The organism is Rahnella sp. CG8 (assembly GCF_023701875.1).
In the GTDB taxonomy this organism is placed as follows: Bacteria; Pseudomonadota; Gammaproteobacteria; order Enterobacterales; family Enterobacteriaceae; genus Rahnella; species Rahnella aceris.
On sequence record NZ_JABAED010000038.1, the window covers coordinates 1 to 42,393 of the forward strand.

37 protein-coding genes, 3 tRNA genes and 1 rRNA gene are annotated in these 42,393 nt (G+C 52.2%); 19 read left to right on the plus strand and 22 right to left on the minus strand.

The genetic code is table 11. The features are described 5' to 3' along the window. Positions 1-120 precede the first annotated feature (120 nt). Positions 121-196: transfer RNA gene (locus tag HGO41_RS23180), tRNA-Thr, on the plus strand. A 36-nt stretch (positions 197-232) separates the two neighbouring features. Then, positions 233-348 (plus strand): 5S ribosomal RNA (rrf, locus tag HGO41_RS23185). 135 nt (positions 349-483) lie between these two features. Here rrf and actP read toward each other — a convergent pair. From actP to acs, 3 genes are read right to left on the minus strand one after another with little or no spacing between them, the layout of a single operon-like run. Next, the gene (actP, locus tag HGO41_RS23190; protein ID WP_370447459.1) at positions 484-2,118 is read right to left on the minus strand and encodes a cation/acetate symporter ActP; all 1,635 of its coding nucleotides are present in this window, start codon (positions 2,116-2,118) and stop codon (positions 484-486) included. A 29-nt stretch (positions 2,119-2,147) separates the two neighbouring features. Then, complete coding sequence (locus tag HGO41_RS23195; RefSeq protein ID WP_013573722.1) at positions 2,148-2,459, minus strand: DUF485 domain-containing protein; 312 nt, start codon at positions 2,457-2,459, stop codon at positions 2,148-2,150. A 55-nt stretch (positions 2,460-2,514) separates the two neighbouring features. Then, on the minus strand, positions 2,515-4,476 hold the full coding sequence (acs, locus tag HGO41_RS23200; RefSeq protein ID WP_013573723.1) for an acetate--CoA ligase: 1,962 nt from the start codon (positions 4,474-4,476) through the stop codon (positions 2,515-2,517). Positions 4,477-4,991: 515 nt separating this feature from the next. Between acs and HGO41_RS23205 the strand changes: the two genes are divergently transcribed. The 5 genes from HGO41_RS23205 (at position 4,992) to HGO41_RS23225 (ending at position 10,238) form a co-directional block, all read left to right on the plus strand. After that, positions 4,992-5,570: a fimbrial protein gene (locus HGO41_RS23205; RefSeq protein ID WP_013573724.1), complete on the plus strand. Its 579-nt coding sequence runs from the start codon at positions 4,992-4,994 to the stop codon at positions 5,568-5,570. A 101-nt stretch (positions 5,571-5,671) separates the two neighbouring features. Continuing rightward, on the plus strand, positions 5,672-8,173 hold the full coding sequence (locus tag HGO41_RS23210) for a fimbria/pilus outer membrane usher protein (RefSeq protein ID WP_013573725.1): 2,502 nt from the start codon (positions 5,672-5,674) through the stop codon (positions 8,171-8,173). A 46-nt stretch (positions 8,174-8,219) separates the two neighbouring features. After that, positions 8,220-8,957 (plus strand): fimbrial biogenesis chaperone, encoded by a 738-nt coding sequence (locus tag HGO41_RS23215; RefSeq protein WP_250981502.1) that lies wholly within the window; start codon positions 8,220-8,222, stop codon positions 8,955-8,957. Positions 8,958-8,966: 9 nt separating this feature from the next. Continuing rightward, complete coding sequence (locus tag HGO41_RS23220) at positions 8,967-9,938, plus strand: fimbrial protein (protein ID WP_013573727.1); 972 nt, start codon at positions 8,967-8,969, stop codon at positions 9,936-9,938. A gap of 27 nt (positions 9,939-9,965) precedes the next feature. Beyond that, on the plus strand, positions 9,966-10,238 hold the full coding sequence (locus HGO41_RS23225) for a helix-turn-helix domain-containing protein (protein WP_013573728.1): 273 nt from the start codon (positions 9,966-9,968) through the stop codon (positions 10,236-10,238). A 24-nt stretch (positions 10,239-10,262) separates the two neighbouring features. On the opposite strand, the gene HGO41_RS23230 is transcribed toward HGO41_RS23225, so the two are convergent. From HGO41_RS23230 to aspA, 10 genes are all read right to left on the minus strand, one after another. Further along, a complete protein-coding gene (locus HGO41_RS23230; protein WP_013573729.1) occupies positions 10,263-10,820 on the minus strand; it encodes a FidL-like protein in 558 nt (185 codons plus the stop codon). Then, the gene (locus HGO41_RS23235; RefSeq protein WP_225444976.1) at positions 10,810-11,685 is read right to left on the minus strand and encodes a winged helix-turn-helix domain-containing protein; all 876 of its coding nucleotides are present in this window, start codon (positions 11,683-11,685) and stop codon (positions 10,810-10,812) included. Before HGO41_RS23235 ends, HGO41_RS23230 begins: the two co-directional genes overlap by 11 nt. A 254-nt stretch (positions 11,686-11,939) precedes the next feature. Next, complete coding sequence (locus HGO41_RS23240) at positions 11,940-12,968, minus strand: S66 family peptidase (protein WP_013573731.1); 1,029 nt, start codon at positions 12,966-12,968, stop codon at positions 11,940-11,942. A 91-nt stretch (positions 12,969-13,059) separates the two neighbouring features. Then, positions 13,060-14,376 (minus strand): MFS transporter, encoded by a 1,317-nt coding sequence (locus tag HGO41_RS23245; protein ID WP_250981503.1) that lies wholly within the window; start codon positions 14,374-14,376, stop codon positions 13,060-13,062. Continuing rightward, positions 14,369-15,529: a mandelate racemase/muconate lactonizing enzyme family protein gene (locus HGO41_RS23250; RefSeq protein WP_250981504.1), complete on the minus strand. Its 1,161-nt coding sequence runs from the start codon at positions 15,527-15,529 to the stop codon at positions 14,369-14,371. Before HGO41_RS23250 ends, HGO41_RS23245 begins: the two co-directional genes overlap by 8 nt. Positions 15,530-15,750: 221 nt before the next feature. Continuing rightward, positions 15,751-15,826: transfer RNA gene (locus HGO41_RS23255), tRNA-Phe, on the minus strand. Between the two features lie 129 nt (positions 15,827-15,955). After that, the gene (gene dicD / locus HGO41_RS23260; RefSeq protein ID WP_014411550.1) at positions 15,956-16,531 is read right to left on the minus strand and encodes a division control transcriptional repressor DicD; all 576 of its coding nucleotides are present in this window, start codon (positions 16,529-16,531) and stop codon (positions 15,956-15,958) included. A gap of 43 nt (positions 16,532-16,574) precedes the next feature. Next, entirely contained in the window at positions 16,575-18,311 is a 1,737-nt protein-coding gene (locus HGO41_RS23265; RefSeq protein WP_250981505.1) for a protein-disulfide reductase DsbD, read from the minus strand. 170 nt (positions 18,312-18,481) lie between these two features. After that, on the minus strand, positions 18,482-19,783 hold the full coding sequence (locus HGO41_RS23270; RefSeq protein WP_013573736.1) for an anaerobic C4-dicarboxylate transporter: 1,302 nt from the start codon (positions 19,781-19,783) through the stop codon (positions 18,482-18,484). Positions 19,784-19,918: 135 nt separating this feature from the next. Then, positions 19,919-21,355, minus strand: a complete 1,437-nt coding sequence (aspA, locus tag HGO41_RS23275) for an aspartate ammonia-lyase (protein WP_013573737.1) — start codon at positions 21,353-21,355, stop codon at positions 19,919-19,921. A 373-nt stretch (positions 21,356-21,728) separates the two neighbouring features. Here aspA and HGO41_RS23280 point away from each other — a divergent pair, with 373 nt between their 5' ends. The 4 genes from HGO41_RS23280 to HGO41_RS23295 all read left to right on the plus strand — a co-directional run bounded on the left by HGO41_RS23280 (position 21,729) and on the right by HGO41_RS23295 (position 25,073). Next, positions 21,729-22,220 carry an FxsA family protein gene (locus HGO41_RS23280; RefSeq protein WP_013573738.1) on the plus strand — a complete coding sequence of 164 codons (492 nt, stop codon included), beginning with the start codon at positions 21,729-21,731 and terminating at the stop codon, positions 22,218-22,220. A gap of 214 nt (positions 22,221-22,434) precedes the next feature. Then, positions 22,435-22,728 (plus strand): co-chaperone GroES, encoded by a 294-nt coding sequence (locus HGO41_RS23285; RefSeq protein WP_009636718.1) that lies wholly within the window; start codon positions 22,435-22,437, stop codon positions 22,726-22,728. A gap of 53 nt (positions 22,729-22,781) precedes the next feature. Then, positions 22,782-24,428: a chaperonin GroEL gene (gene groL / locus HGO41_RS23290; RefSeq protein WP_013573739.1), complete on the plus strand. Its 1,647-nt coding sequence runs from the start codon at positions 22,782-22,784 to the stop codon at positions 24,426-24,428. A 300-nt stretch (positions 24,429-24,728) separates the two neighbouring features. Continuing rightward, positions 24,729-25,073 carry a DUF4156 domain-containing protein gene (locus tag HGO41_RS23295; RefSeq protein WP_014333641.1) on the plus strand — a complete coding sequence of 115 codons (345 nt, stop codon included), beginning with the start codon at positions 24,729-24,731 and terminating at the stop codon, positions 25,071-25,073. A gap of 188 nt (positions 25,074-25,261) precedes the next feature. Here the strand turns inward: HGO41_RS23295 and epmB are convergent, their stop codons facing one another. After that, entirely contained in the window at positions 25,262-26,290 is a 1,029-nt protein-coding gene (gene epmB / locus HGO41_RS23300) for an EF-P beta-lysylation protein EpmB (protein ID WP_112152026.1), read from the minus strand. Positions 26,291-26,328: 38 nt separating this feature from the next. Between epmB and efp the strand changes: the two genes are divergently transcribed. From efp to HGO41_RS23315, 3 genes are all read left to right on the plus strand, one after another. Continuing rightward, on the plus strand, positions 26,329-26,895 hold the full coding sequence (efp, locus tag HGO41_RS23305; protein WP_013573742.1) for an elongation factor P: 567 nt from the start codon (positions 26,329-26,331) through the stop codon (positions 26,893-26,895). A gap of 131 nt (positions 26,896-27,026) precedes the next feature. Then, positions 27,027-27,119 (plus strand): entericidin A/B family lipoprotein, encoded by a 93-nt coding sequence (locus tag HGO41_RS23310; RefSeq protein WP_377442435.1) that lies wholly within the window; start codon positions 27,027-27,029, stop codon positions 27,117-27,119. 118 nt (positions 27,120-27,237) lie between these two features. Then, positions 27,238-27,372, plus strand: a complete 135-nt coding sequence (locus tag HGO41_RS23315; protein WP_013573744.1) for an entericidin A/B family lipoprotein — start codon at positions 27,238-27,240, stop codon at positions 27,370-27,372. A gap of 89 nt (positions 27,373-27,461) precedes the next feature. Here the strand turns inward: HGO41_RS23315 and blc are convergent, their stop codons facing one another. The 5 genes from blc to frdA all read right to left on the minus strand — a co-directional run bounded on the left by blc (position 27,462) and on the right by frdA (position 31,428). After that, a complete protein-coding gene (blc, locus tag HGO41_RS23320; protein WP_013573745.1) occupies positions 27,462-27,986 on the minus strand; it encodes an outer membrane lipoprotein Blc in 525 nt (174 codons plus the stop codon). 124 nt (positions 27,987-28,110) lie between these two features. Then, on the minus strand, positions 28,111-28,470 hold the full coding sequence (gene frdD / locus HGO41_RS23325; RefSeq protein WP_013573746.1) for a fumarate reductase subunit FrdD: 360 nt from the start codon (positions 28,468-28,470) through the stop codon (positions 28,111-28,113). A gap of 9 nt (positions 28,471-28,479) precedes the next feature. Next, the gene (gene frdC, locus HGO41_RS23330) at positions 28,480-28,890 is read right to left on the minus strand and encodes a fumarate reductase subunit FrdC (RefSeq protein ID WP_037034293.1); all 411 of its coding nucleotides are present in this window, start codon (positions 28,888-28,890) and stop codon (positions 28,480-28,482) included. An 11-nt stretch (positions 28,891-28,901) separates the two neighbouring features. After that, entirely contained in the window at positions 28,902-29,627 is a 726-nt protein-coding gene (locus HGO41_RS23335; protein WP_153376587.1) for a succinate dehydrogenase/fumarate reductase iron-sulfur subunit, read from the minus strand. Between the two features lies 1 nt (position 29,628). Further along, positions 29,629-31,428: a fumarate reductase (quinol) flavoprotein subunit gene (frdA, locus tag HGO41_RS23340; RefSeq protein WP_250981506.1), complete on the minus strand. Its 1,800-nt coding sequence runs from the start codon at positions 31,426-31,428 to the stop codon at positions 29,629-29,631. A gap of 283 nt (positions 31,429-31,711) precedes the next feature. Between frdA and epmA the strand changes: the two genes are divergently transcribed. The 3 genes from epmA to HGO41_RS23355 all read left to right on the plus strand — a co-directional run bounded on the left by epmA (position 31,712) and on the right by HGO41_RS23355 (position 35,772). Then, positions 31,712-32,689 carry an elongation factor P--(R)-beta-lysine ligase gene (epmA, locus tag HGO41_RS23345; RefSeq protein WP_013573750.1) on the plus strand — a complete coding sequence of 326 codons (978 nt, stop codon included), beginning with the start codon at positions 31,712-31,714 and terminating at the stop codon, positions 32,687-32,689. A gap of 265 nt (positions 32,690-32,954) precedes the next feature. Beyond that, positions 32,955-34,319 (plus strand): uracil-xanthine permease family protein, encoded by a 1,365-nt coding sequence (locus tag HGO41_RS23350; protein WP_013573751.1) that lies wholly within the window; start codon positions 32,955-32,957, stop codon positions 34,317-34,319. Positions 34,320-34,413: 94 nt separating this feature from the next. Continuing rightward, positions 34,414-35,772 carry an 8-oxoguanine deaminase gene (locus tag HGO41_RS23355; protein ID WP_250981507.1) on the plus strand — a complete coding sequence of 453 codons (1,359 nt, stop codon included), beginning with the start codon at positions 34,414-34,416 and terminating at the stop codon, positions 35,770-35,772. A 65-nt stretch (positions 35,773-35,837) separates the two neighbouring features. Here the strand turns inward: HGO41_RS23355 and mscM are convergent, their stop codons facing one another. The 3 genes from mscM to rsgA form a co-directional block, all read right to left on the minus strand. Further along, positions 35,838-39,206, minus strand: a complete 3,369-nt coding sequence (gene mscM / locus HGO41_RS23360; protein WP_217243718.1) for a miniconductance mechanosensitive channel MscM — start codon at positions 39,204-39,206, stop codon at positions 35,838-35,840. A gap of 47 nt (positions 39,207-39,253) precedes the next feature. Continuing rightward, positions 39,254-40,231, minus strand: coding sequence for an archaetidylserine decarboxylase (asd, locus tag HGO41_RS23365; RefSeq protein ID WP_250981508.1), 978 nt, complete (start codon positions 40,229-40,231; stop codon positions 39,254-39,256). Positions 40,232-40,413: 182 nt separating this feature from the next. Next, complete coding sequence (rsgA, locus tag HGO41_RS23370) at positions 40,414-41,451, minus strand: small ribosomal subunit biogenesis GTPase RsgA (RefSeq protein WP_013573755.1); 1,038 nt, start codon at positions 41,449-41,451, stop codon at positions 40,414-40,416. Positions 41,452-41,577: 126 nt separating this feature from the next. Between rsgA and orn the strand changes: the two genes are divergently transcribed. After that, positions 41,578-42,132 carry an oligoribonuclease gene (gene orn, locus HGO41_RS23375; protein ID WP_014411558.1) on the plus strand — a complete coding sequence of 185 codons (555 nt, stop codon included), beginning with the start codon at positions 41,578-41,580 and terminating at the stop codon, positions 42,130-42,132. A 184-nt stretch (positions 42,133-42,316) separates the two neighbouring features. Further along, a tRNA-Gly gene (locus HGO41_RS23380) sits at positions 42,317-42,392 on the plus strand. Position 42,393: the final 1 nt, after the last annotated feature.

Consider the following 42,393-nt stretch of genomic DNA (forward strand, 5'->3'; position numbering starts at 1 on the left):
CAGAAGTGAAACGCCGTAGCGCCGATGGTAGTGTGGGGTCTCCCCATGCGAGAGTAGGGAACTGCCAGGCATCAAATTAGTAAAGTTCGCTTTTACGCGGATTGTTATAAGAATTAGCGTGCTGATATGGCTCAGTTGGTAGAGCGCACCCTTGGTAAGGGTGAGGTCCCCAGTTCGACTCTGGGTATCAGCACCAGTAATAAGCGTAGAGTTCGGTAAATTACAGAATTTGCCTGGCGGCACTAGCGCGGTGGTCCCACCTGACCCCATGCCGAACTCAGAAGTGAAACGCCGTAGCGCCGATGGTAGTGTGGGGTCTCCCCATGCGAGAGTAGGGAACTGCCAGGCATCAAAAAAAGACAAAAGCCCTGCACAATGTGCAGGGCTTTTGTCTTTTTGTTCTACGGATCAGCGATTAAGCACGCAATATTCAAACAAAAGGCCATCCTCAGGATGGCCTTTTCTATTTCTGCGCTCTACTCATCAGTGATTAGAGCTTTGCGAGATCCCGATCCCTGTTTGTGACCGCACAAACTGAGGGTAGAAACGCTCCCTTTCTTTCTGTCCTTCCAGTGAGTTATCTGTAATCGAGAAGAACCAGGTACCGGCAAAAGCAACAATCATCGAGAACAGCGCGGGGTATTCGTAAGGATAAATGGGCTTAGCATGTCCTAAGATCTGGACCCAGATAGTTGGCCCGAGAATCATCAATATGACTGCTGTAAGTAATCCGAGCCATCCGCCAATCATTGCCCCGCGCGTTGTCAGTTTAGACCAGTACATTGAGAGCAGAATAATGGGGAAATTGCAGCTCGCAGCAATGGAGAACGCTAATCCAACCATGAATGCAATATTCTGTTTTTCAAACAGAATACCCAACGCGATGGCGACGATACCAAGCAGAACAACGGTGATCTTCGAAACCCTTAACTCATCACGTTCTGTTGCTTTACCGTCCTTGATGACGCTCGCATACAGATCATGAGAGACCGCCGAAGCCCCTGCCAGCGTTAAGCCCGCGACCACCGCTAAAATGGTTGCGAAAGCCACGGCAGAGATAAATCCGAGGAAGAAACTTCCACCGACCGCATCCGCTAAATGCACGGCTGCCATATTATTACCGCCGAGTAATATACCGCTGGCATCTTTAAACGCCGGGTTTGAGCTGACCAGAACAATAGCACCGAAACCGATAATGAAGGTCAAAATGTAGAAGTAACCGATAAAGCCAGTAGCATAGAACACGCTTTTCCTGGCTTCTTTGGCATCATTGACGGTGAAGAACCGCATCAGAATATGGGGTAAACCGGCGGTACCGAACATCAGTGCAAGCCCCAGAGACAGAGCGGATATCGGATCTGAAACCAGTCCTCCCGGGCTCATGATTGCAATCCCTTTAGAGTGGACGGCGACCGCCTGAGTAAAGAGGGTATTAAAGTTGAAGCCGACAGATCTCATGACCATAATCGCCATGAATGTCGCACCGGCCAGCAACAGGATAGCTTTGATGATTTGTACCCAGGTCGTCGCCAGCATTCCGCCAAACAACACGTAGAGTACCATCAGGATCCCAACCAGGATCACTGCGACATGATAGTTAAGCCCAAACAATAGCTGGATTAACTTACCGGCACCGACCATTTGTGCGATCAGATAAAGCGCAACAACCACCAGCGAACCGCAGGCTGAAAGCAGCCGGATTGGTTTTTGTTTCAACCGGTATGACGCGACATCTGCGAAGGTATATTTCCCCAAATTACGCAGGCGTTCGGCAATCAGGAACAAAATGATTGGCCAGCCGATCAGGAAACCGATGGAATAGATCAGGCCATCATAACCGGAGGTATAAACCAGTGCGGAGATACCCAGGAAAGAAGCGGCAGACATGAAATCGCCAGCAATTGCCATACCGTTTTGCAGGCCAGTAATGCGGCCGCCAGCTGTATAGTAGTCCTGGCGGGACCGTGTACGCTTTGCTGCCCAATAGGTGATATATAAAGTCGCGCCAACGAACAGCACGAACATTACGATAGCTTCAATATTAAGAGGCTGACGTTTAACTTCCCCGGCGATGCCCTCCGCAGCAAGCAAACTGAACGGGAAGGCGAGGGATAGCATCAGTAAAAGAAGAGAGCCGCGACGTGCGATCATGGCTGCACCTCGCGGATAATATCTGCCGTCAGGCGGTCAAACTCGCCGTTCGCGCGAATGACGTAAATTCCTGTCAGCACGAAGGAAATCACGATCAGCCCCACGCCCACGGGAATGCCGCGGGTGATGGTGGCACCGTCATAGAGAGGTGTTCCCAGCCACTGTGGATCGAACGCAATCAGTAAAATGAAAGCGACATACAGAACCAGCGTGATGCCTGACAGCAGCCAGGCAAAACGACTGCGTTTTTGCACCAGTTCCCTGAAGCGCGGATTACTTACAACTCTCTGATAAATGAGATCATTCATCTCAGTGACTCCTGTGAGGCATTGATAGAGTTCACCGCGCCAGGGCGGTGAAAAATTAAGACGGCACTTTCATTGATTGTTTTTCTTCCAGCAATTTATCGACTACGCCCGGATCCGCCAGCGTAGAGGTATCTCCCAGATTGCTTGTGTCTCCGGCTGCAATTTTGCGCAGAATACGACGCATAATTTTGCCGGAACGGGTTTTTGGCAACGAATCAGTCCAGTGAAGAATGTCAGGCGTGGCAATGGACCCTATCTCTTTACGCACCCAGTTGCGTACTTCGGTATAGAGTTCCGGTGACGGTTCTTCGCCGTGATTCAGTGTGATGTAGGCGTAAATAGCCTGACCTTTAATGTTATGCGGAATACCCACAACGGCAGCTTCTGCAATTTTAGGGTGAGAAACTAATGCTGATTCAATTTCAGCCGTCCCAAGGCGATGGCCGGAAATATTGAGCACGTCATCAACACGGCCTGTTATCCAGTAATAACCGTCTTCGTCACGACGCGCACCGTCACCGCTAAAGTACATATTTTTAAACGTGGAGAAATAGGTCTGCTCGAAACGTTCATGGTCACCAAACAGTGTACGCGCCTGACCCGGCCAAGAATCGGTGATGACCAGATTGCCTTCGCATGCTCCTTCCTGAGGAACGCCTTCGTTGTCTACCAGAGCAGGCTGAACACCGAAGAACGGCCGCGTTGCCGAACCCGCTTTCAGCTCAGTGGCACCCGGCAGCGGGGTTATCATGAAACCGCCGGTTTCGGTTTGCCACCAGGTATCGACAATCGGGCACTGGCTGTTACCAATAGTCCTGTAGTACCACTCCCAGGCTTCCGGGTTAATCGGTTCGCCAACTGACCCCATGATCCGCAGTGAAGCACGGCTGGTGCCCTCAATGGCTTTATCCCCTTCAGCCATCAGTGCGCGGATCGCCGTAGGTGCGGTATAGAGGATATTTACCTTGTGTTTATCAATAACCTGCGCCATACGGGCCGGTGTCGGATAATTTGGTACACCTTCAAACATCAGGCTGATGGCTCCGCACGCCAGCGGGCCGTAGAGCAAATAGCTGTGGCCCGTTACCCAGCCGACATCGGCCGTACACCAGTAGATATCGCCATCATGATAGTCAAAGGTGTATTTGAAGGTCAGGGCCGCATAGACCAGATAACCGCCCGTGGTATGCAATACGCCTTTCGGTTTACCCGTGGAGCCGGAGGTATAAAGGATGAAAAGCGGATCTTCTGCTTTCATTTCTTCGGGCGGACAATCTGCAGAAATGCCTTCAATTGCATCATGCCACCAGATGTCACGACCCTCTTTCCATTCCCCCTGTTTGCCGGTGCGTTTGAAAATGATGGAATGTGTGATGCTGGTGACCGACGGGTTTTTCAGCGCATCATCCACATTTTGTTTCAGCGGAATGGTACGTCCGGCGCGCAGACCTTCGTCGGCGGTAATCACCAGCCTGGCATTGGAATCGATAATGCGACCGGCAACAGCTTCCGGGGAGAAACCGGCGAAGATAACGGAATGCACAGCACCGATACGGGCACAGGCCAGCATCGCGACAGCCGCTTCCGGTACCATAGGCATGTAAATAGCGACAACATCCCCTTTCTTAACGCCCAGGCCCTTTAAGACGTTAGCAAACTGACAAACATCATGATGAAGCTGTTTGTAGGTGACGTGTTTATTCTCGGCTTTCGGGTCATCACCTTCCCAAATCAGCGCTGTCTGATCGCCTTTGTCGCTTAAATGACGATCCAGACAGTTAGCTGCAAGATTCAGAGTGCCATCCTCAAACCAGCGAATATCGATATTCCCCGGCGCAAATGAAGTGTTTTTCACTTTTGTGAAAGGCTTAATCCAGTCGAGCACTTTGGCCTGTTCACCCCAAAATGCGTCAGGATCTTCGACAGACTTTTGATAATACTGCTGATATTTCTCAGGTGTGATCAGGGTACGCTCTGCTATGGAGGCAGGAATAGGGTGCTTATAAACATGGCTCATGGTTTTTCTCCTTTGATTTGTTAATGATATGTCAATAAAAGGTTGGGTGTAGTTTGCGGTATGCCTTTGTTTGTTTTCTGGGGGACAGATCACGCAAGCGGAGAAAAAACAGCAGGATATATTCATTCGTCATGCGGAGCAGTCCACATAAGCCTGGGAAGTTCAGGAAAGAGTGGGAAAGAGATAAAGTTAAAAAATATGATTCTTAATGTGATTATTTGGTTAAAGAAAGCTTAACTCAGGGTTTGGTGTGGAAATTTTCTTATCTATTACGGAACATTTAATATCAGATATTTTAACCTCTGAGTTAATTTCCTTTCATAAATCGCATGTTTAAAGATTAATCTGAGAGTAAAACTCTTAATATTTGCAATTGGCAAATTATTATAACGTTAAATTTAAAATATCAGTATATTGATCTGGCAAGAGAGGGGTGCTCTCTTCGGTACAGCGAAAAATATCGCTTAATAGCTGCTTAATGCTTAATAGCTACCGTTAAATCTCAAGGACTTATTATGTTTAACGCCAAAAGAAAGACACTGGTTATTGCTTTATCTGCCTTTATTTCTGCATCAGCTTTTGCAGATGATACAACGCCTCCGACAGGAGCTGATCAAGGTTCAGGCCGTATTCATTTCACCGGGACGGTTATTAACGCACCTTGCTCAATTGCCGCAGGTGATGAAGACATTAATGTAAACATGGGGCAGGTCGCGAATAAGGTGCTCGAAAGCGGCAATAAATACTCTCAAAACGTGAATTACACCATTCATTTGCAAGATTGTGACCTGACCGCACAGACGGCGGGCACTGTTCAATATCCGGCTATGTCCAAAGTCGCCGTTTCTTTTGCGGGTACGCCTGACAGCAGCGCCGCTGAACTACTGGCCAACACCGGCAGCGCGAAAGGCGCAGGCATCCGCCTGATTGACGCCAACGGTGACCTGCTGAAAGTGGGTGACACCTCTAAAGATATTAACCTGGTCACAGGGAATAATGAGCTGGTATTCGCCGCACGCGTGGAAGCCAATTCTCAGCCTGTTTCAACCGGTACGATCGTTTCTCAGGCAACTTATGCCCTGAACTACAAATAAATATCGCTGCTATTTAGGGGAGTTTTCTCCCCTTTATTTTTTGGCTGTGCCAGCGCCAGGGATTGGTGTGGATTACTATTTTAGTAAGAAGTGATTTTATTATGTCGTTTGCGATGAATAGAACATCGGCTGAAATCAAGAATGTCCTGTGGTTTATTTTTATTCTGTCAGGATGCTTTATTTCAGTCAGAAGCTTCGCAGTAGAATTTAACGTTAACTTCATTGATTCTGCCGATCGCAATAATGTCGATCTGTCACGATTTCAGGTAGCCGATTATATCGCGCCCGGTGAATACCTGCTGGATGTGGTGCTCAATGGCCGCACGTTCGGCGAACAAAGCGTGATTCACTATATTCCCACTGCGGATAAGAAAAATAGCCGCCTGTGTTTACCGCCGGTACTGGTGGATAAATTCGAACTCACTAAAGACGCGCGCGAAAAGCTGACTTTGTGGCATCACGGTGAATGCACATCTCTCGATCAGCAGCAGGAAGTCACCGCACGTTACGATCAGGAAAAACAAACGCTGAATATCAGCATTCCCCAGGCCTGGCTGACCTTTCACGATCAAAACTGGGTGCCGCCCTCACAGTGGGATGATGGCGTCAACGGTGCATTGCTCGACTACAACCTGCTCGGCAGCCGATACATGCCGCAGTCCGGCGACAGCACCACCAGTTTCAGCAGTTACGGCACCACCGGTTTTAACCTCGGGCCGTGGCGCGCCCGTGCCGATTATCAGTATTCTTCGTCGCGCACGTCCGGCGCGCCCGCCAGTGATAAATTCACCTGGACGCAAACCTATCTGTATCGTGCGCTGCCTTCTGTGGGCGCACGCCTGACCGGCGGGCAGACCTATTTAAGCTCAGATATTTTCGATTCATTCCGTTTTCTCGGTGTTTCACTCAACAGCGATCAGCGCATGTTGCCTCCGTCGCTGCGAGGTTATGCGCCGCAAGTCACCGGCATCGCCAAAACCAATGCCAAAGTGAGTATCAGTCAGAACGGGCGGGTGATTTATCAGACCAACGTGTCACCGGGCCCATTTGTGGTTCAGGATCTGACCGAAGCGGTACAGGGCGCGCTGGATGTCAAAATCGAAGAAGAAAACGGTAGCGTGACGACTTATCAGGTGACCACCGCGACCATTCCGTTCCTGACCCGCAAAGGCCAGGTGCGTTTCAAAACCGCAATGGGCAAACCGACCACCGGCAGCAGCAATCACGTCTTGCAGCCGGGTTTTTACAGCGGCGAAATGTCCTGGGGTGCGCTGAATGATTTCTCGCTTTACGGCGGTCTGATCAGCACCACCGGTAACTATCAGGCGCAGGCCATCGGCGTCGGGCAAAACCTGCAAAAACTCGGTGCCGTATCTTTTGATGTCACGCGTTCCTCGGCGACCGTACCGGTGGCAGGGAAACAAACCGGGCTGAGTTACCGCGCCAACTACTCCAAGCGGTTTGACTCGACCGGCAGTCAGATTACGTTTGCCGGATACCGCTTCTCGGAAAAAACGTTTATGTCGTTCAGCCAGTACCTCGACAAGGTGAACGGCGACGGTTATTCCCGCGATGACAAACAAACCTACACCGTGACGGCAAATCAGTACCTGCCGTGGCCGGCGATCACGCTCTATCTCTCTGCTACCCACAAGGTCTACTGGAATGAGAGTGCGAGTAACAATTACAGCGTGTCGGTCAGCAAGGTTTTCGATATCGGCCGCTTTACCGGCATTTCTGCGACGTTTTCCGCCAGCAAGCTGAACTACCGCGATACCGATGAAAATCAGATGTTTCTGTCGCTCAGTTTGCCGTTGTCTTCCGGGCAACAGATCAGCTACGACGCACAGCAGGATTCGCAAAGTGGTTACTCGCAAACGGCGTCGTATTACAACAGCCAGGATCCGAACAATAGCTGGCGCGTGGGCGCGGGCGGGAGCAGCCCGGATCTGCAAAAAGGTAACGGTGTGTTCCGCGCCAACTATCAGCATATGTCGCCGTACGGTCAGTTCGGTGCGAACGGCAGCGTGAAAAATAACGATTACCGCTCAGTGAATGCCAACTGGTACGGATCGTTTACTGCGACAGCGGCAGGTGCAGCATTGCATCAGAGCAGCGCCGGCAGCGAGCCACGCATGATGGTATCAACCGGCGTGAAAGGCATTCCGATCAGCGACGGTGCGTCAGTGACCAACGATTACGGCATTGCTGTTGTGAATGGTGTGTCCAGCTACCAGACCTCCGATATCCGCGTTGATGTGAATAATTTGCCGGATGACGTGGAAGTTTACAGCTCGGTGGTCAGCAAAACCCTGACGGAAGGCGCAATAGGCTTTCGCAAAATCCGCGCCATTAAAGGTGAACGTCTGATGGCGGTAATACGCCTCGCTGATGGCAGCCACCCGCCGCTGGGCGCCGCCGTTACCGACAACAGTTCCGGGTTTGAAGCGGGCCTGATTGGCGACAGTGGTCTGGCGTACCTGGCCGGAGTATCCGGCGAGAAATCCCTGACTGTTCGCTGGGGAGACGGGCAGCAATGTCAGATCCAGGTGCCACCTCAGCCCGTGACATATTCAGGGCAGGTATTGCTGCCCTGCACTTAATAATTTAAACGCTTTCAACAAAGCAGATCAGGAAAGGAATAATCCGATGAACAGGTATTTTTTGCGTTTTGGGGCAGCATTACTGCTGATGATTGGCATGACTTATCCGACTTTCGCCGCCGTCAATCTGGACCGGACACGCATCATCTATAACGCCAGTGATAAATCCGTCAGCGTGATGCTGGAAAACCAGAGCAAAGATCTACCGTATCTTGCGCAGGTCTGGCTGGAGAACGAGCAGGGCGAAAAAATCACCTCTCCGCTGGTGGCGTTGCCGCCGATGCAGCGCATTGATGCTGGCCAGAAAAGCCAGATCCGCATTTTGCAGTTACCCGAAACCGCCGGTCTGCCGAAAGATCGCGAATCGCTGTTTTACTTTAACGTGCGTGAAGTGCCGCCAAAAAGTGACATGGCGAACGTGATGCAGGTGGCGATCCAAAGCCGCGTGAAGCTGTTTTTCCGTCCGGTGGAGCTCAGGAAGCTGGTGAAAGGTCACTGGCAGGAACAGCTTCAGGTTGCCCGTCTCAGTGATGGGCTAAAACTGACCAATCCGACACCGTTTTATATCACTGTCGGCTATCTGGGCAAAGACAACAAAGGCAATATCCCTGGTTTTGACAGCGTGATGCTCGCACCGTTCGCCAGCGAAAATCTCACCGGCAAGCAGTACGTTAGCCAGCAATACAGTCTGGGTTACATGGATGATTACGGCGGTTTGCAGGTGAACGAGTACAACTGCCAGACACAACAATGTCACCGCATCAGCAAAGACGCAAAACGCTAAGGAGTGGTGATGGCTGGTATTGACAGATTTCAGGCGGGTCGGATGGTATTTCTCCTGCTGCTGTTGTTTTTTTCCCGCAGTGCACTGGCGCTCGATTGTGTCGAAAAAGGTACCGGTATTGTGGACAAACCGGCTATTCCCGTCGGGCAACTGGCGATCCCGGCGAACGTGCCAGCAGGCACGAAAGTCTGGGAATCCAATGACATCAATGTCACGGCCTATTGCGACAATGTGCTGGGTTCGATCATTGATGTGGTGCATTTCTACTTTAATCCCAAATCACAGTCGATTGGTGAAGGGTTGCTGCTGGGCGTCAGTTACAACGGGCAGGATCTGGAGCAGAACGAACAGCGTCTGAGTACCAACAGTACGCCGATCAAAAAAGGTCAGAATGTGACGGTGAATGTCACGTTCCGTCTGTATATCAAAGTCAGCGGAAATGCGCCTTCCAGCGGACATTATCAGGGGGCCGACCAGTTTACGGTTTTCCAGCTTGACGGCAGCCGCGGGATTAACAAAACGCCGGGCGCAAAAAATCTTAAATACAACCTTTCAGGATTACAGGGGATCCGCTTTCTGGCCTGTGGCTCTGATCTGAAAGTCTATCCTGAGTCTCAGATTGTCGATTTTGGTGCAATTCAAAGTACCACGTTGTCCCGATCGTCCGGCGTTTCACTGCCGTTTGCCATTAAAGCGGTAAAACAAGGGTGCCTTGACAACTTCTCGCTGCAGGCGGAGTTTTCCACCGCCAGCCCACTGCTGGACAACACCGCGATTGACCTGTCCAACGGCGCGAAGCTGATGCTCTATAACGACCAGGATAAAGCCATCACTTTCAACCGCTATGATGACTTTGCTGAGCTGAACAATGTGAATGAAGTCACCAAAAACTTTACGGCAAAACTGAGTGCGATCCCGGGGAAAACGCTTTCTCTCGGGCAGTTTGACGCATCCGTGATCGTCAAGATCAACTACTACTGACGACGGCTTAAGGAAAGGAGGAAAGCTATGCTAAGAACGGCAAAATTGCGGGCGCAGGCGCTCGAGGAACCGGTTTATAAGGTCCAGGCACCGGAGCTCATCGCAGAGACTCACATTCATGCCCTGCTGCAAACCCTGCGTGAAGATGCTGGACTGAGTAAGACAGAACTGGCCAGACGGCTGGGCATCACGCCACCAGCGATTACCCGTCTTGAGAAGCGGCCGGCTCAGGCCAGTTTTTGTACCTTGTCGCGTTACGCCCAGGCTTGCGGGTTTCATCTGTACCTCTACTATAAATAAGTGAGTTACTAAATGTATTTGTATTCAAAGACTTTTTTTGAATACACACAATGCAATCGGAGACTGGTTGCTTTCAATCAACAGGGTGCTGTTATCGTATTTCTTCAGTACCAGCGTGTCAGTATGGCCGGTCAGAAAAAAACTGTTTATCAGCAGGAGAGACGAAATCTGCCAGTCCATATTGTCTACACTGTCGATATTAATCTGACTGCTGGTGAGCGAATACGTACTGGAGTTTGTGCTAACGTGAATATAGTCATAATAAATGTTTCTCAGCAATGTTTTCCGTTGAATAACAATCCCATTTTTGTCATACAAATAACCCGTTCCACTGAGTGAAACTAAAATTTTGTGGTTGTCAAGAAAACTGAAGTAGAGTGCGGCCACCAGTTTTGCGGTTTGATTATCATATTGTGCTTCTATGATCATATTTCCACGGCAAGGTATATTAACAGGGAATGCTTCCCGGTTCTTTTGGACGAAAAAACCATACAGGGTAAAGAGTAATATAAATACAGCCGGGATGAACGGGAGGAGGATGCTCTTCTTTCCCTGAAAAATACGTTTTCTATCACTGAACATGCGTGGTCCTGTCATTTGTATAATAGCTTATGCAAATGTTAGCTTTATAATTATCATCGGTAATGCACTGCGCCATAAAATCACGTACTGAGCCAGTATTGATGGGCGAGGTAAAACGCTCACTTTGGAATATGAAAATATCTCCTGGTTTGCAGGTAATATTATTTTTTTGCAGAAATGTCCCGGCCAGTTGAATAAATTCGCGCTTACGGGACGAAATGACGGGCGCGGTTGAATACAAATCACAGGCACCCAGCCTGGCAATTTTCAGCTCTGTTTTCGGATCCTGTAAATCGTTGTACATAATGAAAAATGCCCACACAGTCAAGACTGCCGCCACAAGCAGGCTTATCATAAAGCCAGAGGGGCGATTTTTTATCCTCTTTTCAGGTTGCGTTTTTAGCTGAAGTGATGCTGCCGTCGGCGCGATGTTCTCTTCCTTTTGCTCTGTTTCAGTCAGCCGGTTTTCCGGTGTTTTGTTGACCTGCACGTTGTGAACCTGAATTTTCTCCTCAGGAGGTTCATGCATGAGGTAAGGTTCAATAATGATTTCTTTACGGATAGTAAAACCGACCTTGGGCACGGTAACGATAAATTCATCAGGGTAACCCAAAGTGACCACTACTTTGCGTAATTTGCTGACGCAGTGATTAAGATTATTATTACTTGCTATCAGTCCGTAGTCATCCCAAACTTTTTTAAAAAATATTTCACGCTCAACAACGATACCCTGTTGTTCTATTAACAATAATAATATCCTGCGCGCAGGATTAGAAATGGCGATCTTGTTTTCTGAATCACCCGCTAATGAAAGTGTGTTATCTTCAGGGTTGAAGACTATTAGATTTTCAATCAGATAATTCATGTGCATTTCACGCCTCCCTGTTAAGAATATCCTGCCTCCACACATGCTTCATGCAATGAGAACAATGCGCACCCGGCGCGCATTCTTGATTTATATCTCACGCATCAGGTCAGTCAGTATAAACCGTTCTATTTCAAAAACAGATTTCTGTCGTAAATGTTTACAGAGCAGTCGTTCGAAATGTAATGGCGGAAAGCGTGGGGGGAAAAGCATATAAATCACGTACGGATTTTTAGTAGTACGTGATTTTTGATTTATTGCTGCAGATACGGGCCGACAATGTCGATGTGCTGCTGAGAGAAGTCGACAGCAATACGGGCACCCAGAGGAAGCGTTAACATCGGATGGGTATGGCAGCAGTCGAAGCCATCAACCAGCGGAATGTCTTGTCCGTTCAGCACTTCCAGCAGCACATCCGCCGGTTGCCTTCCTGTCCCCGCATTATCGAACAATTCGTGTTTGCCGAGCAGAATAGCGCTCACACGGTCGAAAATTCCGTTCAGTTTCAGCATTGAGAAAGAGCGCTCGATGGTCGCGATATTGTGCAAGCTGTCTTCGATAAACAAAATATCGCCCTGACGGATTTCCGGCATATAAGGGCTGCCCCAGATGCCAGACAACGTATTCAGATTTCCGCCGATGACGCGCCCCTCGATGCGTCCCTTGCCGTGAAAACGGCAGGTATTGGCGTACAACGTTTTCGCCCTGACCGGCGTGACATCATTCCAGTTGAGCTTTTCATCCGTCCAGTGCTGCGGTAAAGCGTAGCGATAAGGCTCAGAGCGGCGGGTCATCAGGATGTCAGCGAAAGACGCGTAGGTTTCATCAACCAGCGGCGGAAATTCGCCAAAAGAAGCCACCAGCGCCGGACCGTAAAAGGTGATCAATCCTGTTTGCGCATAAATCCCGGCCAGCAATGCGGTCGTGTCGGAATACCCGATGATGATTTTCGGATCAGTACGCAGCGCATCGTAATCCAGATAAGGCAGCAGAGAGTTAGTGTTGTTACCGCCAATCGACGACATTACACAACGCACCTGCGGATCACGGATCAACTGATTCAGTTCTTCGGCACGTGCCTGAATGGAGCCGGAGCGATAGTGATCATATTGTCCGGTCATTGTGCCGGCTTTCAGCACAAATCCTTTATCTTCAAGGAATTTCTTCCCGCGCAGATAACGGTTAGGGGCGGTGGCAGTCACCGGTGATGACGCAGAGAAAAAACCAATGGTATCGCCGGTTTTCAATGCAGGGGGAAACAGCGAAAGTTCTGACGAGGGCATTTTACATCCTATAAATCTGCTCAATGTTCAACCTGCAATGTATCAATTCAATTGCAGGTTGAACAGGGGCCTTACAGGATACACCGGAGGATTAATGACCGGCGGCGATTTCTTCCGCTGGCGCTTTTTTGCCAAACAATTCATTCACTTTGTTCTGGCGTACCAGAATAGCCATTGCAATCACACCGACGACCGCCAGGCCACTTGAGAGGATGAAGGCTGACTGATATCCCCCGCCGTACTGGATTAAAAATCCGGTAATGCTCGGGGATAAAATCCCGGCCAGATTCGCCAGTAAATGCACGAAACCGCCTGCGGTCCCGATACGGTGCGCCGGAACGATATCCTGCAACAATGACCAGCACGCCTGTGGCGTCATATAAGCAAAAATACTGGCGACGGTAATCAGCGCCACGGCGCCTGCGGTGTTGCGGGTATAAGCCGTCATCAGCACACAACCGGCAGCAATAATCAGACCGGCGAAAATCACCGCTTTGCGTGAGAAGAGGAAATTACCGCTACGACGGTAGAGAATATCGGCGACAATCCCGCCGCCAATAAAGCCGGCGGTGGCGCCCAGCCAGGGCAGAATACCGATAATGCTCATGCTCTTAATGTCGAGATGCTGGAAGTCAGTGAGATAGCTTGGCAGCCATGACAGGAAGAAATACTGAATGTAGTTGAAGCAGAAAAAGGCTGCAGCCACCCCCAGCACCGGTTTGGAAAAAACGTAATACCACAAGCTGTGCGCATCATTTTCTCTGGCGCCGTTTGTCACCGGTGTCGCCGGGCGGTCGCTGGCAATCAGACGTTTTTCTTCCTCTGAGACCCGCGGATGCTGCTCTGGCTTATCGCGGAAAAAGGCCATCCATGCCGCCAGCCAGACAAAGCCCAGTGCAGCAATCACCACGAAGGCGATGCGCCAGCCGAAATGCAACCCGACCAGCCCGACAATCGGCGCGGCGATGGCGGCCCCCAGTGGCTGCCCCGCATTGGTGAAGCCGACCGCGCGGCCGACTTCCTTGCGCGGAAACCAGTTGGAAATTGATTTGTTGGTGGTGGTGCCCATCGGGCCTTCGCCGATACCAAACATGACGCGCACGACCAGTAAATGCGCGAAACCGGTGACCAGTGCTGTTGCGCCGCAAAATACGGACCAGAACGCAGCAGCGAAGGCGAAGACTTTTCGCGGGCCAAACTTGTCTGCACTCCACCCGCCAATAAAGCAAAACAGGCAGTAGCCAATAAAGAAGGCACTGAACAAAATCCCCATCTGGGCATCATTGATATGCAGGTCGCCTTTGATCAGTGGCGCCATCACCGATAACGCCGCGCGGTCGAGATAATTGAGCATGCCGGCAAAGAACAGCAGCAGGGCGATTACCACCCGATAATTGGATTTACGCATGTGCGGCCTCCGCGGTCAGAGAAAGGGTTTTCGAGCTGATGAGGTACTTCTGGATGATGGAAAGTGATGGCTCAAAACCTAGCCCCGGCGTATCCGGCAACAGCATATGCGGTTCAAAATTCAGTTGTGAATAAAGCGTTTCCTGCCACTGAATGTAAGGCACTTCCAGACTCACGCTGTCGTCGAGCGTAGCGACCAGTTGGGCGGTGGCCATCAGGCCGGCACCGTAATAAAAACAGTGCGGAACAACGCGGATGTGGTATTGCTTCGCCAGCGCAAACACTTTCAGCATGGCGGTGATCCCGCCGACTTTACTGACGCTGGGCTGTGCGACGTCAATCGCGCCGTGTTCGAAATGCTCCACAAAGCCCTGAACGCCTGCTGCATTCTCGCCTGCGGCAATACGGGTTCCTTGTTTTCGCACTTCCGCCAGACCGGCTAAATCATCCGGTGGCCAGACCGGTTCTTCCAGCCATCCCAGATTCAGAGAACGTAAAGCCTGCGCCTGTTCCGAGGCTTCTGCCACGTTCCACGGACAGTTCACATCAACCATCAGTTCAGCATCGGCAGGTAGTATTTCTCTGGCGGCGGCAATGGCCGGATAAGCCGTTTCATGCAATTTTATGGCGCGGAATCCCGCCTGCCAGGTACTCAGCACTTTTGCTGCCACACGTTCCGGATGATTGCCATAACTGACCAGGCTGGCGTAAACCCCGATTTTCTGACGTTTCGCCCCCAGCAATTGCCAAAGCGGCTGCTTCCACGCTTTCGCCAGCAAATCCCATAGCGCAATATCCACAGCTGAAAGGGCAAACATCACGGGACCGGTGCGCCCGAAAGCATGAAAGTTCACCTCGGCCTGCTGCATCAGTGCAGCAATTTCCTCAGGACTTTCCGGGCAGGTTTGGCCGAGAAAAAATCGCCCGACTAAGCCGTTCATCGCGGTTTCGGTGAGCGGATTACAAAGATGACCGAAACCTTCCCCCCAGCCGTGTAAGCCGCTGTCGGTCGTGATTTTGATCAGTAATGTTTCCATTCTGGTGAGTTCGGGAGATGCCGCGTTATAGGCATCCGCCTGTATCTCTGGTGTTTTATCCCTGTCGCTGCTGAATGGAATCGCAACGCGCAATACCTCAATTTTGGTTATTTTCATGAGACATTCCTGTTTTATAGGGCCTTGAGGAAACTGATCAGGCTAAGGAATCAGTCTAAAACGCAGGGATATGACCGTTAACGGACGTTGGCCTAACTTTTAAGCAGAATTGAACGGGAGTTTTGTGCAAATGAATGAAGGGATGAGAAGTGAATCACGAAAGGGTAAATACGTAAGATTTAAAAAGCAAAAAACCCGCCATAGGCGGGTTTCTTTAAATATGGTGCCCGGACTCGGAATCGAACCAAGGACACAGGGATTTTCAATCCCTTGCTCTACCGACTGAGCTATCCGGGCAACGGGGCGCATTAAACCGTATTGGGCCTGAGCCGTCAACGGGTTTGTTATCTAAAATACATAAAAGCCGTTTGTTTGCTGCCTTTTCATTCAAAAAGGATGAAATCGCCGGGCAGCAATGGGGGGAAGTCAGGAAAGTGCACCATGTTCACGGCAGCGGGCGATGTTCAGCACATCCTCTGCCAGACGGCGTGCGACTTCCACATCGTTCAGTTGGCGTTTAACGAGCAGTTTACTCAGGCAGCCTTCGAGGATCAGTTCCATCTGCTGAGCGACCATTTCCGGGTCATCCGAGCCCATTTCCTGCAAAAGCGACAAGGTGTAGTCGTAGGAGGCCCGTTTCTGCTGTTGAGCCAGCTGATGAATGGGCGCCTCGCTGTCAGGGAAAAACGTGCAAGCTGCGATAAACAGACATCCAGGATAGCGCTGCTGCCGCACCTGCTCATCCAGCACTTTATAGCGCGCCAGCAATTTCTGTGGCGCTGAAAGAGACTCATCCAGCATCAGCTGACGACGCCAGATATCAATCTGTTCGCCGTGATAACGCAGACTGTCATACAGCAGGGCTTCGGCATCCGGCCAGAAACGGCGTAATTCACTGAGCGGGACATCGACCAGTTCGGCGACCGTTTCCAGTGACAATGTTGCAAGGCCACGTTGTTCCAGGAAATTAAGGGTTTTATCGAGAACTTGTTCACGTAGCACGTTTGCCTCCTCACAATTCGCGTACTTCAAAGTGTAGTGTCGTTTAAGGGTGAGTTTTCTGCAAATGCGCGCTGAACTCCGCTGCATCCATAAAACCCGTCACCCGTGACTGTGGCAACTCATGACCATCAGGCCCGAAGAACAAAATTGTCGGCAGGCCCAGAACATTCAGACGTTCTAATAACGCTTTCTGCTCAGGGGAATTCTGGGTGACATCTGCCTGCAGCAATAAGGTATCCGTCAGTTCATTCTGCACGTCTGGCGCTGAGAAGGTATATTTTTCGAACTCTTTACACGCCACGCACCAGTCAGCGTACAAATCCAGCATAACGCGTTTGCCCTGCGCGCCCTGCAGGGCAGCGTTCAGTTCACCGACATTATGGATTTTCTGGAAATTAAGTGCGTGTACCTGTGTTGTCGTGTTAGCGGCTGGCGCAAATGCCCAGTCCTGCAAAGGACGGCTGACGATCAGCGCCGCGGCCAGGAAAAGTAATTGCAGCGTCCGCACCATGCCGCGCTGGCTTTTCAGGCTGAGCAGGAATGCCCAGCCGAAGAACGCCATGCCGAGCAGGCTCCATAAACGCAGCCCCCAGATATCGCCAATCACACGTTCGAGTAAAAATACCGGCAGTGCCAGAATGACAAAGCCAAATCCTTCTTTGACGTATTGCATCCACGGCCCGCTGCGGGGCAGTAATTTGTTGCCGAACATCGTCACAATAATCAGCGGAATGCCCATCCCCAGCGCATACAGATACAGCGTGCCAGCCCCCGCCAGCAGATTCCCGCTCTGGGCGATATACAGCAGGATCGCGCTGAGCGGCGCGGTGGTGCAGGGAGAACAAATCAACCCGGCCAGTGCGCCCATAATAAAGACGCCGGGCAGCGAGCCGCCTTTTTGCTCGTTACTCCATAAAGCCAGCCGGGTCTGGACGGCAGAAGGAAGTTGCAGGCTGAACGTGCCAAACATCGACAGCGCCAGAACAATGAACATCACCGAAAGCACAATCAGTACCCACGGACTTTGCAACGCCGCCTGGAACTGCAAGCCTGCCGCAGCGACCACCATACCAAGCAGTGTGTAAGTCAGCGCCATGCCCTGAACGTAAACCAGCGCCAGCAGGAAAATTCGCTTCATGCTGTGAGGGCGCTGACGCCCGAGAATAATGCCGGAAATCAGCGGATACATCGGCAGTACGCAAGGCGTAAAGGCAATACCGATGCCGATCAGCAAGGCCCACAGCGGAGAAAACGGCAGTGGTGTGGATGGCTTTTCAGGCGTCACGATAACCGGTGCGGATGCTGTATCCGTAGCAGGCGTGCTGACACGCGTCGGTTCCGTGACGGCACTCAGCGGCACGTCACGAGTTTCCGGCGGATAGCAGAATCCTGCGGCGGCACATCCCTGATAGGTCACCCGAACGGTTGCATCCGCGCTGGCCTGACGGAGAGGGATCGTCAGATGCAGGGCATTCTCATAAACTTCGCTGTCACCGAAAAACTCATCATGATGATCACGGCCTTTGGGCATCAGAAACGCCGCGAGCTGAGCATTCTTCGGTTCCAGCTCAATCTTGCTGCGGTATAAATAATAGCCGTCACGGATTTGCCAGTTCAGTTTGAGGTCGTGACCTTGCTGCTGGAAATCAAAACTGAATGCCTGAGCGACGGGGACAAACTGTGGCGTGGCGGGTTTGCCAAATAAAGAGGCATTCGCCTGAAACGGCAAAAGACTCAGGCTGCACAGCAGGAAGAAAATTCGAAGAATGCGGTGATCCATGCGGAGTAAAGTTCTCTTTGTCGCGGCAGATGAACAGCCACTGAGTGAATCGACAGAAGATGCGCACGGCGTCATGCCATAGCGCGTTAATGAATTGTGAGTATACCCTGAGCAATCCCTGAGCAGAAAGCCCCGAGTGCTTAACGGGGGCCGCAGCCCCCGGAAAACTGTCAGAGAATAATACTGCCGAAACCAAATCCAAAAACTACAGACAGGAACACGCCAATCGTGCCGGGAATAAAGAATGGATGGTTGAAGACGAAGCGCCCGATGCGGGTAGTGCCGGTGTCATCCATCTGCACAGCGGCAACCAGCGTCGGATACGTCGGCAGAATGAATAAACCGGAAACAGCGGCAAAAGAACCCACGGCGGTCAGCGGCGATACGCTCAGTGCCAGCGCCATTGGCAGCAGGGCTTTGGTCGTGGCGGCCTGCGAATACAACAGCGCAGAGCTGAAGAAGAAAATCACTGCCAGCAGCCACGGATGCGCCTGGATCAGGCCACCCGCGGTTTCTTTGATCCAGCCGAGATTGGCCTGCACAAAAGTGTCACCCAGCCAGGCCACGCCGAGGATACAAATACAGGCGCTCATGCCGGATTTGAACGTGCTGGAGGTCAGAATGGCGTCGGTATCAATGCTGCACAGCAAGGTGATTAACGTGGCGACACTGAGCATGATAATCAGGATGGCGCTGTTGGTGGTCATCACCGGTTGTGCGACCCAACCCAGGCTCGGGCTGTTAATAACCGCATAAGCGACCACCGTCAGTACGCCGAGCAGGAACAGCAACACCGAGAGTTTGGCGCCGCGTTTGATTTCCAGCACTTTATCGCCACGCAGTTGGATCAAACCTTCTTCATACCGTTTGAGATAAACCGGGTCATTGGAAAGCTTTGCGTCAAAGCACCAGCTGACAATCAGCGACATCAGGATCACTGCGGCCAGTGTGGACGGGATCATCACCATCAGCAGATGAAGATAACTGACGCCGTGGTCTTCCATGGTGGATGCCATGTACACCACTGCGGCAGAAATCGGTGAGGCGGTAATGGCTATCTGCGCGGCAACCACGGCGGTGGAAAGCGGGCGGCAGGGTTTAATCCCTTGCTCTTTAGCGACTTCAGAAATAACCGGTAATGCCGACAGTGAAATGTTGCCGGTGCCCGCCATAATCGTCAGGAAATAGGTGACGATGGGCGCGAGGAGGGTGATGTGTTTGGGATTACGGCGCAGCAGCTTTTCAGTTTGTTGCACCAGATAATCCATCCCGCCTGCTACCTGCATGGTCGAAATCGCGGCGATCACCGCCATGATGATAGAGATTACGTCAAAAGGGATGGTTCCCGGTTTAACGCCTATCAGGGCGAGCACCAGAACGCCAAGCCCGCCCGCGAAACCAATGCCGATGCCGCCTAAGCGCGCGCCGAGGAAAATCGCCGCCAGTACAATAATAAATTCGATAATTAACATGGTTGTCCGTCCATATTCCCAGCACTCCTTAAGGAATTGATAATTAATTGTTGTGTAATTGTTGTGTTGTACAAAGTAAAAAGGCCCGCTGTTCTGCAGAACAACGAGCCTTTAAAAGGTCAGTATTTGAGTCTGTTACTGTTCATTTTCATCGGTATAGCGTTTTGCTTTGTAAGCCGGATGTTTCAGGTTTTCGATGGAGAAAATGTCGTCCAGCTCCGCCTCAGTCAGCAGGCCGCGCTCGAGCACCACTTCCCTGACACTCTTACCGGTTTCAGCACAAATCTTGCCGACGATATCGCCATTGTGGTGGCCGATGAACGGGTTAAGGTAGGTGACGATGCCGATAGAGTTGAAAACGTAGAACTCACATACTTCTTTGTTCGCTGTAATGCCGTTGATGCATTTTTCGAGCAGATTGTAGCAGGCGTTAGTCAGGATATGCACTGACTCAAACATCGCCTGACCAATTACCGGTTCCATGACGTTCAGTTGAAGCTGGCCCGCTTCTGCCGCCATCGTCACGCAGACGTCGTTACCGATGACTTTGAAGCACACCTGGTTCACGACTTCCGGGATAACCGGGTTCACTTTGGCTGGCATGATAGAAGAACCCGCCTGTAATTCCGGCAGGTTGATTTCATTCAGGCCAGCGCGAGGGCCGGAAGAGAGCAGACGCAGGTCGTTACAGATTTTAGAAAGCTTCACGGCCAGACGTTTCAGCGAGCTGTGAACCATCACGTATGCGCCACAGTCGGACGTTGCTTCAATCAGATCTTCAGCGGGTACACAGGCCAGATTGCTGACTTCTGCCAGTTTTTCTACCGCCAGTTGCTGATAACCTTCCGGCGTATTCAGGCGGGTACCGATTGCTGTCGCCCCGAGGTTCACTTCCAGCAGTAATTCGCCGGTACGCAACAGATTGCGGGTTTCCTCTTTGAGCAACACGTTGAACGCGTGGAATTCCTGACCGAGCGTCATCGGAACGGCGTCCTGCAACTGTGTACGGCCCATCTTGATGATGTTTTCGAATTCCTTCGCTTTACGCTCAAAACCGTCGCCCAGCTGGGAAATAGCATCAACCAGTTTCAGCAAGGACGCGTACACGGCGATACGAAAACCAGTAGGGTAGGCATCATTGGTGGACTGGCATTTGTTCAGATGATCATTTGGATTGAGGAACTGGTAATCGCCTTTCTGGTGTCCCATCAGTTCCAGACCGATGTTCGCCAGCACTTCATTCGTGTTCATATTTACCGAGGTTCCCGCACCGCCCTGATAGACGTCGATAGGGAACTGGTCCATGCATTTGCCTTTATCAAGCACTTCGTCGCACGCCTGAATAATGATATCCGCAATGTGACGTGGAATGGTGCGCAGCTCTTTGTTAGCAAGAGCTGCCGCCTTTTTCACCATCACCATGCCGCGAACAAACTCAGGAACATCACTGATCTTGGTGTTGCTGATATAGAAGTTTTCAATCGCCCGCAGGGTGTGAATGCCGTAATAAGCTTCTGCCGGTACTTCGCGCGTGCCCAGCAGGTCTTCCTCGATACGAATGGTGTTTGACATGAGAACCTTCTCTTCGGTACTGAATGCGTTATGCGATGTTTAAAATTATGTTACTGGCCGTAGTAAATTTAAAACGATCAACCGTTGTTTGAGCAACGGAGGCGATCATATGCTGCTTCAGACGAATTGCACGTACTAAGATCACTATCCTGCCCTATTATCGTGCATGTTTTTAGTATCTGTGAGAATTCTCACAATTCATTTACCTGCTCAATTAAATCAGGTCTGGTGGTTGAAATCATGATGAGTGATCACCATCTCAGTGTAGTCAGCCTGCATTTCTTTGATAGCGAAGATCTCAAGCAGGCACTTATTCAGGGTTTGGAATGCCGCTGCGACAGCGCTTCCGGAGCCAAATTACAAGGAGAATGCGGTGCGCTGGTTACCGTTATTACTGTTATTCCTGCTGGCTTACATTGAAATCACCTTATTTATCAAGGTGGCTGCGGTGGTTGGCGTGGCAACAACGTTATTGCTGGTTGTTTTCACCTCTTGCGTAGGTGTCTCTCTGGTGAAGAATCAGGGCATGAAGACGTTTATGCAGTTGCAGCAAAAACTGGCGGTTGGGGAAAGCCCGGCAGCCGAGATGGTTAAAAGTGTTTCGCTGGTGATCGCCGGATTCCTGCTGCTGGTACCGGGCTTCTTTACTGATTTCCTCGGTTTGCTGCTTTTGCTGCCACCCATCCAGAAACGACTGACGCTAAAACTGATGCCGCATTTGAACATTGTGCGTTCCGGCGGTAACTGGGGGAGCAGCGCGCCAACGGGGAATACCTTTGATGGCGAGTTCCAGCGGACGGATGAAACGCAGGAACGTCTGGTTACACCTAAAAAAGATGACGACACAGAGCACCGCGATCGCTAATCTCTGTGGCCTCAATTGTTAAAAGATTGTTGGGAAGCACTGCGAAGGTCGATTTTCGTCAACAGAGCAGCGAAAGAAAAAGAGAAAATTTTTCTGTTCTTCCCCTTGAAGGGCTGCGTATCGCCCCCATTAAACAAACCACGAGGCCGGGCAGGACTTTGCCAGGCATTCAACCCTAAAAATAGATATGGACCCGCTCACAGGAGAGTTATCAATGAAAATTCGTCCATTGCATGACCGCGTTATCGTCAAGCGTAAAGAAGTAGAATCTAAATCCGCTGGCGGCATCGTTCTGACTGGCTCCGCTGCCGGTAAATCTACCCGTGGCGAAATCCTGGCTGTCGGCCATGGTCGCATTCTGGAAAATGGTGAAGTTAAAGCGCTGGACGTGAAAGTTGGCGACATCGTCATTTTCAACGACGGTTACGGCGTGAAAGCTGAGAAGATCGACAATGAAGAAGTGTTGATCATGTCTGAGAGTGACATTCTGGCAATCGTAGAAGCCTGATTGTCCCCCGATCCACTTTTTTCTGAACAGAACGAATTTAAGGGAAATTAACAATGGCAGCTAAAGAAGTAAAATTCGGTAACGACGCCCGTGTGAAAATGCTGCGTGGCGTAAACATCCTTGCTGATGCAGTAAAAGTGACCCTGGGCCCTAAAGGCCGTAACGTGGTTTTGGACAAATCTTTCGGCGCACCAACCATCACTAAAGACGGCGTGTCCGTTGCACGTGAAATCGAACTGGAAGACAAGTTCGAAAACATGGGCGCACAGATGGTGAAAGAAGTCGCGTCCAAAGCGAACGATGCAGCGGGTGACGGTACCACTACCGCAACCGTTCTGGCTCAAGCCATCATCACTGAAGGCCTGAAAGCTGTTGCCGCGGGCATGAACCCGATGGATCTGAAACGTGGTATCGACAAAGCTGTCGTTGCTGCGGTTGAAGAACTGAAAAAATTATCTGTCCCTTGCTCTGACTCTAAAGCCATTGCACAGGTTGGTACCATCTCTGCTAACTCCGATGAAACTGTCGGTAAACTGATCGCTGAAGCGATGGAAAAAGTGGGCAAAGAAGGCGTCATCACTGTTGAAGAAGGCACTGGCCTGCAAGATGAGCTGGACGTTGTTGAAGGTATGCAGTTCGACCGTGGTTATCTGTCTCCTTACTTCATCAACAAACCAGAAACCGGTTCAATCGAACTGGAAAGCCCGTTCATCCTGCTGGCTGACAAGAAAATTTCTAACATCCGCGAAATGCTGCCAGTACTGGAAGCCGTTGCGAAAGCCGGTAAACCACTGCTGATCATTGCTGAAGACGTTGAAGGCGAAGCCCTGGCGACTCTGGTTGTGAATACCATGCGTGGCATCGTGAAAGTGGCTGCGGTTAAAGCACCAGGCTTCGGCGACCGTCGTAAAGCTATGCTGCAGGACATCGCAACCCTGACTGGCGGTACCGTTATCTCTGAAGAGATCGGTCTGGAACTGGAAAAAGCCACTCTGGAAGATATGGGTCAGGCTAAACGTGTTGTTATCAACAAAGACACCACCATCATCATCGATGGCGTTGGCGAAGAAGCAACCATCCAGGGCCGTGTTTCTCAGATCCGTCAGCAGATTGAAGAAGCGACTTCTGATTATGACCGTGAAAAACTGCAAGAGCGTGTGGCTAAACTGGCAGGCGGCGTAGCCGTTCTGAAAGTGGGCGCAGCGACTGAAGTTGAAATGAAAGAGAAGAAAGCTCGCGTTGAAGATGCCCTGCACGCAACCCGTGCTGCGGTAGAAGAAGGCGTGGTTGCTGGTGGTGGCGTGGCGCTGGTTCGCGTTGCTCACACTCTGGCTAACCTGACCGGCGACAACGACGACCAGAACGTGGGTATCCGCGTTGCTCTGCGCGCAATGGAATCTCCACTGCGTCAGATCGTTGTGAACGCTGGCGAAGAAGCCTCTGTTATCGCAAACAAAGTGAAAGCGGGCGAAGGCAGCTTCGGCTACAACGCTTACACCGAAGAATACGGCGACATGATCGCAATGGGTATCCTTGATCCAACTAAAGTCACCCGTTCTGCTCTGCAGTACGCGTCTTCTGTAGCTGGCCTGATGATCACCACTGAGTGCATGATCACCGACCTGCCTAAAGACGATAAAGTCGATATGGGCGGCGCTGGCGGTATGGGTGGAATGGGCGGCATGGGCGGCATGATGTAATCATCATCCCCCTGCGTTCATCCGCAGGTACGTAAAATCAGCGGGCTTTTTTGCTCACTGAGGCAACGTACTGAAGAAACCCGGTCTGTAAAGGCCGGGTTTTTTTATTTGACCCTTTTTTATCAGGTTCAGTAAGATAACTCTCATTGTCTCCGGCCTTTAACGTGTAGACTTGTTTCTGCGTGGATTTCGGATTTTTACCGATAGCACAAACTTGGGTATGCGTGGCAACGGATGCCTAAGAGAGCCAGGTGTTTTCTGATAGGCTTTATGTGATTACAAAAACAAATGGGGAAAGTGATGCGGATTAAAATGTTACTGGGCCTGTCAGCTATCGCGCTGCTTGCCGGGTGCAGTACCACTCATCAACTGGATGCAGCGGGCCAGCAGGTGAAATTCACGGACGACAAACCAGGCGCAAATTGTCAGTTGCTTGGCGAAGTCACCGGTGCCCAAAGCAACTGGTTCTCCGGTACCGGCGGTGACGGCAGCTCCATGCGTGGCGCAGCCAATGACCTGCGTAACAAAGCGGCAGCGATGGGCGGCAACACCATTTATGGTGCCAACAGCCCGTCCCAGAACTTCCTGTCCAGCTTTGCACCGGTTGACAGCAAAATGGTCGGTCAGGTTTATAAGTGCCCATAGTCGCGTGAAGGCTATAAATACTAAAGGGATGCCAATGGCATCCCTTTTTGCGTTCCCTTTTCATACGTCAAGCCGCAGGTGCGTTGGCTACGTTCAGTCACCCGAATCACTTACCTGAGTAAGCTCATCGGGACTCCATCACTTGCCGCCTTCCTGCAACTTGAATTATTTGGGGTTGGAAGAACGTGTTAAGACTGCTTCAGCCGCAGATCCAGAATGGTTTTGCTCGGCTCGCCGCCAATTTCACGGGTCAGTTTCGGTACCATATAACCTGACACTTTACTCATCAGCCCTTTCATAATGACGCGCGCTTCGTCGTCGTTCACCATGAAATGCGCCGCACCCTGTACTTTATCCAGCACGTGGATGTAGTAAGGCAAAATACCCGCGTCAAACAGCGCGTTGCTCAGTGTCGCCAGCACATCAGCAGAATCATTAACGCCCCGCAGCAGCACGCTCTGATTGAGCAACGTCACACCATGGCGTTTCAGCTTCGCCATGCTGGCGCGCAATGCATTATCAATCTCATTGGCGTGATTGATATGCGTCACCATCAGCACCTGAAGACGTGATTTTTCAAGGCGCTGGCAGAAGGCATCCGTGATACGTGCAGGGATAACCACCGGCAAACGGGTATGAATACGCAGCCGCTTAATGTGCGGGATCCCTTCGAGTTCACCGATCAACCAGTCGAGTTCATGATCCTTGGCCATCAGCGGATCACCACCGGAGAAAATAATTTCATCGAGTTCCGGGCGAGTGCGGATATAATCCAGCGCCTGAACCCAGTTAGCCTTATTTCCCTGGTTGTCCTGATACGGGAAATGACGACGGAAACAGTAGCGGCAATTTACCGCACATCCGCCTTTCACCAGTAACAGGGCGCGATTGCTATACTTGTGCAACAGACCCGGAACAACGCTGCGTTGTTCATCAAGCGGGTCAGTGGTAAAGCCCGGCGCGGCAATAAATTCCTCGCGTGCGGTCAATACCTGAAGCAATAAAGGATCCTGTGGATCGCCCGGCTGCATACGTGCCACAAAGGCGCGGGGCACGCGAAGCGGGAACAAACGACGGGCTTCACGCCCACTTTGCAGTTCTGCATTGTCGTTAAGTGCCAGAAGAGTAAGCAGTTCATCCGGGTCAGTGATAACATCGCCGAGTTGATACAACCAATCTTCTCTAAATGGCGTGTTTAGGGTTACAATGTTTGCCATTTTTTTGGCTAATACCAGTTTAAAATTAGAGGGCCATCATGGCGACTTATTCTAGCAACGATTTCCGTCCGGGTCTTAAAATCATGTTCGAGGGCGAGCCTTACGCTATCGAATCCAGTGAATTCGTAAAACCAGGCAAAGGCCAGGCTTTCGCACGCGTTAAAATGCGTCGTCTGCTGACCGGTTCCCGTGTAGAAAAAACCTTCAAATCTACTGACTCATGCGAAGGCGCTGATGTTGTAGATACCAACATGAACTACCTCTACAACGACGGTGAGTTCTACCACTTCATGCACCCTGAGACTTTCGAACAGCATCAGGTTGAAGAGAAAACTGTTTCTGACGCCTCTAAATGGCTGCAGGACAACGCAGAATGTATCGTGACGCTGTGGGATGGCCGTCCTATCGCTGTTCAGCCACCAAACTTCATCGAAGCTGAAGTTGTGGACACTGATCCTGGCCTGAAAGGTGATACCGCAGGTACCGGCGGTAAGCCAGCGACCCTGAGCACCGGCGCTGTGGTTAAAGTGCCATTATTCGTGCAGATCGGCGAAATCGTCCGTTGTGACACCCGCTCTGGCGAATACGTTTCCCGCGTTAAATAAGTTCTCAATACTTATTACGCCGGATGAAAGCTGCCACAGGTGAATGCCTGTCGCAGCTTTCCAGCCCCAACTTGTTGAATGGGATTATGTTTACCATGTTGAAGAAGATGATGTTTATCGTGGTTTCAGTGATGCTGCTGGCTTCGTTATCCGGCTGCAACACGGTTCATGGTTTCGGTGAAGACATCCAGCATCTGGGTGGCGCAATTTCCAAAGCAGGCTGATCCCTTCAGCCTCGTTTTACCAAATGTCTTAAAATCCTGCCTGTTCCCTTCTATATCCAGAAAATTAGCTACACTAAAAGTGTCGTACTTTACATTCTCTTATAGGAAGGAGATTTATATGCTGAAGAAAAGTATCCTCGCTATCTTGTCTGTTCTTATCTTGTCTTCTGCCTTAACAGCCTGCAACACCACGCGTGGCGTAGGTGAAGATGTGTCTGCCGGTGGGGAAGCCATTCAGAAAAGCGCGCAATAGCGAGCGAATAACGTTAAGTAAACTGATGTCTGCCTGCACGTTGATGCAGGCAGTGTTGTTTTTATGGCGCGAGTTTTATGGTGTAAGCATCAAGGCTGTTTCACCCACACCAGTTTGCTGGTATCAAATCCGTACTGCTGCGCCGTTTGCAGAAGTTGCTGCTTCACGCTGTCATCCAGCGTTGGCGTACGGGACAGGATCCACAGATAGCTTTTATCCGGTCCGCAGACCAGCGCGTAACGATAATCTTTATCCAGTTCTATGACGTTATAACCGCCATAGAACGGACCGAAGAATGACACTTTCAGCGCCGCGCGCGCAGGTGATCCGGTGAAGTAACCTTTGCCCTCACTTTCCTGCCATTTATTCTTCTGCGGATTAAACCCGCGATTAATCACTTTTACGCCGCCATCATCGCGCAGGCTGTAATTGGCGGTGACGCGTTCCAGTCCGCTTTCAAAACTATGGTCCAGTCTGGCGACTTCATACCAGGTACCGAGATAGCGGGTGAGTTCGAAATTATTGACGACTTTGACGTCAGCAGGCGGCGTTACGCTGCACGCGACTGACATAAGTGCTGTGATGATAACGCTGAGTTTTGACCAGATACGCATGGAGTTTCCTTCCTTAGTATGTTCTCTAAGTGTAGGTAACAAAAAAGAAAAAGGGAAAACCTGCGGATAAAGAATGAAAACAGCGGCCAGAGAGATGGCCGCTGGAAAGTCAGATCTTTGCGGATCAGAGGCGGATCAGCACGATAAGGGTGACGATACTTAAGATCGTCGCCAGCCCGTAGAACACCCATTTTCCGGCCGGAACGTGGACCTTCAGGTCGTGCATGCAGTGATGGATCCGGTGCAGACCGCACCACAGAGGCAGCACGATCATCAGCAGCAGGAACAGACGCCCGATCCCGCTTTGCGCAAATGCCAGCACGCGTGGATAGCTCAGTGCGTCGCCGGGGAAAAAGCCCAGCGGCAGCAGGAAGCACACCAGCAGAATCATCACCGGCGCAAAAATTGCGCTCCACATACCGCCCGCACCAAACAATCCCCAGAACACCGGCTCGTCTGAACGTTTAGGAAGAGTATTTTTCATGTCGCCTCCTTAAAGAAACAGTGCGATGACGAGAACAACCAGCGTCACAACGATCGTCACGCCCCAGAAACCGGCAATCACCGGTTCAGGTCCCATCTTTTTACCTTTCACCACCAGGATGGAGGCTTTCGGTGCCAGTTCGAACCAGGTTTTGGTATGCAACAGGGCCGCAAGCAGGGCGATCAGGTTAATCAGCAAGACCACCGGATTTTGCAGAAAATTCACAAAACCCGCCCAGCTTTCAGGCCCGTTACGTAACGAGCAAACCCCTGCCAGCAGTAAGAGACTGAACCATACTGCCGGAACCGCCGTGCCCTCACGCAGCATATAAAAACGGTAGAACGGTAAATTTTTCCACCAACTGGCTTTCATCTCACGCACGTAGGGTTTACGTTTGCTGCCCGTACTTTGAGTCGTCATATTTTCCTCCCTCATTGCGGTCTCAGCCTCGCGATCATGAAGTCTTTCGAACTTTCGACTTTGCCTTGCTGAATGGCGGCGGCAGGGTCGACGTGCTTCGGACAGACTTCGGAGCAATAACCGACGAACGTACAACTCCAGACACCATTCTGACTGTTGAGCTGTGGCATACGTTGTGCTTTGCCGTGGTCACGGTTATCGAGGTTGTAACGATGCGCCAGCGTGATAGCTGCCGGGCCGATGAATTCAGGATTCAGTCCAAACTGCGGGCAGGCGGCATAACATAAACCACAGTTGATACAGCCGGAGAACTGGTGATATTTCTCCATTTGCGCCGGAGTTTGCTTGCCCGGGCCTTCGCCGACCGTGCGGGTATTGCCGATAATGTAAGGTTTGATGGCTTCGAGGCTTTCGATAAAGTGGGTCATATCGACCACCAGATCACGTTCCACCGGGAAGTTCCCCAGCGCCTCAATCTGCATACCGTCCGGATATTCCCGCAGGAAGGTTTTGCACGCCAGCTTCGGCACCCTATTCACCATCATGCCGCACGAGCCGCAGATTGCCATACGGCACGACCAGCGATAGGAAAGGTCAGCGGCCAGATGATCTTTGATGTAGCCCAGAGCATCGAGCAGTGACGTTGTTTCATCGAAAGGCACGTCATACACCACCGGATGCGGCGCGCTGTCCGTTTCCGGGTTGTAGCGCATGATCTCAACCTTCAGGCTGCGCATTTTAGCCACGTGATTGCTCCTTATCTTTTTTATCGTGAGTCTCAGATTCCCCGCCGTACACGCGTTTTGCCGGTGGCAGCGTGGTAATTTTCACGTCGCCATATTCGAGACGCGGGGCGGAATCTGGCTGATAAAAGGCCAGAGTATGTTTGAGGAAATTCACGTCATCGCGTTCGGTACAGCCTTCATCGAGACGCTGATGGGCGCCGCGTGATTCGCGACGATTGATGGCGGAATGCGCCATACATTCTGCTACTTCCAGGCCATGACCCAGTTCGATGGTATACAGCAGGTCGGTATTAAAGACACTGGAGGTATCCTGAATTTTCACCCGTTTGAAGCGTTCTTTCAGTTCGGCCAGTTTATCGATGGTGTTTTGCATCAGCTCGGTAGTGCGATAAATCCCGCAACCTTCTTCCATCGCCAGACCCATTTCGTCACGGATGGCGGCCCAGCTTTCGTCGCCTTCCTGTGCCATCAGCGCGGCAACACGGTTTTCGATATCACGCACCTGCGCTTCGAGTGCGGCGCTGTTGCCGGTGTCTTTGGCTTCAACTGCGCGTTCTGCCGCTTTTTCACCGGCCATACGCCCGAACACCACCAGTTCTGCCAGTGAGTTTGAGCCGAGACGGTTGGCGCCGTGCAGACCAACGGACGAACATTCGCCGACCGCAAACAGACCTTTGATGCGGGTTTCACACTGTGCATCGGTTTCAATGCCGCCCATGGTGTAGTGCGCGGTAGGGCGAACAGGGATCGGGTCCGTAATCGGATCGACGCCGACATACGCTTTGGCCAGTTCGCAGATGAACGGCAGACGTTCACGCAGTTTTTTCTCGCCGAGATGGCGTAAATCCAGATATACCACGTCGCCACGCGGCGTTTCGATGGTGCGTCCGGCGCGCCATTCGTGCCAGAACGCTTGTGATACTTTGTCACGCGGGCCGAGTTCCATGTATTTGTTTTTCGGCTCGCCCAGAGGGGTTTCCGGCCCCATGCCGTAATCCTGCAGATAACGGTAACCGTCTTTGTTGACCAGAATGCCGCCTTCACCGCGGCAGCCTTCTGTCATCAGGATGCCGGAACCCGGCAGGCCGGTCGGGTGATATTGCACGAACTCCATGTCGCGCAACGGAATGCCGTGGCGGAACGCCATGCCCATACCGTCGCCGGTGACGATACCGCCGTTGGTGTTGTAACGGTAAACACGGCCTGCGCCGCCGGTCGCCATGACCACAGCGTTGGCCCGAATTTGCACGCGTGTGCCTTCCATCATATTGATGGCGACGACGCCGCGTACCTGGCCTTCATCGACCAGAATATCGAGGACGAAATGCTCATCGAATCGTTTGATTTGTGGGTATTTCAGCGAGGTCTGGAACAGGGTGTGCAGCATATGGAAGCCGGTTTTATCCGCGGCAAACCAGGTGCGTTCGATCTTCATTCCGCCGAAGCGGCGAACATTGACGGAACCGTCATCCTTACGGCTCCACGGACAGCCCCACAGTTCAAGCTGGGCCATTTCAGTCGGGCATTGATGAACGAAATGATCCACCACGTCTTGCTCACACAGCCAGTCGCCTCCGGAAACGGTATCCTGGAAGTGAAAATCAAAGCTGTCGTGATCTTGCGTCACAGCGGCAGAACCGCCTTCGGCCGCCACGGTGTGGCTGCGCATTGGGTACACTTTCGAAATCAACGCGATATTCAGGTTGGGATTGGCTTCCGCTGCGGCTATTGCTGCGCGTAAACCCGCCCCACCTGCACCTATAATTGCAATGTCGGCGTTAAAGGTTTGCACTGCATTCCTCCACTATCATCAATGAGATCGGGTTTGAAACACCCGCGAAAAGCTCTTCATAATCGAAGAGTTAGTGAACCCCGATGACATACAGGCGCTGTCCCGGTGGCTGATATTCTTATTGTTTGTAAGAGAATTATTATACCAAAGGGGTAGTCATGGTAATTTGATGTGAATGCAGGTTTAGGCTTTCTCTGCATTGCGCTTCGTAAAATGAGATATTTGTTTGCCTGCGGGGATGCAGGTAGACTGCATGACTTTTCTGAATTCGGAGTAAATCACCATGAGCGAAACAGCAAGCTGGCAACCCAGTGCTCCCGTCGCCAATTTGTTGAAGCGTGCGGCTATCCTCGCTGAGATTCGACGTTTCTTTGCCGATCGCGGCGTACTGGAAGTTGAAACGCCAGCAATGAGCCAGGCCACGGTGACCGACATTCATCTGGTGCCGTTTGAGACGCGTTTTGTCGGGCCGGGTGCGGCTGATGGCATGACGTTGTATCTGATGACCAGCCCGGAATATCACATGAAACGTTTGCTGGCTGCGGGCAGCGGGCCGATTTATCAGATGGGACGCAGTTTCCGTAATGAAGAAGCCGGGCGTCATCATAATCCGGAATTCACCATGCTCGAATGGTACCGTCCGCGTTATGACATGTACCGTCTGATGAATGAAGTGGATGATTTACTCCAGCAGGTTCTCGATTGCGATAGTGCTGAAACCCTGTCTTATCAGCAGGCGTTTACCCGCCATCTCGGTGTGGATCCGTTATCCGCCGACAAAACGGAACTGCGTGAAGCGGCGGCAAAACTGGATTTATCCAACATTGCTGATACCGAAGAAGACCGTGACACCCTGCTACAGTTGTTGTTTACGATGGGTGTAGAACCGCACATTGGTCGCGACAAACCAACATTCGTCTATCATTTCCCGGCCACGCAGGCCGCTCTGGCAGAAATCAGTACGGAAGATCACCGCGTCGCCGAGCGTTTCGAGGTGTATTACAAAGGCATTGAGCTGGCGAATGGTTTCCGTGAACTGACGGATAGCCGTGAGCAGCGTCAGCGTTTCGAGCAGGATAACCGCAAACGCGCGGCACGCGGCCTGCCGCAGCATCCTGTCGATAACAATCTGCTGGATGCGTTAGAACACGGTATGCCGGAGTGTTCAGGTGTGGCGCTGGGTGTTGACCGCCTGATTATGATTGCGCTGGGTGCTGCCAGCCTGAGTGATGTCCTGGCCTTCCCGGTGACACGCGCCTGATGAGTGCTTAAGCCCTGTTCCCAAGGTCAGGGCTTCCTTCCACGATTTCCCTTTTTTGCCCCTTCATTGTGCAATAAACCCAAAACTGCACTTTTACTGAAACAAAAGTACCTAAATGACGCAGCGCTGATTTTAAAGTTTCAGTGCTGGCCCTTTCTCGCCAAGCGCCATAAACAGGGTCTTCTGCCTGAGTTAAGCTAAATTTTTTGCTGCTGGCCTGATTTATGCATTACCGGATCATCACTTATTATCCGGAAAACTCGTTATGTCAGAATCCAACGACAAAGAACTTCTTTATGGACTGGAAGAGCGCATTGCACCGGCACCGGCATTTTTCACCGCCATCCAGCACGTGCTGGCAAGCGTGGTCGGAATTATCACGCCGCCGCTGATTATCGGCTCGGTTCTCGGGCTGAATGCCTACTTGCCTTATCTGATCAGCATGTCTTTGCTGGCTTCCGGCATCGGGACATTTATTCAGGCGCGCCGGTTTATGTCGGTGGGCGCGGGGATGATTTGTTTGCAAGGTACCAGTTTTGCGTTTCTGGGGGTGATCCTCTCCGGCGGTATGTTGGTGAAAAGCCGCGGTGGCTCTCCTGAAGACATCATGGCGATGATTTTTGGGGTGAACTTTGTGGCGGCGTTTATCCCGCTGCTGGTTAGCCGGTTTATCGGGCAGATGCGCCGCGTGTTTACACCGCTGGTCAGCGGCACCGTAATCGCGCTGATTGGCATCAGCCTGATTAAAGTCAGCATTACCGACTGGGCGGGCGGCCATGGTGCCGCGAATTTCGGCGCACCGGCTAACCTCGGGCTGGGGGCACTGACGCTGCTGGTGATTGTCGCCTGCAACCGCATCGACGTGCGCTGGCTGCGCCTTTCATCAATAGTTTTAGGCATTGTTGTCGGCTGTATCGCCGCTGCGCTGACCGGCCATCTGACGGTGAAACCTTTGCAGGGCGACTGGTTTGCATTGCCGCAACTGTTCCGTTTTGGTTTTAAGTTTGACTGGATTATTTTCGTGCCGATCGCGCTGGTATCGTTTATCAGCATCCTGGAAGCGGTGGGTGATCTGACCGCTAACTGCATGTTGTCGCAGCAACCGATTGAAGGAGAAAGCTTCCGTAAACGTCTGCAGGGCGGGATTCTGGCTGACGGTATCAGTTGCCTTATCGCCGCAGCCTTCTCGTCATTTCCTAACACAACATTTGCACAGAACAATGGCGTGATCCAGATGACCGGCGTCGCCAGCCGTTTTGTCGGCATGTATATTGGCGCGGTATTACTGGTGCTAGGCCTGTTTCCGTTTATCGGCGAAGTGTTGCAGCAAATTCCTGCGCCGGTGCTGGGTGGCGCAACGCTGGTGATGTTTGGCAGCGTGGTCGCGGCGGGTATCCGAATCATGACACAGTCTCCGGTCGGACGTCGTGAAATGCTGATAATTGCCATCGCCTTTGGCATCGGTCTGGGCATTGAAGCCGTGCCAGATGTGCTTGGTCAGTTCCCGCCCATCGTCGGTAATATTTTCGGCCATGCGGTGACCAGTGGTGGCGTTATCGCTATTCTGCTCAATTTACTGATGCCTGCAGAACGCACCAGCGTGGTCGCGGAGGAGATCAAGGTTCACTGAAATTCTGCGCGTTGCGCCCCTGGATCAGCAGACAGGGCATAACTGAGCTGACTCACTTTTTGAATTTAATGTGACCTTAAAAAGGAAGTCAGACATGTCAGAGCAACGCACGTGGATCAAAAATCCGCTGGCGGTTTTTACCGCCAACTCACTGGATGCCCGTGGCGGCATCGTCACTGAAGGGCAGAAAATTGCTGAGTTGCTGACCGCGGGTCAGCCACCTTCGCAGCCGGTAGATCATATTTATGATGCCTCCGAGTCTGTACTGCTGCCGGGGCTGATTAACACTCATCATCATTTTTATCAGACGCTGACCCGGGCCTGGGCGCCCGTGGTCAACGTGCCGTTATTCCCGTGGCTGAAAAAACTTTATCCCGTCTGGGCGCGTTTAGGGCCGGAGGCGCTGGGCCTGGCAAGCCGCGTCGCAATGGCTGAACTGTTGCTCTCCGGTTGCACTACCACCACTGACCACCATTATCTTTTCCCGCAGGGCATGGAGGAGGCGATCGATGTGCAGGTGGGCGTCGTGCGTGAGCTGGGCATGCGTGCGTTACTGACGCGCGGCTCGATGAGTCTCGGCGAGGAGCAGGGCGGTTTGCCGCCGGAACAGACGGTCCAGTCGGGCGAGGTGATTTTGCAGGACAGCCAGCGCCTGATTGATCGCTATCATCAGCGCGGCGAGGGCGCGTGGATGCAGATTGCGCTGGCGCCGTGCTCGCCGTTTTCGGTCACCACCGAGATTATGCGCGAGAGTGCCTGGCTGGCGCAGCGCGAAGACGTCCGGCTGCATACACATCTGGCGGAAACGCTGGATGAAGAACAGTTTTGCCTGAAAATGTTTGGCCTGCGTACAGTTGATTATCTGGAAAGCGTCGGCTGGCTGAGCGACCGCACGTGGCTGGCGCACGGTATTCATTTTAACGACGATGAGATCCGTCGTCTGGGCGCGGCGGGCACCGGTATCTGTCATTGCCCTGTGTCGAATATGCGACTGGCATCCGGCATGTGTCCGACACGTGATCTGGAAGCGGCTGGCGTGCCGATTGGTCTGGGCGTTGACGGCTCTGCGTCGAACGATGCCTCAAATCTGATGTATGAAGCGCGGCAGGCGTTGTATCTGCAACGTCTGAAATACGGGGCGGAATATGTCACGCCGGAAAGAGTCCTGGGCTGGGCGACGCGCGGTTCGGCGAAGCTTATCGGTCGCGATGATATCGGGCAGATTGCCGTGGGCAAACAGGCCGATCTGGCGCTGTTTAAACTCGATGAACTACGTTTTAGCGGCAGTCATGATCCGGTTGCCGCGCTGTTACTGTGTGGCGCGGAAAAAGCCGACCGCGTGATGGTTGGGGGGAAATGGCGGGTCCTTGACGGTGAAATTGTCGGCATGGATATCAGATCGCTGATCTCTTTGCACCGCAACGCTGCTGCAGCGCTAATCGCGGATCTGTAAACTCCATCAGCCAATGTGCTTAAAAAAGGGCAGAAGAATCTGCCCTTTTGCTGTTCTCTTTTCTCTTACAAATCGCCCGGTGAGCGCGAACTGTTTCCGCTGCGGCCACTTCCGCTGCTGCTGGTAAAGGTCGCGTTATTGCCATTTTGCGCGCGGTGCAGTGTTTCCATACGCACCTGGAATGGCGGGAATGGCAGTGTAATGCCGTGCTCGCGGAATCCAGCCAGGATCAGTTGGTGAATTTCATGGCGAAGCGGCATACGGTGCGCCATTTCAGCGGCATGCATACGCAGCTCGAAAATCTGAATCCCCTGCTGGAGATCCACCAGATAGGCTTCCGGCGCAGGCATATCCAGCACCAGCGAACAGCGATGCGCAGCGTTGAGCAGAATTTCTGTCACTTCTTCACTGTTGGCCTCCGACGGTGCAGGCACGGTTAGCACCACACGCGTGACGGAATCCGACAGCGACCAGTTGATGAACTGCTCGGTGATAAAGGCCTTGTTCGGCACGATAATCTCCTTGCGGTCCCAGTCAGCGATCGTCGTGGCACGGGTGTTGATCCTGGTGATACTGCCGGTCAGGTTGCGGATCGTTACGGTATCGCCGATACGGATCGGTTTTTCAAACAGGATAATCAGGCCGGAAATAAAGTTAGCGAAGATCTCCTGCAAACCGAAGCCGAGACCGACACCGAGTGCCGCCACCAGCCATTGCAGTTTTGCCCACTCGATCCCGATCAGCGAGAAACCGGTCAGGCCGCCAATCAGCAGCAATACGTATTTGGTGACGGTCAGTACGGCATAGCCGGTACCCGGCGTCAGATCCAGATGTTGCAGTAGCGCCAGTTCCAGCAATGCGGGCAGATTACGCACCAGTTGCGTGGTGATAATCAGCACCAGAATGGCGATCAGCACCGATCCGAGGGTGATCGGCTGCATGCTTTCCACCCCCTGAACCGTAGACGCAACCTGCCAGAGATGAATATTTTCCAGGAAAGAGAAGGCCGAGTGGATTTCAGACCACAGGAAGATCACCGAGATCAGCGCGATCAACGTCAGCAGAGAACGCACCAGCCGCAGCGACTGGGCAGAGATGGCATCCAGATCCACCACCGGTTCCTCAATCTCGACCGTGCCTTCATTGCTGGTGCTGATCTGATGGCCATCTTCCTCACCACGGGCGCGTTGATTCAGCATTTCCGCACGGCGCTGCTTGGCGCGTTCGAAGGCGATACGACGTCGCTGAATCAGCATCCAGCGGCGGATAATGTGATAAATCACCAGCAACACGAACCAGATGGCGACCGAGGTTTCCAGGCGGGCCAGCAGCGCCTGTGAGGTCGCGAGGTAGCCCATCAGTGAAGCCAGCGCAGCGACAATCGGTGCGCCCAGCAGCATCCACCACAGCGTCTTGTTAATGATGTTTTCGCTGTTGCCTTTTTTATCGTGATACAGCGGAATGCCCGCGCGTTTCAGGCTATTGGTGACCAGTGCGACCACCAGACACAGAATCACGAAGCACAGACGTCCCAGCGTATTAGAGAACTCGCGATCGTTGAGATTATCGAAGGTAATCAGCGCCATAATGAGCGGCACCAGCACCCAGATCGACAGCGCGTAATAGCGCAGTGCCCTTGACACCGCACGCTGCGGCCAGCCGAAGTGTGCCACAAACAATCCCTGAGGATGTGCCAGCGCGGCACTGACCATAAACGCCCACAGGATTGGCAACGTCGCGGTGACGCCATCGCCGATCGCCACCGCAATCGGATACGGCCAGGCACTTTGCAGCCCGAATCCCAGCGCGGCCCACAGCACAGGTAACGGCATCGCCACCAGAATTGACCAGAACACGGTACGCAGGGTCAGCGAGAAATGATCCTGCGTGACTTTGCCGACTTTACTGTTGGCACGTTCCAGAAATGCATAATAGTGCTTGCGGGAACTGATGCTGATAATCACCAGAATCAGTGCGCCAAACAGCGGCAACAGTGTTTCTTTGCTGGTGACCATCATCATCGACGCGCCGCCAAGCTGGCTGAGCGAATCCAGCGAGACCAGCCGTTTCAGGTCATGCGCGACCTGCACCGGGTAAGAAATGCCGATGGCGCTGACGTCTGCCACCCAGAACAGATAACGGTGGGCGGCGTCATGTACGTCATTCAGCGCCTCCACCAGTTGGCTGTTTGCCACTTTCAGCTTGGTCAGTTCAAGAATTTGGGTATCGCAACCCGAGAGCAGGGAATTGAGCAAATCACGTTGCGTCCGCAACTGCGCATCCAGAATTTTTTGCTGATCTGTGGTGAGCGGTTTGCCATCGTCCTGCCGCGCCTGACGGTAAATAGCCTGCTTATCCAGCAAATCTTCATAGTGCAGACGCTGAACGCGCAACTGGCCCATATCGCGGTCAAGCTGTTGCGGTTTTGGCATATCCGGCAGACGCGCAACCTGCGCCCTCAGGGTTTCGCCAAGTAAATTAGACGCGCCAAGCCACTGCGCCTGTTCGCGAATGGTATTAATCGCCTGACGTACCTGCTGAGTCTGTGCAGCGGCCTGACGTTGTTGAGAGGAAATCAGGTCCATCCGCTGCGCCTGCTGATTCAGCGCCAGCGACAACTCGCGGTTTGCCTGTAACTGCTGACTGATCGAGTGTGGCAACTCGCCACTCTGTTCGGCCAGCAGCTCGGTTTTTTCCAGCGCCTGTTCGGCTTCCTGCTGACGTTGATTATTCAGCGTGTTGCGTAAAACCTGTAATTGCTGATCAAGAAAATCGGCGCGCTTTTTGTAGAGATCGGTGCGCATCCGCGACAGTTCCTGCCGGTTATTGGCAGAAAGCTGAGCCAGTTCCAGTTCATCCACCTTCGCTTTGCGCGCTGCGGATTCGGCCTGAAGCGCGCTGAGTTGCGCCTGCGCCAGGGGTGAGGAGGTGGCCGCCGCTGTCGCCGCCTGTATGCGCTGATCGATGTCGCTCAGCGCGTTGCGGGCTTCGGATTGCTGTTGCGGGATCAGACTTAGTGAGTCGCTGATGTCGCGGGAACGATCCTGCTCCTGACGTAACTGGCGGGTTTCTTCCAGTTGCTGGCTGCTGACTTGCAGAATTTGCTGCTCGAGCTGAGCGGCTGAGATGCTGTTATCCAGCGCGGGTGGCTTGTCAGGCTGATTTCGCAATTCCTGGCGCAGTGCCTGCGTCAGTTTTGGAAAGTCATCAATGACCTTTTGATATTCCGCCGTGCGCCCGGCTGAAACACTGGCTTCATTCAGCCAGTTGAGTGCGCTTTGCAGCGCCTCAACCACCTGCGTCTGATTGGCCATTTCTTTGTTGGCTTCCGCCTGTTTCAGCTCCTGTTTGAGCTGATCTTCAGTCGGGGCTGCACCCGCCATCAATGGCAGGGACAGCAGTAAACTCATCAGCAGGGCGGGGATCAGGCGCACTCGGTCACATCCTTTTTCTCAGTTCTTTTCGTCTGTTCAGGGCGAACTTAATAATCTTTCGGGACTTGTGGTTCAGCCGTTGCCACACCAGCAGGTGTTTCTGTTGCTACAGGTACTTCTGTTGCTGGTGCTTGCGCGTCAGTTGTTGCGGGTGCCGCTTCACGCAGCGCTTCAGCGAACGGTTCGCCCATGCGGGTCACGGTGCCATTGCTCAGATTCGGCATGAAGCGAATTTGTTTAGTGGCAAACAGGTTGATCACCGTAGAACCCAGTTTGAAACGGCCCATTTCCTGACCTTTTTCCAGCGCGATGGCACCTTCTTCGCCCGCCGCCGGATAGGTCCAGCGTTTGATAATGCCTTCGCGTGGTGGTGTGACACCGCCGGCCCAGACGGTTTCAATGCTGCCGACAATCGTTGCGCCGACCAGAATCTGCACCATCGGCCCGAATTCAGTATCAAAGACGCAGATGACGCGTTCGTTACGGGCGAACAGATTTGGCACATTCGCGGCGGTCAGCGGGTTGACGGAGAACAAATCACCCGGCACATAAATCATTTCGCGCAACACGCCGTCACACGGCATATGCACGCGGTGATAATCCCGTGGTGCCAGATAAATGGTGGCGAACTGGCCGTCTTTGAACTGCTCAGCCAGCAGATAGTTACCCGCCAGCAGCGCTTCTAAACTGTAGAAATGACCTTTAGCCTGGAACAGCTTGCCATCGGTAATTGCCCCTAACTGGCTAACTGCGCCGTCGGCTGGCAGGCAAAGCATATCCAGACCGCTGACGACCGGACGTGCGCCATCGCGCAGCGGACGCACGAAGAATTCGTTAAATGTGGCGTAAGATTTGAGATCCGGGTTTTGCGCTTCTTTCATGTCGACGTTATAAAAACGCGCAAACGCTTTGATCACCCAATGGGTCAGCGTGGCCGCACGTTTGTCCGCGCCCCAGCCAGCAAGACGGGTCAGTCCTTGTTTAGGAAGTAAGTATTGCAGTTTGATTTTGATACTGTCCAGCACGGGGAAAACCTCTTGGATGGTATGAATGACCGGCGTTACCGGTCATTTTGCAGGAGACCCTGAAATCAGTTCAGGGTCACGCAGTGTTGTATGGCGGAGGATTGTAACGGGGTGAAATCAACGGTTCAACTTCCGTTAACCTCACCCGTTTGCCATTAACATGTTAATTCAATTAATTAGCATTACAGCGTGTCGAAGTTTTTACGTGTTTTTACGTCTTCCATGCTTTCCAGAATGCGGTGGTAGTTGTCGAAACGTTCTTCGGCTATTTCACCCCGGTCTACGGCGTCACGGATTGCACAGCCCGGATCACTGCCGTGTTTGCAGTCACGGAATTTGCAGTAGCCAAGGAAAGGACGGAATTCGACAAAGCCCTGGGTGATTTGCTCTGGCGCAAGGTGCCATAAGCCGAATTCACGCACGCCCGGGGAGTCGATGACGTCGCCGCCATGCTGGAAGTGATACAGACGCGCTGCGGTGGTGGTGTGCTGACCCAGGCCTGAGTTATCAGAGACTTCATTCACCAGAATTTGTTTTTCATCCGGTGGCAGCAGGGCGTTCAGCAGGCTGGATTTGCCTACGCCTGACTGGCCGGCAAAAATACTGATGCGGTCAGTCAGCGCCTTTTCAAACGCAGGCATGCCTTCGCCGGTCTGGCTCGACACTTCGAGTACGCGATAATTGATATTGCGGTAGATATCCATCATGCCCTGAACGAATTTACGGCCTTCGTCGTCGAGCAGATCGATTTTATTGAGCACAATCAGCGGCTCAACTTCAACGGTTTCGCACGCCACCAGATAACGGTCAATAATATTGAGCGACAGCTCCGGCAGAATGGCGGAGACAATGACGATCTGGTCAATGTTTGCGGCAATGGGTTTGACGCCATCATAGAAATCAGGGCGTGTCAGAACGGAAGTTCGTTCGTGAACCGCCTCGACGATACCTTTCACACTGGTATTTTCCCCGGCGCGCCATACAACGCGGTCACCGGTGACCAGAGAACGGATGGTACGGCGGATATTGCAACGGTGCTGGCTGCCGTCGGCCGCTTCAACGTCCGCATGCATCCCGAAACGGCTGATGACAACGCCGTCCTGCGGTTCGCCATGCAGAGAATCGTCCAGCTCTTTTCGTTTGTCGGTCTGTGTCAGACGACGCTGATGGTTAGTCTGAACGCGACGTTGTTGCCCTTTAGACAGTTTTGACTTAGTCACTGCGCCTCACTTGACTGGCTTTAATCGCTCGGTGCGACCAAAACGACTATGATACCAGCTATTTTATAGTAATTGCCCGAATGACGGAGATCTCCGTCAACTCTCTACTTTGTAACAGGACACATCATGGCTGCAAATGACTCGAACTTAATTTGGATCGACCTGGAAATGACCGGTCTGGATCCTGAACGTGACCGCATTATTGAGATTGCCACGCTGGTGACGGACGCGCATCTGAACATTCTGGCCGAAGGGCCGGTGATGGCGGTGCATCAGTCTGATGCTCAGCTGGCGCTGATGGATGACTGGAATGTGCGTACGCACACCGGCAGCGGTCTGGTGGATCGCGTCAAAGCCAGCCCGTTTGATGACAATGCAGCCCAGCAAAAAACTATCGAGTTCCTGCGCGAGTGGGTTCCGGCGGGGAAATCGCCGATTTGCGGCAACAGCGTCGGGCAGGACCGACGTTTCCTGTTTAAGTATATGCCGGAGCTGGAAGAGTATTTCCATTACCGTTACCTGGATGTCAGCACGCTGAAAGAACTGGCGCGTCGCTGGAAGCCGGAAGTGCTGGCCGGTTTTAAAAAGCAAAATACCCATCAGGCCCTGGATGATATCCGTGAATCCGTCGCTGAATTAGCCTACTACCGCGAACATTTTATTAATCTCCAGAATAACTGAAATCTTTTTTATTGCGCTGCGGAGCACGAAATCACCGTGTTTCGCTGATTAATTCATCTCTTTGATGTTTTAATCGACACTTGAACGAAAAATTCATTTTTTTGCTTTCAGGGGCTTGCGGCTAAAAGGATTTCTCGTATAATGCGCACCCCGTACCGATGAAGAATTTCGTTGAGTGCGCAGAGCGGGAATAGCTCAGTTGGTAGAGCACGACCTTGCCAAGGTCGGGGTCGCGAGTTCGAGTCTCGTTTCCCGCTCCAA

Excerpts from the sequence above, each read along its gene's own strand:
- frdC (WP_037034293.1), bottom strand. The coding sequence starts at position 28,890 with ATGACGACTCAAAGTACGGGCAGCAAACGTAAACCCTACGTGCGTGAG.
- aspA (WP_013573737.1), bottom strand. The coding sequence starts at position 21,355 with ATGTCAAACACCATTCGTATCGAGGAAGACCTGCTGGGCACGCGCGAA.
- HGO41_RS23215 (WP_250981502.1), top strand. The coding sequence starts at position 8,220 with ATGAACAGGTATTTTTTGCGTTTTGGGGCAGCATTACTGCTGATGATT.
- HGO41_RS23195 (WP_013573722.1), bottom strand. The coding sequence starts at position 2,459 with ATGAATGATCTCATTTATCAGAGAGTTGTAAGTAATCCGCGCTTCAGG.
- epmA (WP_013573750.1), top strand. The coding sequence starts at position 31,712 with ATGAGCGAAACAGCAAGCTGGCAACCCAGTGCTCCCGTCGCCAATTTG.
- efp (WP_013573742.1), top strand. The coding sequence starts at position 26,329 with ATGGCGACTTATTCTAGCAACGATTTCCGTCCGGGTCTTAAAATCATG.
- HGO41_RS23220 (WP_013573727.1), top strand. The coding sequence starts at position 8,967 with ATGGCTGGTATTGACAGATTTCAGGCGGGTCGGATGGTATTTCTCCTG.
- HGO41_RS23230 (WP_013573729.1), bottom strand. The coding sequence starts at position 10,820 with ATGTTCAGTGATAGAAAACGTATTTTTCAGGGAAAGAAGAGCATCCTC.
- HGO41_RS23285 (WP_009636718.1), top strand. The coding sequence starts at position 22,435 with ATGAAAATTCGTCCATTGCATGACCGCGTTATCGTCAAGCGTAAAGAA.
- blc (WP_013573745.1), bottom strand. The coding sequence starts at position 27,986 with ATGCGTATCTGGTCAAAACTCAGCGTTATCATCACAGCACTTATGTCA.
- HGO41_RS23265 (WP_250981505.1), bottom strand. The coding sequence starts at position 18,311 with ATGGATCACCGCATTCTTCGAATTTTCTTCCTGCTGTGCAGCCTGAGT.
- epmB (WP_112152026.1), bottom strand. The coding sequence starts at position 26,290 with ATGGCAAACATTGTAACCCTAAACACGCCATTTAGAGAAGATTGGTTG.
- HGO41_RS23310 (WP_377442435.1), top strand. The coding sequence starts at position 27,027 with ATGCTGCTGGCTTCGTTATCCGGCTGCAACACGGTTCATGGTTTCGGT.
- HGO41_RS23250 (WP_250981504.1), bottom strand. The coding sequence starts at position 15,529 with ATGAAAATAACCAAAATTGAGGTATTGCGCGTTGCGATTCCATTCAGC.
- HGO41_RS23240 (WP_013573731.1), bottom strand. The coding sequence starts at position 12,968 with ATGCCCTCGTCAGAACTTTCGCTGTTTCCCCCTGCATTGAAAACCGGC.
- acs (WP_013573723.1), bottom strand. The coding sequence starts at position 4,476 with ATGAGCCATGTTTATAAGCACCCTATTCCTGCCTCCATAGCAGAGCGT.
- HGO41_RS23225 (WP_013573728.1), top strand. The coding sequence starts at position 9,966 with ATGCTAAGAACGGCAAAATTGCGGGCGCAGGCGCTCGAGGAACCGGTT.
- HGO41_RS23355 (WP_250981507.1), top strand. The coding sequence starts at position 34,414 with ATGTCAGAGCAACGCACGTGGATCAAAAATCCGCTGGCGGTTTTTACC.
- frdD (WP_013573746.1), bottom strand. The coding sequence starts at position 28,470 with ATGAAAAATACTCTTCCTAAACGTTCAGACGAGCCGGTGTTCTGGGGA.
- groL (WP_013573739.1), top strand. The coding sequence starts at position 22,782 with ATGGCAGCTAAAGAAGTAAAATTCGGTAACGACGCCCGTGTGAAAATG.
- HGO41_RS23335 (WP_153376587.1), bottom strand. The coding sequence starts at position 29,627 with ATGCGCAGCCTGAAGGTTGAGATCATGCGCTACAACCCGGAAACGGAC.
- HGO41_RS23315 (WP_013573744.1), top strand. The coding sequence starts at position 27,238 with ATGCTGAAGAAAAGTATCCTCGCTATCTTGTCTGTTCTTATCTTGTCT.
- HGO41_RS23245 (WP_250981503.1), bottom strand. The coding sequence starts at position 14,376 with ATGCGTAAATCCAATTATCGGGTGGTAATCGCCCTGCTGCTGTTCTTT.
- orn (WP_014411558.1), top strand. The coding sequence starts at position 41,578 with ATGGCTGCAAATGACTCGAACTTAATTTGGATCGACCTGGAAATGACC.
- HGO41_RS23350 (WP_013573751.1), top strand. The coding sequence starts at position 32,955 with ATGTCAGAATCCAACGACAAAGAACTTCTTTATGGACTGGAAGAGCGC.
- HGO41_RS23235 (WP_225444976.1), bottom strand. The coding sequence starts at position 11,685 with ATGAATTATCTGATTGAAAATCTAATAGTCTTCAACCCTGAAGATAAC.
- actP (WP_370447459.1), bottom strand. The coding sequence starts at position 2,118 with ATGCTATCCCTCGCCTTCCCGTTCAGTTTGCTTGCTGCGGAGGGCATC.
- HGO41_RS23270 (WP_013573736.1), bottom strand. The coding sequence starts at position 19,783 with ATGTTAATTATCGAATTTATTATTGTACTGGCGGCGATTTTCCTCGGC.
- HGO41_RS23210 (WP_013573725.1), top strand. The coding sequence starts at position 5,672 with ATGTCGTTTGCGATGAATAGAACATCGGCTGAAATCAAGAATGTCCTG.
- HGO41_RS23295 (WP_014333641.1), top strand. The coding sequence starts at position 24,729 with ATGCGGATTAAAATGTTACTGGGCCTGTCAGCTATCGCGCTGCTTGCC.
- HGO41_RS23205 (WP_013573724.1), top strand. The coding sequence starts at position 4,992 with ATGTTTAACGCCAAAAGAAAGACACTGGTTATTGCTTTATCTGCCTTT.